49 protein-coding genes and 1 pseudogene are annotated in these 48,501 nt (G+C 68.1%); 27 read left to right on the forward strand and 23 right to left on the reverse strand.

Annotation, left to right across the window (positions count from 1 at the left end):
- Nucleotides 1-86 precede the first annotated feature (86 nt).
- The gene (locus tag A9X00_RS29095) at nt 87-305 is read right to left on the reverse strand and encodes a hypothetical protein (RefSeq protein WP_067161860.1); all 219 of its coding nucleotides are present in this window, start codon (nt 303-305) and stop codon (nt 87-89) included.
- 110 nt (nt 306-415) lie between these two features.
- Between A9X00_RS29095 and A9X00_RS29100 the strand changes: the two genes are divergently transcribed.
- Nucleotides 416-2,176 carry a DUF3556 domain-containing protein gene (locus A9X00_RS29100; RefSeq protein WP_067161864.1) on the forward strand — a complete coding sequence of 587 codons (1,761 nt, stop codon included), beginning with the start codon at nt 416-418 and terminating at the stop codon, nt 2,174-2,176.
- On the opposite strand, the gene metE is transcribed toward A9X00_RS29100, so the two are convergent.
- The 4 genes from metE to A9X00_RS29120 all read right to left on the reverse strand — a co-directional run bounded on the left by metE (nt 2,173) and on the right by A9X00_RS29120 (nt 7,379).
- On the reverse strand, nt 2,173-4,449 hold the full coding sequence (metE, locus tag A9X00_RS29105) for a 5-methyltetrahydropteroyltriglutamate--homocysteine S-methyltransferase (RefSeq protein ID WP_156772355.1): 2,277 nt from the start codon (nt 4,447-4,449) through the stop codon (nt 2,173-2,175). The two genes, A9X00_RS29100 and metE, sit on opposite strands and share 4 nt — an antisense overlap.
- Nucleotides 4,450-4,919: 470 nt before the next feature.
- Complete coding sequence (locus tag A9X00_RS29110) at nt 4,920-5,852, reverse strand: cytochrome P450 (protein WP_067161871.1); 933 nt, start codon at nt 5,850-5,852, stop codon at nt 4,920-4,922.
- A 12-nt stretch (nt 5,853-5,864) separates the two neighbouring features.
- The gene (locus A9X00_RS29115) at nt 5,865-6,518 is read right to left on the reverse strand and encodes an SDR family oxidoreductase (protein ID WP_067161875.1); all 654 of its coding nucleotides are present in this window, start codon (nt 6,516-6,518) and stop codon (nt 5,865-5,867) included.
- A gap of 18 nt (nt 6,519-6,536) precedes the next feature.
- A complete protein-coding gene (locus A9X00_RS29120) occupies nt 6,537-7,379 on the reverse strand; it encodes an SDR family oxidoreductase (protein ID WP_067161878.1) in 843 nt (280 codons plus the stop codon).
- A gap of 158 nt (nt 7,380-7,537) precedes the next feature.
- Here A9X00_RS29120 and A9X00_RS29125 point away from each other — a divergent pair, with 158 nt between their 5' ends.
- Nucleotides 7,538-8,515 carry an NADP-dependent oxidoreductase gene (locus A9X00_RS29125; RefSeq protein WP_067161882.1) on the forward strand — a complete coding sequence of 326 codons (978 nt, stop codon included), beginning with the start codon at nt 7,538-7,540 and terminating at the stop codon, nt 8,513-8,515.
- Between the two features lie 12 nt (nt 8,516-8,527).
- On the opposite strand, the gene A9X00_RS29130 is transcribed toward A9X00_RS29125, so the two are convergent.
- The 5 genes from A9X00_RS29130 to A9X00_RS29150 form a co-directional block, all read right to left on the reverse strand.
- Nucleotides 8,528-9,814 carry a TetR/AcrR family transcriptional regulator gene (locus tag A9X00_RS29130; protein ID WP_067161885.1) on the reverse strand — a complete coding sequence of 429 codons (1,287 nt, stop codon included), beginning with the start codon at nt 9,812-9,814 and terminating at the stop codon, nt 8,528-8,530.
- Between the two features lie 90 nt (nt 9,815-9,904).
- Entirely contained in the window at nt 9,905-10,552 is a 648-nt protein-coding gene (locus A9X00_RS29135) for a nitroreductase family protein (RefSeq protein WP_067161888.1), read from the reverse strand.
- The gene (locus A9X00_RS29140; RefSeq protein ID WP_067161892.1) at nt 10,552-11,658 is read right to left on the reverse strand and encodes an acyl-CoA dehydrogenase family protein; all 1,107 of its coding nucleotides are present in this window, start codon (nt 11,656-11,658) and stop codon (nt 10,552-10,554) included. The genes A9X00_RS29135 and A9X00_RS29140 overlap by 1 nt, the downstream gene beginning before the upstream one ends.
- Nucleotides 11,655-12,800, reverse strand: a complete 1,146-nt coding sequence (locus tag A9X00_RS29145) for an acyl-CoA dehydrogenase family protein (protein ID WP_067161895.1) — start codon at nt 12,798-12,800, stop codon at nt 11,655-11,657. The genes A9X00_RS29140 and A9X00_RS29145 overlap by 4 nt, the downstream gene beginning before the upstream one ends.
- Before the next feature lie 37 nt (nt 12,801-12,837).
- Complete coding sequence (locus A9X00_RS29150; protein WP_067161898.1) at nt 12,838-13,812, reverse strand: SDR family NAD(P)-dependent oxidoreductase; 975 nt, start codon at nt 13,810-13,812, stop codon at nt 12,838-12,840.
- Nucleotides 13,813-13,925: 113 nt separating this feature from the next.
- Between A9X00_RS29150 and A9X00_RS29155 the strand changes: the two genes are divergently transcribed.
- The 9 genes from A9X00_RS29155 (at nt 13,926) to A9X00_RS29195 (ending at nt 24,922) form a co-directional block, all read left to right on the forward strand.
- A complete protein-coding gene (locus A9X00_RS29155; protein WP_067161902.1) occupies nt 13,926-15,608 on the forward strand; it encodes a nitric oxide reductase activation protein NorD in 1,683 nt (560 codons plus the stop codon).
- 50 nt (nt 15,609-15,658) lie between these two features.
- Nucleotides 15,659-16,516, forward strand: coding sequence for a CbbQ/NirQ/NorQ/GpvN family protein (locus tag A9X00_RS29160; RefSeq protein WP_067161905.1), 858 nt, complete (start codon nt 15,659-15,661; stop codon nt 16,514-16,516).
- An 85-nt stretch (nt 16,517-16,601) separates the two neighbouring features.
- A complete protein-coding gene (locus A9X00_RS29165) occupies nt 16,602-17,720 on the forward strand; it encodes an ABC transporter substrate-binding protein (protein WP_067161908.1) in 1,119 nt (372 codons plus the stop codon).
- Nucleotides 17,720-18,856, forward strand: coding sequence for a spirocyclase AveC family protein (locus A9X00_RS29170; protein WP_067161911.1), 1,137 nt, complete (start codon nt 17,720-17,722; stop codon nt 18,854-18,856). Before A9X00_RS29165 ends, A9X00_RS29170 begins: the two co-directional genes overlap by 1 nt.
- Nucleotides 18,849-19,829, forward strand: coding sequence for an SDR family NAD(P)-dependent oxidoreductase (locus A9X00_RS29175; RefSeq protein WP_067161913.1), 981 nt, complete (start codon nt 18,849-18,851; stop codon nt 19,827-19,829). The genes A9X00_RS29170 and A9X00_RS29175 overlap by 8 nt, the downstream gene beginning before the upstream one ends.
- Nucleotides 19,829-21,046 (forward strand): cytochrome P450, encoded by a 1,218-nt coding sequence (locus A9X00_RS29180; protein ID WP_067161916.1) that lies wholly within the window; start codon nt 19,829-19,831, stop codon nt 21,044-21,046. The genes A9X00_RS29175 and A9X00_RS29180 overlap by 1 nt, the downstream gene beginning before the upstream one ends.
- A gap of 91 nt (nt 21,047-21,137) precedes the next feature.
- Complete coding sequence (locus A9X00_RS29185) at nt 21,138-22,622, forward strand: aldehyde dehydrogenase family protein (RefSeq protein WP_067161919.1); 1,485 nt, start codon at nt 21,138-21,140, stop codon at nt 22,620-22,622.
- 243 nt (nt 22,623-22,865) lie between these two features.
- Complete coding sequence (locus A9X00_RS29190; protein ID WP_067161921.1) at nt 22,866-24,134, forward strand: cytochrome P450; 1,269 nt, start codon at nt 22,866-22,868, stop codon at nt 24,132-24,134.
- Nucleotides 24,116-24,922, forward strand: coding sequence for a lysophospholipid acyltransferase family protein (locus A9X00_RS29195; protein ID WP_067161991.1), 807 nt, complete (start codon nt 24,116-24,118; stop codon nt 24,920-24,922). The genes A9X00_RS29190 and A9X00_RS29195 overlap by 19 nt, the downstream gene beginning before the upstream one ends.
- Here the strand turns inward: A9X00_RS29195 and A9X00_RS29200 are convergent.
- Nucleotides 24,919-26,325, reverse strand: a complete 1,407-nt coding sequence (locus A9X00_RS29200) for a wax ester/triacylglycerol synthase family O-acyltransferase (RefSeq protein WP_067161924.1) — start codon at nt 26,323-26,325, stop codon at nt 24,919-24,921. The two genes, A9X00_RS29195 and A9X00_RS29200, sit on opposite strands and share 4 nt — an antisense overlap.
- A 62-nt stretch (nt 26,326-26,387) precedes the next feature.
- Between A9X00_RS29200 and A9X00_RS29205 the strand changes: the two genes are divergently transcribed.
- The 3 genes from A9X00_RS29205 to A9X00_RS29215 all read left to right on the forward strand — a co-directional run bounded on the left by A9X00_RS29205 (nt 26,388) and on the right by A9X00_RS29215 (nt 29,074).
- Complete coding sequence (locus tag A9X00_RS29205; RefSeq protein WP_067161927.1) at nt 26,388-27,047, forward strand: maleylpyruvate isomerase family mycothiol-dependent enzyme; 660 nt, start codon at nt 26,388-26,390, stop codon at nt 27,045-27,047.
- Between the two features lie 81 nt (nt 27,048-27,128).
- Nucleotides 27,129-28,274: a thiolase family protein gene (locus A9X00_RS29210; RefSeq protein ID WP_067161930.1), complete on the forward strand. Its 1,146-nt coding sequence runs from the start codon at nt 27,129-27,131 to the stop codon at nt 28,272-28,274.
- Nucleotides 28,275-28,327: 53 nt separating this feature from the next.
- Nucleotides 28,328-29,074, forward strand: a complete 747-nt coding sequence (locus A9X00_RS29215) for an enoyl-CoA hydratase-related protein (protein WP_369830805.1) — start codon at nt 28,328-28,330, stop codon at nt 29,072-29,074.
- Nucleotides 29,075-29,213: 139 nt separating this feature from the next.
- Here the strand turns inward: A9X00_RS29215 and A9X00_RS29220 are convergent, their stop codons facing one another.
- From A9X00_RS29220 to A9X00_RS29230, 3 genes are read right to left on the reverse strand one after another with little or no spacing between them, the layout of a single operon-like run.
- Entirely contained in the window at nt 29,214-30,230 is a 1,017-nt protein-coding gene (locus A9X00_RS29220; protein WP_067161935.1) for an NAD(P)/FAD-dependent oxidoreductase, read from the reverse strand.
- Nucleotides 30,227-30,727 (reverse strand): isoprenylcysteine carboxyl methyltransferase family protein, encoded by a 501-nt coding sequence (locus A9X00_RS29225; RefSeq protein ID WP_067161938.1) that lies wholly within the window; start codon nt 30,725-30,727, stop codon nt 30,227-30,229. Before A9X00_RS29225 ends, A9X00_RS29220 begins: the two co-directional genes overlap by 4 nt.
- A gap of 14 nt (nt 30,728-30,741) precedes the next feature.
- Nucleotides 30,742-31,836 carry a type III polyketide synthase gene (locus A9X00_RS29230; protein WP_067161941.1) on the reverse strand — a complete coding sequence of 365 codons (1,095 nt, stop codon included), beginning with the start codon at nt 31,834-31,836 and terminating at the stop codon, nt 30,742-30,744.
- A 399-nt stretch (nt 31,837-32,235) separates the two neighbouring features.
- Here A9X00_RS29230 and A9X00_RS29235 point away from each other — a divergent pair, with 399 nt between their 5' ends.
- Complete coding sequence (locus tag A9X00_RS29235; protein WP_067161944.1) at nt 32,236-33,384, forward strand: NAD(P)H-binding protein; 1,149 nt, start codon at nt 32,236-32,238, stop codon at nt 33,382-33,384.
- Nucleotides 33,381-34,103 carry a CPBP family intramembrane glutamic endopeptidase gene (locus tag A9X00_RS29240; RefSeq protein ID WP_067161947.1) on the forward strand — a complete coding sequence of 241 codons (723 nt, stop codon included), beginning with the start codon at nt 33,381-33,383 and terminating at the stop codon, nt 34,101-34,103. Before A9X00_RS29235 ends, A9X00_RS29240 begins: the two co-directional genes overlap by 4 nt.
- A gap of 12 nt (nt 34,104-34,115) precedes the next feature.
- Here the strand turns inward: A9X00_RS29240 and A9X00_RS29245 are convergent, their stop codons facing one another.
- Nucleotides 34,116-34,928 carry an enoyl-CoA hydratase gene (locus A9X00_RS29245; protein ID WP_067161994.1) on the reverse strand — a complete coding sequence of 271 codons (813 nt, stop codon included), beginning with the start codon at nt 34,926-34,928 and terminating at the stop codon, nt 34,116-34,118.
- Between the two features lie 94 nt (nt 34,929-35,022).
- Between A9X00_RS29245 and A9X00_RS29250 the strand changes: the two genes are divergently transcribed.
- Together A9X00_RS29250 and A9X00_RS29255 are read left to right on the forward strand one after the other, a co-directional pair.
- Nucleotides 35,023-36,105, forward strand: coding sequence for a CaiB/BaiF CoA-transferase family protein (locus tag A9X00_RS29250; protein ID WP_067161949.1), 1,083 nt, complete (start codon nt 35,023-35,025; stop codon nt 36,103-36,105).
- Nucleotides 36,106-36,147: 42 nt separating this feature from the next.
- Nucleotides 36,148-36,900 carry a 3-hydroxyacyl-CoA dehydrogenase gene (locus A9X00_RS29255; RefSeq protein ID WP_067161952.1) on the forward strand — a complete coding sequence of 251 codons (753 nt, stop codon included), beginning with the start codon at nt 36,148-36,150 and terminating at the stop codon, nt 36,898-36,900.
- Between the two features lie 131 nt (nt 36,901-37,031).
- On the opposite strand, the gene A9X00_RS32435 is transcribed toward A9X00_RS29255, so the two are convergent.
- Nucleotides 37,032-37,163 (reverse strand): hypothetical protein, encoded by a 132-nt coding sequence (locus A9X00_RS32435; protein WP_142282293.1) that lies wholly within the window; start codon nt 37,161-37,163, stop codon nt 37,032-37,034.
- Between the two features lie 254 nt (nt 37,164-37,417).
- Between A9X00_RS32435 and A9X00_RS29260 the strand changes: the two genes are divergently transcribed.
- Genes A9X00_RS29260 through A9X00_RS29270 form a run of 3 tightly spaced genes read left to right on the forward strand, consistent with a single transcriptional unit; the run spans nt 37,418 to nt 41,080 of the window.
- Nucleotides 37,418-39,742, forward strand: a complete 2,325-nt coding sequence (locus A9X00_RS29260) for an MMPL family transporter (protein ID WP_067161955.1) — start codon at nt 37,418-37,420, stop codon at nt 39,740-39,742.
- A gap of 1 nt (nt 39,743) precedes the next feature.
- Entirely contained in the window at nt 39,744-40,442 is a 699-nt protein-coding gene (locus tag A9X00_RS29265; protein WP_067161957.1) for a TetR/AcrR family transcriptional regulator, read from the forward strand.
- Nucleotides 40,439-41,080 (forward strand): class I SAM-dependent methyltransferase, encoded by a 642-nt coding sequence (locus A9X00_RS29270; RefSeq protein ID WP_067161961.1) that lies wholly within the window; start codon nt 40,439-40,441, stop codon nt 41,078-41,080. The genes A9X00_RS29265 and A9X00_RS29270 overlap by 4 nt, the downstream gene beginning before the upstream one ends.
- Nucleotides 41,081-41,109: 29 nt before the next feature.
- Here A9X00_RS29270 and A9X00_RS29275 read toward each other — a convergent pair whose 3' ends face one another.
- Complete coding sequence (locus A9X00_RS29275; protein ID WP_082975602.1) at nt 41,110-41,991, reverse strand: hypothetical protein; 882 nt, start codon at nt 41,989-41,991, stop codon at nt 41,110-41,112.
- 115 nt (nt 41,992-42,106) lie between these two features.
- Nucleotides 42,107-42,826 carry an NAD-dependent deacylase gene (locus A9X00_RS29280; protein WP_067161967.1) on the reverse strand — a complete coding sequence of 240 codons (720 nt, stop codon included), beginning with the start codon at nt 42,824-42,826 and terminating at the stop codon, nt 42,107-42,109.
- A gap of 37 nt (nt 42,827-42,863) precedes the next feature.
- Between A9X00_RS29280 and A9X00_RS29285 the strand changes: the two genes are divergently transcribed.
- Entirely contained in the window at nt 42,864-43,229 is a 366-nt protein-coding gene (locus A9X00_RS29285) for a GntR family transcriptional regulator (protein ID WP_067161969.1), read from the forward strand.
- An 18-nt stretch (nt 43,230-43,247) separates the two neighbouring features.
- Here A9X00_RS29285 and A9X00_RS29290 read toward each other — a convergent pair whose 3' ends face one another.
- Nucleotides 43,248-43,763, reverse strand: coding sequence for a DUF1697 domain-containing protein (locus A9X00_RS29290; protein WP_067161972.1), 516 nt, complete (start codon nt 43,761-43,763; stop codon nt 43,248-43,250).
- Between the two features lie 33 nt (nt 43,764-43,796).
- Here A9X00_RS29290 and A9X00_RS29295 point away from each other — a divergent pair, with 33 nt between their 5' ends.
- Nucleotides 43,797-44,240: a PPOX class F420-dependent oxidoreductase gene (locus A9X00_RS29295; protein WP_067161975.1), complete on the forward strand. Its 444-nt coding sequence runs from the start codon at nt 43,797-43,799 to the stop codon at nt 44,238-44,240.
- 42 nt (nt 44,241-44,282) lie between these two features.
- Nucleotides 44,283-44,459: a DUF5302 domain-containing protein gene (locus tag A9X00_RS31575; protein WP_197515312.1), complete on the forward strand. Its 177-nt coding sequence runs from the start codon at nt 44,283-44,285 to the stop codon at nt 44,457-44,459.
- Here the strand turns inward: A9X00_RS31575 and A9X00_RS29300 are convergent.
- Both A9X00_RS29300 and A9X00_RS29305 read right to left on the reverse strand, forming a co-directional pair.
- Nucleotides 44,456-45,535, reverse strand: a complete 1,080-nt coding sequence (locus tag A9X00_RS29300) for a hypothetical protein (protein ID WP_067161977.1) — start codon at nt 45,533-45,535, stop codon at nt 44,456-44,458. The two genes, A9X00_RS31575 and A9X00_RS29300, sit on opposite strands and share 4 nt — an antisense overlap.
- 20 nt (nt 45,536-45,555) lie before the next feature.
- Nucleotides 45,556-46,083, reverse strand: a complete 528-nt coding sequence (locus A9X00_RS29305) for a nuclear transport factor 2 family protein (RefSeq protein WP_067161980.1) — start codon at nt 46,081-46,083, stop codon at nt 45,556-45,558.
- Nucleotides 46,084-46,122: 39 nt separating this feature from the next.
- On the opposite strand from A9X00_RS29305, the gene A9X00_RS29310 reads away from it, so the two are divergent.
- Nucleotides 46,123-46,704, forward strand: a complete 582-nt coding sequence (locus A9X00_RS29310) for an HhH-GPD-type base excision DNA repair protein (protein ID WP_067161983.1) — start codon at nt 46,123-46,125, stop codon at nt 46,702-46,704.
- Entirely contained in the window at nt 46,701-46,847 is a 147-nt protein-coding gene (locus tag A9X00_RS29315) for a DUF1059 domain-containing protein (RefSeq protein ID WP_065037196.1), read from the forward strand. Before A9X00_RS29310 ends, A9X00_RS29315 begins: the two co-directional genes overlap by 4 nt.
- On the opposite strand, the gene A9X00_RS29320 is transcribed toward A9X00_RS29315, so the two are convergent.
- Nucleotides 46,848-47,279, reverse strand: a complete 432-nt coding sequence (locus A9X00_RS29320) for a MarR family winged helix-turn-helix transcriptional regulator (protein WP_067161986.1) — start codon at nt 47,277-47,279, stop codon at nt 46,848-46,850. It abuts the gene before it with no gap.
- Between the two features lie 50 nt (nt 47,280-47,329).
- Between A9X00_RS29320 and A9X00_RS29325 the strand changes: the two genes are divergently transcribed.
- The gene (locus A9X00_RS29325) at nt 47,330-47,944 is read left to right on the forward strand and encodes a TIGR03086 family metal-binding protein (protein WP_082975600.1); all 615 of its coding nucleotides are present in this window, start codon (nt 47,330-47,332) and stop codon (nt 47,942-47,944) included.
- 6 nt (nt 47,945-47,950) lie between these two features.
- Here A9X00_RS29325 and A9X00_RS29330 read toward each other — a convergent pair.
- A pseudogene (locus A9X00_RS29330) lies at nt 47,951-48,501 on the reverse strand (hypothetical protein); the annotation flags it as partial.

The following is a 48,501-nucleotide window of genomic DNA, read 5'->3' on the forward strand; positions in this document are numbered from 1 at the left end:
GAGTGTGTGCCGGGGGCGGTAAATCCGCCAAATCCCCGCACAGGACTAACACTCAAAGCCGTGGGTTCACACTGAAGCGAGGCGGATCAGGGCGTGGACGGCCCGCCGTACTGCCACACCAGAGAATGGGCGCTGGTCATGGTGGGGTTGCACCACATCGTGCGGCCGTTGGCGTCGGTGGTGGTGGCGTGCAACGTCGTGCAGGAATCGCCCGGCGCGGGAGCGTCGGCCCGGGCCACACCGCCGCCGGCGATCGGTGCGGCGGCAGCCACCAGCGCCGCGACGATGTATCGAAGTCTGCTCATGGTGGAGTTCTCCTAGCGACTTCACGGTATCCGCCGGTTAACTTCCAGGCAAAAGATTCTTTGCCCCTACCCAAGCCACGCGCCTAGAACGAGTTCTAATCTGTCAAACCATGGGATTTCTCAAGCCCGAGCTGCCCCAGCTCGACATGGAGGAATGGAACAAGGGCACCCGCAGCGAGAAGATCCGTCCGATGGCCCGGCACTGGGCCGAGGTGGGATTCGGCACGCCGGTCGCGCTGCACCTGTTCTACGTGCTCAAGATCCTGCTCTACATCCTCGGCGGATGGCTGTTCGCCTCGGCCACCAAGGGACTCGGCGGGTTCACCAACGTCGCGCACTGGTGGTCCGAGCCGATCGTCTTCGAGAAGGTCGTGCTGTACACGATGCTCTTCGAGGTGATCGGGCTGGGCTGCGGCTTCGGGCCGCTGAACAACCGGTTCTTCCCGCCGATGGGCTCGATCCTGTACTGGATGCGGTTCGGCACCATCCGGTTGCCACCCTGGCCGGATCGCGTCCCGCTGACCCGCGGCACCACCCGCAAACCGGTGGACGTCTTCCTCTATGCGGCGCTGCTGGTGATGACGCTGTGGGCACTGTTGGTCGACGGGACCGGCCCGGTGCCGGAACTGGGCACCACCGTCGGGCTGCTGCCGACCTGGCGCATCGTGGTGATCCTGCTGATCCTCGCGGCGGCGGGGCTGCGCGACAAGGTGATCTTCCTGGCCGCGCGCGGCGAGGTGTACGCGGCGATGGCCGTCACCTTCCTCTTCGGCGGGGCCGACATGATCGTCGGCTCCAAGGTGGTGTTCCTGGTCATCTGGATGGGCGCGGCGACGTCGAAGCTCAACAAGCACTTCCCGTTCGTGATCTCCACGATGATGTCCAACAACCCGTTGGTGCGGCCCCGGTGGCTGAAGCGGCAGTTCTTCGAGAAGTTCCCCGAGGACCTGCGGCCCGGGCGGCTGTCCCGGTTCCTGGCGCACGTGAGCACGGCGATCGAGATGCTGGTGCCGCTGCCGCTGTTCTTCTGCCACGGCGGCTGGCCGACGACCGTGGCGGCGTTCGTCATGGTCTGCTTCCACCTCGGGATCCTGCTGTCCATTCCGATGGGGGTGCCGCTGGAGTGGAACGTCTTCATGATCTTCGGTGTGCTGTCGCTGTTCGTGGCGCACGCCCGGCTGGGGCTGGCCGACCTGAGGCATCCCGTGGTGGTGGCGATCCTGTTCGTCGTCATCGCGGGAATCGTGGTGCTGGGCAACCTGTTTCCGCGCAAGATCTCGTTTCTGCCGGGCATGCGCTACTACGCCGGCAACTGGGACACCACACTGTGGTGCATCAAGCCGTCGGCCAACGACAAGATCGGCCGGGGCATCGTGGCGATCGCCAGCATGCCGCAGGCCCAGCTGGAGCGGTTCTACGGCAGCCCGGAAGCGGCCCAGATCCCCATCTACATGGGGTACGCGTTCCGCGGGTTCAACACCCACGGCCGGGCGCTGTTTACGCTGGCGCACCGGGCCATGGCGGGCCACAACGAGGACGACTACATCATCACCGACGGCGAGCGGATCTGCAGCACCGCCATCGGCTGGAACTTCGGCGACGGCCACATGCACAACGAGCAGCTCATCACCGCCATGCAGCAGCGCTGCCACTTCGCACCCGGTGAGGTGCGGGTGGTGCTGCTCGACGCGCAGCCGATCCACAAGCAGACCCAGGCCTACCGGCTGGTGGACGCGGCGACCGGCGAGTTCGAGCGCGGCTTCGTGCGGGTCGCCGACATGGTGACCCGCCAGCCCTGGGCCGACGACGTGCCGGTCCAGGTGCTGTCGGAGCCCGCCGAGGAGCCCGCCGACAAGCCCGAATCGGCCTAGGCGCCCGTCCGGACCTCCCGCGCCGCGGCGACCATGTTCCGCAGCGACGCCGTCACCTCGTCGGGGTTGCGGGTCTTCAGCCCGCAGTCCGGGTTGACCCAAAGCCGTTGCGGCGGTACCGCTCTCAGCGCCGCCCGCAGCGACTCGGCCATCTCGCCCGCGCTCGGCACCCGCGGTGAGTGGATGTCGTAGACGCCCGGGCCGACGCTGTTGGCGAAGCCGACCGAATTCAGGTCGTCCAGCACCTCCATGTGCGAGCGGGCCGCCTCGAGCGACGTGACGTCGGCGTCCAGGTCGGCGATGGCGCCGATCACCTCACCGAACTCCGAGTAGCACAGGTGGGTGTGGATCTGCGTCGAGTCGGCCACGCCGGAGGTGGCCAGGCGGAAAGCCGCCACGGCCCAACGTAAGTAGTCCTCCTGCTGGGCGCGGCGCAGCGGCAGCAGCTCGCGCAGCGCGGGCTCGTCGACCTGGATCACAGCGATGCCCGCGTCCTGCAGGTCCACCGTCTCGTCCCGAATGGCCAGCGCCACCTGGTTGGCGGTGTCGGCCAGCGGCTGGTCGTCGCGGACGAACGACCAGGCCAAAATGGTGACCGGCCCGGTGAGCATGCCCTTCACCGGCTTGTCGGTCAGGGACTGGGCGTAGCTGATCCACTCGACGGTCATCGGGTGGGTCCGCGCGACGTCGCCGTAGAGGATCGGCGGCCGCACGCAGCGGCTGCCGTAGGACTGCACCCAGCCGTTCTGCGTGGCGAAGAAGCCCTCCAGCTGCTCGGCGAAGTACTGGACCATGTCGTTGCGCTCGGGCTCGCCGTGCACCAGCACGTCCAGGCCCAGCTGCTCCTGCAGCGCGATGACGTCGGCGATCTCCTTGCGCATCTTGGCGACGTACTCGGCCTCGTCGATCTCGCCGGCCCGAAAAGCCGCGCGCGCCTTGCGGATCGCTGACGTCTGCGGGTAGGAGCCGATCGTCGTGGTCGGCAGCGGCGGCAGGTGCAGCCGCTCCTCCTGGCTGGCGCGGCGTTGCGCCGCGTCGCCGCGGTGCGTGCCCGACGCGAGGATCTCCTCGATCCGGGCGCGGACGCCGTCGTTGTGCAGCCGCGGATCGCTGCGACGGGAGGCGACGGCCGCGTTGGACGCCGCGATCTCGCGCGCGACGGCGTCGCGCCCGTCAGACAGGGCGCGCGCGAGAGTGACGACCTCGCTTACCTTTTCGGCGCCGAACGCCAGCCAGCTGCGCAGGTTGTCGTCCAGCCCCGTTTCCGGCTCCAGCGAATACGGCACGTGCATGGTGGAGCACGACGTCGAAACCGCCACGCTGCCAGCCGAACCCAGCAGGGTCGTCAGCTTCGCCAGCGCCGACTCCAGGTCGGTGCGCCAGACGTTGCGGCCGTCGACGACGCCGGCCACCAGCATCTTGTCGGACAGTTCCGGAATCCCCGCCACCGCGGTGTCGGCGCCCGCCACCAGGTCGACGCCGACGGCTTCGACGGGCGTGCGGGCCAGCCCCGCCAGCGCCGCGCCCGGGTCGCCGAAGTAGGTGGCGACGTGGATCGCGGGGCGGTTGCTCACCGAGCCGAGCGCGGTGTAGACGGCCTCGGCGAGCGCGGGTGCATCGGGGGAGATGTCGGTCACCAGGGCCGGCTCGTCGAACTGGACCCACTGGGCGCCGTGCTCGGCGAGCAGCGAGAGCAGCTCGGAGTAGATCGGCAGCAGCTCGCGCAGCCGCTCGATCGGCGCGCCGCCGCCGTTGATGCCCTTGCTCAGCAGCAGGAAGGTGATCGGGCCAATGACAACGGGCCGAGCGGGGATGCCCTGTGCCAAAGCCTCTTTCAGCTCCGAGAGCACCTTGTCGGGGTTCAGGGCAAACCGCGTCGCGGGCTCGATCTCGGGGACCAGGTAGTGGTAGTTGGTGTCGAACCACTTCGTCATCTCCAGCGGCGCGATGTCGTCGTTACCACGGGCGAGGGCGAAGTAGCGGTCCAGCTCGTCGGGGACTTCGCCGGCCCGCACCGGCAGCGCGCCGAGCATGACGGCCGTGTCCAGCATCTGGTCGTAGTAGGAGAAGGTGTTCACCGGGACCGAGTCCAGGCCGGCGGACGCCAGGTGGGACCACATGTCGCGGCGCAGCGTCGCGGCGACGGACTCCACTTCGGCCCGGCCGGTGCGCCCGGCCCAGTAACCCTCGGTGGCGCGCTTGAGTTCGCGTTTCGGGCCGATGCGGGGGGAGCCGGTAACCGTTGCCGTGAATGGTTGAGAGGTGGTCACGATTTCGTCCTAACACTCGACGGGTGGATCACCGCCGGCGGACGCAACAGCCGAGTCCGTCGCGGCACACAAGCCGCAACGGCAACGACCAAACGCCCATTCCACGAGGCGATGAGCCGCCGGACGCGGCGCGCCCGGCCACCGGGTTCCCTCTCGCGAAGCGCGTCTAACATGTCGCGCTCACCCAGCGGTCGCTCGCACAGCGCGGGACGGTCCGCCCTGCTATAAACCCAGCATGAAGACGAGACTTTTGACGGCCACGTTCGGCACCGCGGCGGCGACTTTGGCGGGTGCCGTTATCTGGACGGCGCCATCGGCCTCAGCGGGCACGGACTATTGCAATGCGCTCCCGCCCAAGGACGCTCGCGACTGCAACTGCGGCTTCGACTTCGCCCCCGGAAGTCCGGAGCTTCAGCAGTGCCTGTCGGGAAAGCCGCCCGCGCCGGCTCCCGCGCAACCGTAGTAACGAGCCACTAAGCCCTGGTCACCAGCGGCAGCGTCGGCAGCCACAACGAGTCCTCGGTGTTCGGGAACCCGGGCACCGGCCAGAAACCGGGAGCCGGCCCGAGGTGCCCGGCCCGATCGACCCACTCCTCGACCAGTACCCGCAACACCTGCCGGACGATGTGCCCGCCGCGGCAACGCATCGACCCCGCACCCAGGCTCCAATGCCGGTGCGCCCTAACGCCGATCACCAGATCATCGGTGGACATGGCGTCGCTGCCGTCGCGCTGCACAGCGGCGATGCACAACATCACGACCATGCCGGCGGGTAGCTCCACCCCGCCGATGGTCGTCGGCTGGGTGGTGAAACGTTGGCAACCCTGCACCATGGGCTCCAACCTGAGGACCTCTTCGACGAACTCGCGGATCAGCTCGGGCTGACGTCGAAGCGTGTCGCACAATTCGCGGTCGCCCGCCAACACGAGTAAATGCCAGCCGGCGTGTTTGAACAGGTTGCGACACGCCTCGGCAAAGACGTGGCCGGACCGCCCCGCGAGGTGCTCGGCGGGCAGCAGCCGCAGGCGCGACACGACGTCGAAAAGGGCGCCGGCCATCGGCGCGGTCACATCGGCCACCGCGTCACCGCCGCCGGCGGCGGCGAAACGACCAATCAGCTCGGAGGCGATCGGGCGGAACGCCGCCGCAATGTCATGCGCCCCTTTCGGCGCGAATAGCCGTTGGTGAACGTCGAGATCGCTTTCCGGAAGGGCGCGGGCGCGATCCAGCCTCGCATCGTCGAGATGCGCCAACACCTCATCCCGCCCGACGACGAACACCCAGTTGCCCCCCGGGTCTCGCAAAACCGGGCCGGCCTGTCGCGCCAGGCGCCAACCCAAGCCGCGGTCCGTCCTCAGGGCGGCTCCCGCCTCGGCGGGAAAGACCGGGCAGTCGGCAAGCTCCACGTGCCTCTCCCGTCAGCTTTTCAGCGCTTCGGCGATGGGCACGCCGTTCCCGTCGGCGCCGTTGTTAAATTCGATGGTGCGGCCGATGGTCGAGTCGTCGTGCAGCGACGCGGCCACCGCGAGCGCGACGTCGGCCCGGGAGACTTCGCCTTTCCCCTTGCCGATGACGATGCGCCCGGTCGCCGGTTCGAGGGTGAGGTGGCCCGGCCCCAACACGGTCCAGTCCAGATCGCTAGCGCGCAGGTGCGCGTCCGCGGCCGCCTTCGCCTCGGCATAGTGGAAGAACGAATTCTCGCTCGGCACACCATGATCCGGCCCCGCGCCGAAGTAGGACACCATCACGAACCGCCGGACGCCCGCCCGCGCGGCGGCATCGATCACCCGGATCGCGGCGTCGCGATCGACGGCGTATGTCCGCGCCGGGTTGCCGCCGCCCGCTCCGGCGGAGAACACGACGGCGTCGTGACCCGCTAGCAGGCGGGCCAGTGCGTCGGTGTCGAGTTGCTCGATATCGGCCACCACCGGGTTGGCGCCGGTCCCTGCGACGTCGTCGGAGTGGTCCGGGTTGCGGAAGACCGAGGTCACCTCGTCCCCGCGCTCGGTCAGGATGGGGGCCAGCCGCAGCGCGACCTTGCCGTGGCCGCCGAAGACGATGACTCGTGCCATGCCCCCGACGGTAGTGCGTTAGAGCTTCACCCTGCCCATGATCAGGTCGATGATCGGCTTGCCGGGCGGGTAGGCGCCGGTCAACGACGCCATGGTGTGCCCGTAGTCCACCAGCAACGTGATCCCGTTGACGCCGAACGCGGCGGCGCTGTTCAGGAACGCCATCACGTCGCCCATCTGTTCGGGGGTGTGCACCTTCGAGCCGGTCTCGTCGCGGTAGTCCTGCGCGAACGTCAGCCACAGGTCGGCGTTGGCCTGGGCCAGCGGGGTGTCGGTGGGGCCCGGGCAAATCGCGTTGATACGGATGCCCTTCTTCAAAAGGCGAATGCCCTGCGTTGCGACGTAGGCGTTGACGATCTTCTTGCTGGTGCCGTAGTGGATGATGCCTTCGGACTCGTGCGCCTTCACCCACTCGACGGCCGCGTCGAAGTCAGGCGTCTCGAGGAATTCCAGCAGCAGGTCCAGGTCGTTTTCCCAGCCCATGCCGGCGACCGAGGAGATGAAGCAGATTGCCGAGCCGGACGGCAGCTGGTTCTTTTCCAGCAGGCGGTCGATGATGTAGCGGTGGCCGATGAAGTTGATCTTCATCAGGTCTACCGTTCCGTCGGCGATGCCGGCGGCCGAGAACAGCGCGTGGATCGGACCGTCCACCTGGGCGAGTGCGGCGTCGATCGACGCCGGGTCACGCAGGTCGACCTGCACCGACTGGGCGACGTCGTAGTTCACCGGCGCGTAGTCCAACACGATGACCTCGGCGCCGAGTTCGGCTGCCGACTTGGCCGCCGCGGCGCCCATGCCGGTCGCGCCGCCAACAACGAGTGCGCGCTTGCCGTCGTAGCGCAACCGATCGACGATAGTCATGGAAATCCTCTTCTCGTTCACTGCCAACCCGGTTCTACCCCGCCCAACTGTATGGGTAACAGTTATTTGGTTCAATACCGGGTTCCCGTGGCCCTGCCGTTCGCGCCTATTCCGAAGGGAAGTCAGGAATATTGACGCGGCGTCGGCGTGTTCGGCTGATGAAGGCTGTAGGTTTCACAGAATTCGGCGGGCCAGAAGTCTTGCAGATGCTGGACGTGGACGATCCACATCCGGGCCCAGGGCAGGTGCGGGTGAAGGTCGAAGCGTTCGACGTCACCCCTGCCAACACTTACCTTCGTTCGGGTGTGTGGGATGACTGGGAAGCGGCGACAAAGGACTGGGAGGGGGCGGCAAGGTTTGCTCCGGACCTGCCGTACTACATCCCAGGTTGGGATTTCAGCGGCACCGTCGACGAAGTCGGCGCCGGCACCGCCGAAATCCCGGTCAAAATTGGAGATCGGGTTGTCGGCCTGCCGCTCGATCCGTACATCAATGGGCCATACGCCCAATACATCGTGACTTCGGTTCAGTCTGTGGTGCGGGCACCGACCAACACGGATAACGTGGCCGCCGCCACATTTTTGATGAACGCGCTGACGGCGTACATCGCTTTGGAGGCGCTATCGCTGCCTCCCGGATCAATCGTCGCGGTGACTGGCGCCGCGGGCGCCCTTGGGCAATATGTGATCGAACTGGGCAAGCATTACGGATTCGAGGTGATCGCCGATGCGAAACCCTCCGATGAAGCTTTGGTTCGTGACCGCGGCGCCGATCACGTTGTCGCCCGCGGTGACGATGTCGCGCAACGCATTCGAGAGGTTGTGCCGAACGGTGTGGACGGGCTCGTCGACTGCGCAGCCCTGCACGAGCTCGTAGTTCACGCTGTCCGCGACGGAGGATCCATCGCCACGCCCCGCTGGTACACGGGCGGCAATGATCGCGGCATCACGTGGCATCCCGTTGTTGTTTCCGGCCACACTGCCCGCCGCGACGTTCTGGAAGAACTGCGCGACCTCGTCGAGGCCGGGGTGCTCAGCACGCCTGTCGCCGAAGTCCTTCCCGCGCACCAGGCCGCGCTCGCACATCAAAAGCTTGAGGCGGGCGGCGTGCGTGGACGCATCGTGCTCACCTGGTGAGCGCCGGGTGCGTCACTTGCCGCGGACCGCGACGCCCCGCAGAACCGTGTCGCGGGCATGCACAAGCGCGGCGCGTTTGCCGACGGCGCGAAGGATGTTCTCCGGTATCCACTGCAGGCCGATGACGCATCGTGCCAGCATCGCGGTGGAGGGGGCGTCGATGCTGATTTCCCCCGCCCGGATGCCCTCGGAGAGCAGCGATTTCATCTGCCGAAGCCGCGTGGCGTACAACCAGCCGGGGTTGGGTGTGTTCGGCGGCGATTGGCGCATCCACGCGAGCTGGATCCGGAACTCGTCGGAAAACCGATCGAGCGCGTTGACGTTGACCCAGCTGAGCGCGTCCAGCTTCTCGATGACCGTGGCATCCGAGCGCAGGACGCTCACCCAACCGGCCTCCACCTTGCGGCCGAAGGACTCCATGATGGATGCGAGGAGTTCGTCCTTGGACCCGATCACCCGATAGACGGTCCCGGTGCCCAGCCCGGCCGCCGACGCGATGTCCCGGATGGTGGTGACCTCATACCCCTTGCGGCCGAACTCCGTCCGTGCCACCGCGAGGACGTGGGCCGTCTTGTCGTCGGGATCCGCGTCGCCGTCGTCCCAGGTGTCGATGACGGCGTTTGCGGCCGCGAAGGCTTTCGACCGATTCAACGCCGCGTCGGTGGGCGGCCGGGCCGCCAATCCCTGCAAGATGATTCGGCACAGCAGCCCCGCGACCTGGTCGGCCGGGGAATTGTGGCGCATGACGGCGAGCCCGACCTGCAGCATGGTCTGGCAGATGCGGTCGGCCAGCGTGGGCAGGTCGATGTCGGGTTTGATGTAGCCGCTCCACCTGCCGGCGCGCAGCGTTTGCAGCATCGCCTGTTGGACCGCGGTGGGTGCCTGCTGCGTCAGTTTCATCAGCTCGGGGTCGTCGCCCGGGCCCTCGTAGAACGACATCTGCAGCGCGGCCCCGTGCCGCACGGCGCAGTTGGCGATCGCCGATCCCAGCTCGACGATCTGCTCCGAGGCCGGTCGCGAGTCGGGCTCGTCCAGCCGCGCCAGGGCGGCCTGCCCGATCCGGGTCAGGTCCTCCTGATAGCGGCGGGTCAGCTCGACCAGGATCGCCTCTTTGGACTCGAAATGGTGATAGAGGCTGCCGGGGAGGATGCCGGCCGCGTCGGCGATCTCCTGCAGCGACGTCCGCAGTCCGGAGGACGCGATCAACGACGCCGCGGTCTGCAGGATTTCGGTTCGACGGGTGCCGGAGTCGTCGGCGTTGTTTGCCCGGGCGGTCGGCGGACTCGCGACCTTACGCATTCGTCCTCCCGGCCGAACCAAATCTTTGTTAAAGGCTATCAGACGGTGCCGAAAACAAATGCGCTGCACAAAAACGCCGACGGCACCATTCTAGAGCGCCGGGCCGTCCCAGGTGTCGCGCGCAACCACCTCGTCGACGGGGCGCCGACGCGCCGGCCGGAAGGTGTGCCCGGCGCGCAGGCGGCCCACCGGGAGCAGGCATCCCTGCGCGTAGGTCGGGGGTATGCCCAGCAGCCGGCCGATCTCCTCCTCGCGGTGCAGGTGCAGCGTCGTGATGCACGTTCCGTAGCCGCGGGTGTGCAGGGCGAGCTGAAAGTTCCACACCGCGGGGAAGATCGAGCCGTACAGCGTGGCCCGGTGGAACGATTCGTCGCCGTCGATGCGGGGTAGGTAGGGCTCGTAGCACGGGATCACCAGCACCGGCACCCGGGCCATGTTCTCGACCAGCCACTCGGTCGACGACATGATCCGGCTCTCCGGTGTGCCGGCGGGAAGCAAATCGGCCAGCAGTTGCCCGCCGACGCGAAGCAGATACGACTCGCGGTACAGCCCGGCGATCTCCTCCCGGAGCCCGGGGTCGGTCACCACCAGCCACCGCCAGGATTGCTGATTCGAGCCGTTGGCGGCCTGCAACCCGATCCGCAGGCATTCCCGGATGTCCGCGACGTCGACCGGCGCCTCGAGGTCGAGAGACTTGCGGGCCGAACGGGTCGCGGTGAGGAGATACTCGATGTCCATCATGGGCCCCTGTTGGCAAGGCGCGCACCGACTTCGGTGAGGTAGCGGTCCGGCCCACCGAGAAGTTCGCTCCAGCTCAGCAGGCGCTTGAGGTAGAGATGGGCGTCGTGTTCCCAGGTGTAGCCGATGCCGCCGAACACCTGGATGGCGGTGTCGCCCACGGTCGCCAGTCGCCCGGCGAACGCCTTCGCCCGCAGCGCAGCGAGATGGCGTTCGTCGCTAGCGGCGTTGTCCGCCGCCCACAGCGCGTGGATCACGCCGCTGCGGGCCAGCTCGACGGTCTCGTACATGTCGACGCACAGGTGTTGGACCGCCTGAAACGAGCCGATGACCTGGCCGAATTGCTTTCTGACCTTTGCGTATTCGACGGCCAGGTGCATGACCGCCCGCGCGGCGCCCAGCGCGTCGGCGGCGGTGGCGATGAGGACGTCGTCGGTCACGGCCGCAACGTCGTCCGGCGACGCGGTGGCCAGCCGGTGCGCGGACGCCCCGTCGAGCTCGACGCGAAAACGCTTGCGGGTCTGGTCGATACCGCGCTCGGGCGTCACGGAAACCCCGGACGAGCCGGTTTTCAGCGCGTACAGACCGAGGCCGGCCGGGTCCTGTGCGAGCACCAGCAAGGTGTCGGCCGCCGCGGCGTCGGGCACGCCGGCTATCCCGCCCCGCACGGTGCTGTCCCCGCCACTCCCGGCCGCCTCGACGGCGGCCTCCGCGTCCAGGAAGCCGACGGTGGCGATGGTGCTGCCGTCGGCGATCCCGGCTAAAATCGTTGCGCCGCTGGCATTATCGCCGATCCGGGTCAGTGCGCGCGCCGCGGCCACCGCGCTCGACAGCCACGGCCCCGGGTGCAGGGCCGCGCCAAGCTCCTCGGCCACCACCCCCGCCTCGACCATCGTCATCCCGGCCCCGCCGTGCTCCTCGGGCACCAGCAGACCGGTCACACCGAGGTCGGCCAGCCCGCGCCAGACCGCCTCGGCTTTACCGTCCATGCCCGTCGGATCGTCGAGCAGCGCCCGCACATGCCCCGAAATCGGCGCCTTCTCAGCGAGGAAGCGCCGCGTGGTGTCGCGCAGCGCGACCTGCTCGTCCGTGAGTTCGAGGTTCATTTTCGGGGCAATCCCAGCACGCGCTGCGCGGTGATGTTTTTGTTGATCTGGGTCGTGCCGCCCGCGATCGTGAGCGAGCGCGACGTCAGGCGGTAGCTCGCCCACGCGGCGTTGCTGCCGTGACTGCCGAGCACGTCGAACGCCAGGGCGGCCATGTCCTGCCCGATCTCACCCCACACCGTCTTGGCCAGGCTGGCCGACGCGAACGGGTCGCCGCCGTGCAGCGTCGCGGAGATCGACCGCTGGCACAGCACCTCGAGATACTTGATGCGAACGGCGATTTCGCCGAGGCGCCGCAGTACTACCGGGTCGTCCAGGGCGTCGCTTTGAGCGGCGAAGTCGTCGACCAACTCTTCCAGCCTCACCTGCATCTCGGCGTACAGCCGCGCCGCCCCGGCGCGCTCATGGCTCAGGGTGGTGGTGGCCACCTGCCAGCCGGCGTTCAGCGGCCCCAGCAACGCGTCGGCCGGCACGCGGACGTCGTGAAAGAACACCTCGGCGAAATCGGCATCGCCGTTGAGCGTCACGAGCGGGCGGACCTCGATGCCGGGCAGCGACATGTCGACGATGAGGCAGGAGATCCCCTGGTGCTTCGGGGCGTCGGGATCGGTGCGCACGTAGAGCTGACACCAGTCCGCCCGGTGGCCGAGCGAGGTCCAGATCTTCTGGCCGTTGACGACGAAGTCGTCACCGTCACGCACCGCCCGGGTGCGCAGCGCGGCGAGGTCCGATCCGGCCTCGGGCTCCGACATTCCCTGGCACCAGATGTCGTCGGCGCGCATCATGCGGGGGAGCAGCGTCGTCTTCTGCTCTTCGGTGCCGTACTGCATGATCGCAGGCGCGATGTTGTTCAGCCCAATGACGTTGAGCGGCATAGGCGCCCGTGCCCGGGTGGTTTCCTCCGTGTAGACAAGTTGCTCGAGAACGGTCGCCCCGCGGCCGCCGTATTCGCGGGGCCAGGACACCGCGGCCCATCCCGCGTCGGCCATGGTCTGGTTCCAGGCGCGCAGCATTTCGAATGCCGCGCCGTCGCGGCCGGAGGGTCGTCGGGCGGCGATCAGCTCGTCGGTCAGGTTCGCGGACAGCCAGTCACGCAGCTCGGCGCGGAACTGTTCCACTTCCGCGGGGTAGGAGAAGTCCATTTTTCCGGACACTACGTTGGAGCAGATATTAGGTCAACTACTCCCCTCGGGGCTCGGGGAACGCGACATCCGCGTTGTCGGGCATCGCGCTGATGCCCCGCCGCGCACACACTTCCAGCACCTCGTCGACGATCGAGGTGGGCACCATGAATTTCTCCGTCGACGACATCTGCTCGAGATGAGCCTCGATGTCCTCGGCGGTCGGCCGGCTGTCGGCGTCCGCCAGCCAGCCCTCGCTGAGGCCGACGAACACTCGCGCGTAGCGTCCGGCGGAGGCCGAATAGTTGCGGTGGGTGAACGTGCAGGCGGTGCTGGCGAGGAACGTCACCAGCGGCACGACGAGTTCGGGCCGAATGGCGCGCATGAAGCCGGATTCGGCGAGGAACTTCTCGTCGCCGACGGTCTCGGTGACCATGCGCGAAAACCCGGTCGGCATAACGGAATTGGCGAGTATTCCGTGCGCCTCGCCCTCGATCGCGATCACGTTGGTCAGCCCGACCAGGCCTGCCTTGGCCGCGGCGTAGTGAGCCTCCATCGGCTGACCGAAGATCCCGGCGGACGACGAGATGAACACGAATCTCCCGCCGTCGCCCTTTTTCATCACGCGGTAGGCGGGCTGAGACAAATAGAAGCCGCCGTCGAGATGCACGCGCAGCATCCGCGTCCACTCTTCGGGCGACAGGTCTTCGAACGGCACGCTGCCGAAGATTCCCGCGTTGCTCACGACCGCGTCGAGCCGCCCGAACGCGCCCACGGCCGCGTCGACGATCGCGTGCCCGCCTTCGGGACTGTCGACCGAGTCATAGGAGGCGATCGCCGTTCCGCCCGCCTTGATGATCTCGTCGACCACCTCGTCGGCGACACGAGCGTCGGCGCCGTCCCCGCGCATGGTGCCGCCGAGGTCGTTGACCACCACCGCGGCGCCCCGGCGGGCCAGGTCCAGCGCGTACAGCCGGCCGAGTCCGCGGCCCGCGCCGGTGACCACCGCCACCCGGTCGGTGAAGTCAATCATGGTGCGCTCCTTGGCAAGTGCGACCGACCCCTGGCGCGATTGACCGCAGGTGGAACCGGACCCTACGCTGGAACAGATATTTGGTCAATAACGCTCGGTTGATGCGGGGGTCGATGGCAAACGACACGCGATTGCAGGCCCTCGGCATGTTCGCGTCCGCGCTCGCGGGCCGGGCCGTGGCGGTCGCCGAACTGCGACCGGGTGAACCCGCGTGGACGGACGGCCAGACGATCCACGTCGATGCCGCGCGGGCTGTCAACGCGATCGCCGTGCAGGCCTCGATGATCGCGGCCGGCAGCCTGGAGCCCGACGTCGTGCGTTCCCTGGTGCGTCGCCCCCGGCTGGCCAGGCGCTACCTGACGGTCGAGGGCCACCGCGCGCTCGTCGCCAACGCCGCCGTGTTGCCGGGCAGCCTGGCGTTGGGAGACCGTGACATCGCGAGCCGCACCGACTCGCCTGCAGCGTCGCTGCGGATCGCCGAGGGGCGGGCGGCGGTCGACGACCCGGCGCCGGAGTTCGGCGTGATCCGCGCGGCCAAGGTGTTGGCGGTGTCCTCGCGGGCGGCCAAACAAGAAGAGGCCAACCCGCAGCACGTCCCGCGCGGCCAGGCGCGGCAACTCGCCGAACTGGACGACGCGCAGGTCGACGACTCCGACGACCCGGACCTGTTCAGCAGCCCCGTCGGCGGGGGCGGCTTCATCGGCAAGTGGTTGAAGAAAATGCTGTCGTCCGCGCGTAAGACCGGCAGCGGGGGCGGACCGCCCGGCGCGGATACCCGTACGCACCGGACGAATTCCGCGAACCGCGGCCTACACGCCGTCGCGTCGCTGGCGTCTACATCGGCCGAGGACGTCGACGACGACGGAGCTAAACCCACCGACGGTGTGAGCTATCCAGAATGGGACTTCGCGCGCAAGAGCTATCGGCCCGCATGGTGCACGGTCCGCGAGGTCGAGCCGACGATTAAGGCCTCGGCGACTCAGGCCATCGAAGCCGCCATCGGCGTGCGGCGCCCGTTGTCGCGGCTCGGGATGGGTCTGCACCGGCGCCACCGCCAGTCGCAGGGCGACGACATCGACATCGACGCGGCGGTGGAGGCCCGCGTCGAGGTGCTGGCCGGCTCGGTGCCCGACGAGGCGGTCTACCTCGACAGCCTGCGCCGCCGGCGCGACCTGTCGGTGTTGCTGCTGCTCGACGTGTCGGGGTCGGCGGCGGAACCCGGCACGGTGGGGCGGACGGTGCACGAGCAACAGCGTGCCGCGGCCGCCAACCTCGCCGTCGCGCTCCATGACCTCGGCGACCGCGTCGCGCTGTACGCCTATTACTCGCAGGGCCGGCGCGCGGTGAGCATGATGCCCGTCAAGCGATTCGACGACCACCTCGACTCCCTGGTCATGAGGCGGCTCAACAGCCTGGAACCCGGCGCGTTCTCCCGCCTCGGCGCGGCCATCCGCCACGGTGCGGCGGTCCTCGAGGCGCGCGGCGGTACGTCACGGCGGCTGCTGGTGGTGCTGTCCGACGGGCTCGCGTACGACCACGGGTACGAGCGACCCTACGGCGCCGCGGACGCCCGCCGCGCCTTGGCCGAAGCCCGCCGGCGCGGCACCGGCTGCGTGTGCCTGACCATCGGCGCCGGGACCGACGTGGCGTCGCTGCGCAGGGTGTTCGGCAGCACCGCGCACGCGACGATCGCGCGCCCGGATCAACTCGCCGGTGTCATCGGACCGCTGTTCCGGTCCGCGCTGCGCTCGGCCGAGGTGCGCCGCCGGACGACCGCGAGCGCGCCCGCTCGTTGAAACAAACATCTGTTCCGGATAGGCTCCAACCAACTGGCGGAAGGGAAGCCATGACCAACGAGGCCGGTCTCACGCACCGGAACGGCGCACCGTCCGAAACGGACGGAGAGATAGAAGCCCGGCCCTACTACCAGGCGATCGGCGGCGAAGAGGCCGTCTTCAAGGCGGCGTACCGCCAGGGACTGTCGCTCCTCCTGAAGGGGCCGACGGGTTGCGGCAAGACGCGATTCGTCGAGGCGATGGCCTACGACCTCGGCCGGCCGCTGATCACCGTCGCCTGCCATGACGACCTGACCACCGCGGACCTCGTCGGCCGGTACCTGTTGCAGGGCGACGAGACGGTGTGGGTGGACGGACCGCTGACCCGTGCGGTGCGCGAGGGGGCGATCTGCTATCTCGACGAGGTGGTGGAGGCGCGGCAGGACACCACCGTGGTGCTGCACCCGCTCGCCGACCACCGGCGCCAGCTGCCCATCGAACGCCTCGGGGTCACGTTGGACGCGGCGCCCGGATTCGGCCTGGTGGTGTCCTACAATCCCGGCTATCAAAGCGTGCTCAAGGACCTCAAGGACTCGACGCGCCAGCGTATGGTCGCCATCGAATTCGGCTTTCCCGCAGCCGATGTCGAGGAGTCGATCATCGCGCACGAGGCCGGCGTGGACGCCGCCACGGCGGCCGAGCTGGTGCGGTTCGGGCAGGCCATCCGCCGACTGGAAACCGGCGGGCTGCGCGAGGTGGCATCGACGCGCGTGCTGATCGCGGCGGCCAGGCTGGTGGCGGAGGGCCTGACGATGAGGGAGGCGGCCCGCGCCGCGATCGCGGGCCCGCTCACCGACGACGTCGCGGTGGGGCAGGGCCTCGCCGAGATGATCGACATCTATCTGGGCGCGCCCGAACGGGCGCCATGATTGACGCTGCATACGGCCGGGGCTAGGGTCAGAACAAATATTAGGTTTACGATCGCGCACGTGACTCGGTCGTCCTGGAGGTCAGATGTCCTACGAAAGCAGCGCAGAACCGATCAAGGTTGGTTACCTGATGGACTTCACGCTGCCACCGGGATTCCCCGAGGAATTGCTGGCGAGTTTCACGCGGTGCTTCGACCTCGTCTTCGAGGAGGCCCGGGAACAGGGCGTGATCGATCGTCCGGTGCAGATGATCTACCGCGAGGTGGAGGGGTTGCCCAAGGGGTCGGTCAAGGCGGTGATCGACGCCTTCGGGGCGCTCGTCGACGAGGGCTGCCTGGTGGTGTTCGGGCCGCACATCACCGACAACTGCGTGCCCACCCGCGAGGCGATCGAGGAGCGGTTCAAGGTGCCCGCGATCAGCGTCACCGGCACCGATGACTGGCTGGGCGAATGGACGTTCTCGTTCCCGCAGGGTTCGATGACCGACGAGCCGATCTTCATCGCGGACCTCGTCGCCAAGCGCGGGCTCTCCGAGATCGGGGTACTGGTCGAGCAGAACCTGATCGGCGAGAGCTATCTCAAGAACTTGCGAAGCGCGTGTCGCCGCAAGGGGATTCGCATCGTCGCCGAGGCGGCGATCGCGCAGACCGCTCAGGACATCAACGAGGCGGTGCGCACGCTGCACGACGCGAAGGCCGAGGCGATCGTGCATCTGGGCTTCGGCTTCGGGATCGTGTTCATCAACCCGGCGCTCGAGGCGGTCGATTGGGACCCGCCGCGCTTCACGACCACGGCCTTCCAGAACGCGTGGGTGAACCCGATCATGTGGAACGCGTTCATGGGTTGGATTGGGGTCGACCAGTACGACGAGGCGAATCGCGTCGGCCAGGACTTCCTCGACCGCTACGCCGCCAAGTACGAGGGCAGCCGTCCCGAGTATTGCGTCTCGGTGGTCAACCGCGACGTCGCCGCCACACTCGTGCGCGCATTTGCCGATGCTCACCCGCTCAGCCCGCGCGGCGTCAAGGAGGCGCTGGAGCGGGTGAAGATGATGCCCGCCGCCTCGGGCGCGCCCGGCACCCGGGTGTCGTTCGGCAAGTGGACGCGGCGCGCCTGGATGGGCGCCGGCTATCTGGTGGCGCGGACCCTCGACGCCGACGGCACCAATTCGCACCTGGTCGACCGCTTCGGAGAGGACGGCTGATGTCGACGGAACAGTCCATACCGCTTGCCGCGGACGAGAAGCCGGCGGCGCGCCCTGAGAAGCGCGGCTGGGGAGGGTGGATCGCCGGCGCCGCGCTGGCGGCGTTCGTGCTGTTCTTCATCGCGAACTGTCGGGTCGCCCTCGACCCGCGCGTCGCCAACCCAAACGTGCAGGGCCGGCCGCGTCCGGTGAAATTCACGTTCGGGCTCGACTACATCGGATTCCTGGACTGGGCCACCGTGGTGGCGCTGATCGTGCTGCTGTTGGTGTTCATCAGGGGCTGGCGGCGCAATCCGGGCAGCCCGGTGATGTTGATGTTCCTGTGCACCACGCTGATCGTGTGGCAGGACCCGATCATGAACTGGTCGCCGTTCGCGGTCTACAACCCCGACCTCGTTCACTGGCCGGAGTCTTGGCCGCTCGTCTCGTTGTCGCCAACGGTCGAACCGTTCGTGGTGTTCGGCTACGTCATGTTCTACTTCGGCCCTTACTTCCCGGCGGTCTGGATTCTGCGGAAGCTACAGGCCAAATACGGGCCCGAGGCTTTCGTGTCGCGACACCCCTTGGTTTGCCTGGGCCTGGTCACCATGGTGATCGGCTTCGTCATGGATGCGTTTTTGGAGAACACCCTCATCCACTGGGGCATGTACATCTATTCGCAGGTTATTCCGTGGGGCTCGGTGTTCACCGGCACCACCTTCCAGTTCCCGCTGATCTGGGAGTCGTTCTCAGTGACGTTCGTGATGGTGCCCGCGGCGATACTCTGCTATCGCGACGACACCGGGAAATCCGTGGCGGAGAAGCTGGCTGCGAAGGCCAGGATCTTCCCGAGCCGTCCGGTGCTGGGCACGTTCCTGGTGATGTTCGCCATCATCAACGTGTCCTACTTCGCCTACGGCGCCTGGTTCTGGGCCATCAAGGCCAGCCACGCCGCGACCTCGGTGGCCTGCCCGTGGCCGTATCCGGAGGCGAAAGTGTATGACCCGCAAGGGTATTACGAAAAGGCGGGCGCTCAGGGCCCCTACTCGGTCGGCATCTGGTCCACCTGGGCGAGTGGGGAGCCGAACGGGCGCCCGCACGTCGAACCGCCGCCGCCCGGGCAGGGCGCCTGTGCGACCCCGGGCAAGAATGGCTGAGCCTCGCAGCGTCGTCATCACGGGCGCGTCCCGCGGGCTGGGGTTCGCCTCGGCGGTGCGGCTGTACCGCGAGGGGTGGCGCGTGGTCGCGGCCATGCGCACGCCCGACCGCGCAATGGCGTCCCTGCGCGAGGCGACCGGGGCCCGGGACGACGACGACCGCCTGATCGGTGTGCAGCTCGACCTGTTGGATTCCGCGTCGATCTCGGCAGCCGCCAAGGCGATCGAGGAAGCCGTCGGCGCCCCCTACGCGCTCGTGCACAACGCCGGGATCTCCGCCGCAGGGGTGGTGGAGGAAACCGATATGGCGTTGTGGCAGAGGATGTTCGGGACCACCGTCATGGGTCCCGTCGCGCTCACCCAGGCGCTGCTGCCGTCGATGCGGGCGGCGGGGGAGGGGCGCATCGTCCTGGTATCCAGCGCGGCCGGCGTCCGCGGTCAACCGGGGACCGCGCCGTACGCCGCGGCCAAGGGAGCGTTGGAGCGGTGGGGCGAGTCGATGGCGGGCGAGGTCGCTCCGTTCGGTCTCGGAGTCACCGTCTTGGTGGCCGGCATGTACGACACCGAGATCATCACAGACGCGGGCACCACCGACAACCGCGACTTCGGCGGCCCGTACGCCCGGCTGCACAACACGATGAACACTCGCGGGCGGTTCGCGATCAGTTTCGCCCGGCCACCCGAGCGCTTCACCGACGGACTGCTCAAGGCGCTGGCCGACCGGGGTGCGTTCCGGCGCCGCGGTGTGGGCGCTGACTCCTCGATGCTGTTGGCGGCCAACAGGATCCTTCCGGCTTCCGGCATGCACCACCTTTCGCGGATCGTGCTGGGCCTTCCCAGACAGGGCGCGATGCGGGGCGGGGCATGGCCGTTGACTTGGCCCCAGCGAGCGATGGTGTTGGCGGCGCGTGTTCTTCCGCAGCCGGTGCTGCAGCGCCTTGCCGCGAGACGACAAAGAACAGGGGAGCAGTAATGGAACAGCTTTTCGACGACCTGGAGGACTTCGGCGCCTTCGACGACGCCATCTCCGGTGACGTGCGAGACCCGTACACCGAATTGGCGCGGCTGCGCCGTGAAGAACCGGTGCAGCGGCTCGAGACGTCGGGAGCGCTTCCCCACGAGGAAGGCCTGCCGATGTTCATCGTGTATCGCCACGAGGACATCCAGCAGATGCTGCGCGACAACGAGACGTTTTCCTCGGCAGCCGTCATCGCTGCGTTCGGCCCCGTGCTTGGGGAAGGTGTGATGCTCGGCATGGACGAGCCGATCCACGGCCGGCTGCGTTCATTGGTGTCAAAGGCGTTCTCGCAGAAGTCATTGGCGCGCTGGCAGGACGAGTTGGTCGGCCGCGTGGCGAACGGATTGATCGACAACTTTGCACCCAACGGCAAGGCAGACCTGGTCAAGGAGTTCACCTTCGACTACCCGAGCCAGATCATCGCGGGCCTGCTGGGCTTGCCGGAAAAGGATTATCCGCAATTCCAGCGGTGGTCGATTTCGTTGTTGAGTTGGCTGATGAACCCGGAACGCGGGCTTGCAGCCTCGGCTGCGCTGTGCGATTACTTTGCGCCGATACTCGAGGCCCGCCGGGCCGAGCCGAGGGACGACCTGATCAGCGCGCTGGGTGCGGCCGAGATCGACGGGGAGAAGCTGTCGGACGAGGAGATCTATTCGTTCCTGCGCCTCCTGCTCCCAGCCGGGGTTGAGACGACCTATCGGGCGCTGGGCAGCCTGCTGCTGGCCTTGCTGTCCGACCCGGCGCAATTGGATGCCATCCGCGCGGATCGATCGCTGCTGCCACAGGCGATCGAGGAGGGTGTGCGGTGGGAATCACCGTTGTTGACGATCACCCGGGTGGCGACTCGCGACACCGAACTCGGCGGCGTGGCGATCCCGGCCGGGGCGACGGTCATGCCGATGCTCGGTTCGGCGAACCGGCAAGAGGATCGCTATCCCGATCCGAACAGGTTCGACATCCACCGGGAGGCCCGGGCGCATCTGGGCTGGGGGCATGGCGTGCACGTCTGCCTCGGCATGCATCTGGCGCGGCTGGAGATGCGCACCGCCATTAACCTTCTGCTGGACCGGCTGCCGAATCTACGGCTGGATCCCGACGGGGACGACCCGCACATCCGCGGGCAGGTTTTCCGGTCGCCGACGTCGGTACCGGTGCTATTCGACGCCCAATAGCGAGCCCCCTCAGAGGTTGCCGCTTGCCAATCGGCTAGTTTCCAGTAAGGCTCTCCGTAGCCCTTCAACGACTCAGAAGAGAGTGACAAACATGACTGAGGCTGTAAAGGTCCGTTTCGAGCCGAAGATGATGATCGACGGCAAGCTCGTCGAGGGCCAGGCGGGCACCTTCACCAACATCAACCCCGCGACCGAGGAGCCGCTCGGCGAGGTCGCGGACGCGTCGAAGGAGGACATGCACCGGGCGATCGACGCCGCGCGGCGCGCCTTCGACGAGACGGACTGGTCGACCAACAAAGAGCTGCGCAAGCGCTGCCTGTTGCAGCTGCACGAGGCGATCGAATCGGAGAAGGAGGAGCTGCGCGAGGAGCTCATCCTCGAGGTCGGCTCGCCGCGGGCGATCACCTTCGGCCCCCAGTTGGACGCCCCACTCGAAGACGGATTGAAGTACCCCGCCAGGTTGATCGACGAGTACGCCTGGGAGACCGACCTCGGTGACAAGGTGATCAGCCTGACCGGCACGCTGACCACCCGCAAGGTCTGGCGCGAACCCGTGGGCGTGGTCGGCGCGATCGTGCCGTGGAACTTCCCGTTCGAGGTCACCCTCAACAAGCTCGGCCAGGCGCTGGGCACCGGCAACACCGTGGTGCTCAAGCCGGCGCCCAACACGCCGTTCAACGCGACCCGGCTCGGCAGGCTGATTGCCGAGAAGACCGACATTCCCGCCGGCGTCGTCAACGTCGTGACGGCGTCGGATCACTTTGTCGGCGAGGAACTCACGCTGTCGCCGAAGGTCGACCTGATCTCGTTTACCGGTTCCACCGTGGTCGGCCAGCGGATCATGGAAAAGGGTGCCGCGACGATGAAGCGGCTGTTCCTGGAGCTCGGCGGCAAGTCGGCGACGATCGTCTTGGAGGACGCCGACTTCGGCGCCGCGTGCGCGATCGGCATCGCGCCCTGCATGCACGCCGGGCAGGGCTGCGCCAACCCCACCCGGATGCTGTTGCCGCGGTCCCGTTACGACGAGGGCGTCGCGATCCTCAAGAGCATCTACGAGAACGTCACGTGCGGCGATCCGCAGGATCCCGGAACCCTGTGCGGGCCGGTGATTTCGGAGGTGCAGCGCAACCGCGTGATGGGCTACATCCGCAAGGGCATCGAGGAGGGCGCCACCGCGTTGGTCGGCGGCCCGGACGCGCCCACCGGCTTCGACAAGGGATTCTATGTCAGGCCAACGCTTTTCACCGATGTCGACAATTCCATGACGATCGCGCAGGAGGAAATCTTCGGTCCCGTGCTCGCGGTCATCCCGTACGACGACGAGGAGGACGCGATCCGGATCGCCAACGACAGCAAGTACGGGCTGGCGGGCAACGTGATGTCGGGCTCGCTGGAGCGTTCGCTGGCGGTGGCCCGCCGGATCCGGGCGGGGTTCATGGGCGTCAACGGCGGTGCCCCGTACGGCGCCGACACGCCGTTTGGCGGTTACAAGTACAGCGGGGTGGGCCGCCAGAACGGCGTCGCCGGCTTCGACCAGTACACCGAGATCAAGTCGGTCGCGTACCCCGCCGGCTGAGGCAACGCGGGCCAGGGGCCCGAATGAGCGCTCATGGCGCCGAGATTGCCGTCAGGGCTGTGATCAGGCGGATCACGACCACGGCGGCAATTTCGGCGCGATCTTGCGGCGCGGTCCGTAACTGGCTGCGGCCCAACGCCGGCCCGCGTCTTGACCTAAAGTTTGTTCCGCTCTAGATTGGGTACTGCGGCGCGTGGGGAGCGTGGGTGGGGGTAATGAGGGACGACGGACGGCGATATTCCTGTGAGTGATTACGAATCGGTCGACTTCTTCACCGACGCGTCGCTGATCCCCGACCCATACCCGTATTTCGAGTATCTGCGCTCCCGCTGCCCGGTTATGTCGCGGCCCGAGCTGGGCGTGGTGGCCATCACGGGCCACGAGGAGGCCCTCGCCGTGTACAAGGACCCGGCGTTTTCCTCGTGTGTTTCGGTCGCAGGCCCGTTTTCCGGGTTGCCGTTCGAGCCCGCTGGTGACGACATCGGTGCGCTGATCGAGCAATTCCGTTCCCAGATCCCGATGAGCGAACACATCGTCACGCAGGATCCTCCCGAGCACACGCGGACCCGGGGACTGCTGAGTCGACTGCTGACGCCCAAGCGGCTCAAGGAAAATGAAGACTTCATGTGGCGGCTCGCCGATGAGCAGCTCGACGAGTTCGTGTCCCGCGGCAAGTGCGAGTTCCTCGATGATTACGCGCGACCCTTCTCCGGGTTGGTGATCGCCGACCTGCTGGGGGTGCCGCCCGAAGATCACGAGGAGTTCGGCGCCGTGTTCTCCGGCCAGGTGGTCGGCGGGATCGAGGACGATTCGCTCACACGCGCGCACAATCCGCTGGAGTACCTCGAGGGGAAGTTCACCACCCACATCACCGAGCGCCGGCGCGAGCCACGGGCCGACGTGCTGACCGAGCTGGCCAAGGCGAAGTATCCCGACGGCTCGACGCCCGAGGTCATCGACGTCGTGCGGCTCGCCACGTTCCTGTTCGCGGCGGGCCAGGAAACCACCACGAAATTGCTCAGCTTCGGCGTGCGGATGATCGCCGAACACCCCGAAATTCAAGCGTCCCTTCGCGAGGACCGCGGCAAAATACCCGCTTTCGTCGAGGAGACGCTGCGCACCGAAAGCCCGGTCAAGTGTCACTTCCGCATGGCGCGCACATCGACGTCGATCGGCGATACAAAGATTCCGGCCGGCACCACCGTGATGCTTCTGCCCGGCGCGAGCAATCGCGACGAACGAAAGTTCGTCGATCCCAACGCGTTCCGCGTCGACCGCGCGAACGTTCGCGAACACATTGCGTTCGGGCGCGGCAACCACTCCTGCCCCGGCGCTCCGCTGGCGCGCGCCGAGGGGCGAATTTCCCTCAACCGCATCCTCCACCGCATGTCGGATATCACCGTTCTCGAGGAGCGGCACGGCCCGCCGGATGCCCGCCGCTACAGCTACGAACCGACCTGGCAGATGCGTGGCCTCACCGAGCTGCACCTGGGATTCAGCCCGATAACGTGAGCCTCAGCCAGATCACCGAGTGGGACCCCCGCCTCACCGAGCGCTTGATCGGGGCGGCGGAACCGATTGCGCGGCGGTGGTTTCGCTTCGAGGTGCGCGGGCTGGACTCGCTGCCGACCGACGGCGGGGCGCTGATGGTGTCCAACCACTCGGGCGGCATGCTGACCCCCGATGTGCTGATCTTCGCCGCGGCGTTCTACCGCAGGTTCGGCTACCGTCGCCCGCTCTACACGCTCGGTCACGACGGGATGTTCGCCGGACCGCTGGCGGGCTGGCTGGCCCGACTGGGCGTCATCCGCGCCACCCCGGAGAACACCGCCGAGGCGCTCCGGTCGGGCGGCGTAGTGCTGGTGTTTCCCGGCGGGATCTACGACGCGTACCGACCGACGCTGGCCGAGAACGTGGTCGACTTCAATGGGCGCACCGGCTATGTCAGGTCCGCGATCGACGCCGGTGTGCCCATCGTGCCGGCGGTGTCCATCGGCGCGCAGGAAAGCCAGCTGTTTTTGACCCGCGGGACCTGGCTGGCCAAACGGTTGGGCCTGACGCGGTGGCGATCGGACATCCTCCCCATAACTGTGGGCGTTCCGTTCGGGCTGAGCGTGATCATGCCGCCCAACTTGCCGTTGCCGACCAAGATCGTCGCCGACGTTCTGGAACCGATCGACATCTTCGCCCAATTCGGCGACCGGCCCGACGTCGCCGACGTCGACGCGCGCGTCCGTTCGGTGATGCAGGCGGCGCTCGACCGGCTGGCCCGCGAGCGGCGCTTCCCCGTCCTGGGTTAGGGCATCGCGCCCTCAACCGCTGTAAGCTCGCCGGAAAGCCCGGCAGCGGTGCGGATTTCGGAGAACGCGCGAACCATGGCGTCGGTCACCTCGTGAGTGTCGGCGACGGTGCGGTCGTCGGCGATGACCGAGACATTGAGCTGGTCGACGTAGCTCCACACGGTGATGTTGATGCCACACGCGGGGATCAGCGGACCGGCCGAATAAATTTCGCTGACCGTGGCACCGGCGAGGTGACCCCGCACGCGGGGCCCTGCGACATTGGAGACCGGGAGGTTGAACAGTTTGTTGCGGGCGTCCCGGCGGGCCAACCATCTGAACGCTGGGGGAGCCGCGAACGGCGGCAGATAGGTGATCAACTTTTCGTACAACTCGGGGCCGAAGAGTTCGTTGTTTTCCTTGGCGATCGCCGTGGCCAGCGAGGTCAGCCGCACCCGCTCGAGCGGGTCGCCGATGTGCGTCGGCAGCGATACCGCCATGCCGCCGAGCTCGTTCCCGCTGATGCGGTCCGGAGACCTGTCCGTGCTCGCCGGCACGGAGGCCACGATCGGTCGGTCCGCGCTGCCGTCGTAGCGCAGCAGCAATTCGCGGAGCGCGCCGGCGGTCATTGCCATCACCAGGTCATTGACGGTGATCCCTAGGTGCTTGCTGGTCGCCTTCACCTGTGCCAGCGACACCGTCGCCGTCGCGAACGTCCGCGCCGGTGAGACAACGTGATTCATGAACGTCGCGGGCGCCTGCAGCAGCTTGGCGAGGTCCGGCTGCTCGCCTCGGTCGCGGGCGCGCCGCCGCACCCGGCGCGCCCCTGAAAGCGCGTCGGCGATCACCCCGGGCAGGGCGGCGAGCTGCTGCGCGTGGTCCCGCCCAGCGGCGCGGAGAAGCTCCGCCGCCGACGGCGGCACGCAGGTCGTGTCGTTGTCGCGTTCGTCCTGGGGCCCCCCGTCCAGGTCCATGACCCGGGCCAGCAGATTCGCCGACGCCACCCCGTCGGCCAGCGCATGGTGGAGCTTGCCGATGAGGGCGACCTTGTGATCGGCCATGCCCTCGGCGAAGTGGAACTCCCACAGCGGGCGGCTGCGATCCAGCGGGGTGCTGGCGATGTCGCCGATCAGCCGGTCGAGCTCGCGGCGCCCACCGGGTGCGGGCACCCGCACTTGCCGCAGATGGTAGTCGAGGTCGACTTCGCAGTTCTCCAGCCACATCGGATGGTGCAGTCGCCAGGGAATGTCAACGAGCTTGTACCGCAAGGGATCCAGTCGGTGTAGCCGTCGAAGCAGCGTGTGGCGGAACACGTCGAAGGTGAAGGCGCGGTCGGCGATGATCGCCACCTTCAGGGTGTGCGTGTGCAGGTTCGGCGTCTCGCTGTACAGCAGCATCGCGTCCATGCCGTTGAGCCGCTTCACGTCCCCGCCTCGCACTTCGATGACCGCACATGGCTTGAACCAAATATATGTTCCGACCTAGTATGCTCCTGGTGCGAGTCGACCGCGAGCATGTCTTCGCCGCCGTCGCGAACGAACGACGGCAGATCGCGACCCTGATCGACGGACTGGACGATGAGCAGCTGGCAGCGCCGAGTCTGTGCGCCGGCTGGGACATCAAGACCGTGGCCGCACACCTGGTCAGCGTCTTCGTCGACAGTTTCTGGGTGTTCATGGGAACCGCCGCGCGCCGTGGCGGTATGGCCCGGGCGATCGACGAGCTGGCGCGCCGCCGCGCGCGGCTGCCGGCGGCCGACCTCGCCGCGACCCTTCGCGAGCGTGCCGATCATCCATTGAGCCCACCGCTGTTCGGGCCGCTCGACCCGCTCGCCGATATCTTGGTGCATAGCGGCGATATCAGGATTCCGCTCGACCTGCCGTTCGAGCCCGACCCGGCGCTGGCGGCGCTGGCACTGGATTTCTTGACCGGACCATGGCCCCTTGGCTTCGTGCCGCTGGGCCGGCTCTGGGGCATCTCGTTGTATGCCAACGACATTGATCGGGCGTGGGGAAGGGGAACCGAAGTCCACGGCCCGGCCGCCGCCTTGATGATGGCCGTCAGCGGGCGCCCCGCACTCCTGCACCTTCTCGGCGGCCCGGGGCTACCGCTACTAGCCCGCCGGCTGCTGTCGGGCCGGCGATAGGCCAGAAATGACCCCGCCCCTCGACCGTCCAACCCCTTGGTTGACAATCGACGCAGACCCCAAGTCAAAGGAGACACCACCATGGCTGAAGCCGTCATCGTCGAGGCCGTCCGATCCCCGCTCGGGAAGCGCAACGGCGGGCTGTCCGGTGTGCACTCGGCCGACCTGTCCGCGCAGGTCCTCAACGGGCTGGTCGACAAGGCCGGCATCGACCCCGGGCTCGTCGACGACGTCATCTGGGGCTGCGTCAGCCAGGCCGGCGAACAGGCCATCGACATCGCCCGCACCGCGGTGCTGGCGGCCGGCTGGCCCGAGACCGTCCCGGGCGTGACCGTCGACCGCCAATGCGGATCGAGCCAACAGTCCATCCATTTCGCCGCGGCCGGCGTGGTGGCCGGGCACTACGACGTCGTCGTCGCCGGCGGTGTCGAGTCGATGTCGCGGACTCCGATGGGATCGTCGCTGGCCAACGGCGGCAACCCGTACCCCCAGGCCTTCAAGGACCGCTACCACCGCACGCCGAACCAGGGCATCGGCGCCGAGATGATCGCCGAGCAGTGGGGCTTCGACCGGCTCGCGCTCGACGAGTTCTCCCTCGGATCGCACGAAAAGGCCGCCGCCGCACAGGATTCCGGCGCGTTCGATGACCAGATCGTTGGCATCAAGGACCAGGACGGCAACGTCGTGCTCAAGGACGAGGGCATCCGCCGCGGCACCCCGATGGAAAAGATGGCGTCGCTGAAGCCCGCGTTCAAGGAGGACGGCGTGATCCACGCCGGCAACTCCTCGCAGATCACCGACGGTTCGGCCGCCATCCTGTTCATGTCCGCCGAGAAGGCCAAGGAACTGGGCCTGACCCCAATTGCCAAGGTGCACACCGCGGTACTGGCCGGCGCCGACCCGGTGATCATGCTGACCGCGCCCATCCCGGCGACGCAGAAGGCGCTGAAGAAATCGGGCCTCTCGATCGGCGACATCGGGGCCTACGAGGTCAACGAGGCGTTCGCCCCCGTCCCGCTGGCGTGGCTGAAGGACATCGGCGCCGACGAGAAGAAGCTCAACCCCAACGGCGGTGCCATCGCGCTGGGCCACCCGCTCGGCGGCTCGGGGGCGCGGCTGATGACCACGCTGCTGTACCACATGCGCGACAAGGGAATTCGCTACGGCCTGCAGACGATGTGCGAGGGCGGCGGCCAGGCCAACGCCACCATCGTGGAACTGCTGTGACCGACAGCGGTAACGGCCAGCCGGGTGCGCTGGTCGAACACCGCGGCAACGTGATGGTGATAACCATCAACCGGCCGGAGGCCCGCAACGCGGTCAACGCGGCCGTCAGCATCGGCGTCGGGGATGCGCTGGAGCAGGCGCAGCACGACGCGGGAGTGCGGGCGGTGGTGATCACTGGCGCCGGGGACAAGTCGTTCTGCGCCGGCGCGGACCTCAAGGCGATCTCGCGCCGGGAGAACCTGTACCACCCCGAGCACGGCGAGTGGGGCTTCGCGGGCTACGTGCACCACTTCATCGACAAGCCGACGATCGCCGCGGTCAACGGCACCGCGCTGGGCGGTGGCACCGAACTCGCGTTGGCCAGCGACCTGGTGGTCGCCGACGAGCGCGCCACGTTCGGGTTGCCGGAGGTCAAACGCGGGCTGATCGCGGCCGCGGGCGGCGTTTTCCGGATCATGGACCAGCTGCCCCGCAAGGTGGCGATGGAACTGCTGTTGACCGGCGAGCCGATCACCGCGTCCGACGCCTTGCAATGGGGCCTGATCAACCAGGTGGTCAGCGAGGGCTCCGTCTTGGATGCCGCGCTGGCACTGGCGCGGCGGGTGACCGCCAACGCGCCGCTGTCGGTGCAGGCCAGCAAGCGCATCGCCTACGGGGTCGACGACGGCGTCATCGTCGGCGACGAACCCGGTTGGGAGCGCACCGTGCGCGAGATGCGGACCCTGATCCGATCCGAGGACGCCAAGGAAGGACCCCTGGCGTTCGCCGAGAAGCGGGAGCCGGTCTGGAAGGCCCGTTAAAGGGTCCGCGAACGCAACAGCGCCCAACCGTCGCGTCGCCGAGCGTGAAGTCATGGCGAGATTTCCGCCAATTTTTGGCCGTGGCTTCACGCTCGGCGTTGTGCGACTACACAATCCGCTCGCGCGTCAAAGGCCCGCGCTAGCGCGCGAGGGTGTTCACCGCGCGGTCGAACACGCCCGGTAGCAGGGTGCAGGCCGGGACGATGGCGCGGCGGGCCACGCGCGGCGCGCTGCCCAGCACCAGTGCCCGGGTGAGCAGCCGGTAGTTGCGGGTGACCCGGTGCCACGCGGCCTCGTACGACGACGGGGCGTCGTTGGCGATGGCGTCGACCGCCGCGGCCGCCTGCTTGACCGCGAGGCTGATGCCCTCGCCGGTCAGGGCGTCCTCGTAGCCGGCCGCGTCACCCACCAGCAGCACTCGGCCCGCGACGCGGCGGGAGACCACCTGGCGCAGCGGGCCGCAGCCGCGGGGGTGCCCGCGCTCGGCGCCGTCCAGGTGGCGGGCCAGCCAGGGGAACCACGCCAGGTCGGGTCGCCCGCCGGACAGGATCGCGACGCCGACCAGGTCCGGCTCCACCGGGGTCACGTAGGCCTCACCCCAGCGGGACCAGTGCACCTCCACGAACTCCGACCACGCCGGCACCTTGAAGTGCCACCGCACGCCGTGGCGCCGGGGCGTCCCGGCCCGGGTCTCGATGCCGACGGCGCGCCGCACCGGCGAATGCAGTCCGTCGGCCGCCACCAACCATTTGGCACGCACGCCCGCGGCCGTGACGCCGTGCGCGTCCTGCGCGACGTCGGTCACCCGGGTCCGAATCCATTCGGTGTCTTCCTCTTTGGCCCGCGCCGCGAGCGCCGCGTGCAGCGTCGTGCGCCGAACGCCGCGGCCCGGCCCGCTGCGGAACCACGCCTCCGCCCGGCGTTGTTCGTTCACGTAGGCGATCCCGCGGAAGGGCATCCCGGCCGGATCCACGCCGAGCGACGTCAGCTCGGCCAAACCGCCGGGCATCAGCCCCTCGCCGCACGCCTTGTCGATCGGGCCCTCGCGGGGCTCGGCCACGATCACCGAAAGCCCTTGGCGGCGAGCGTGTAACGCCGTGGCCAGGCCGCCGGGGGCGCCGTCGACGATCAGCAGGTCGGAGTCGTAGCCGCTCATGCGTATCCCAGGGCGGAGTTCTCCACCCGCAGCCGCACCCGCAGCAGCAGCGCGTTGGCCAGGGTGAAGACGATCGCCGTCAGCCACGCCGTGTGCACCAGCGGCAGCGCGAATCCCTCGGCCACCACGGCCACATAGTTCGGGTGGTGCAGCCAGCGGTAGGGGCCCCGGACCACCAGCGGCGCGTAGGGCAACACGATCACCCGGGTGTTCCACCGCCGGCCCAGCGTCCTGATGCACCACCAGCGCAGCCCCTGGCTGGCCGCCAGCACGGCCACCATCGGCCAGCCCAGCCACGGGATGAACGGCCGGTGCAGCGCCCAGGGTTCGATGAGGCAACCGAGCAGCAGCCCCGTGTGCAGCACGACCATCACCGGATAGTGACTCTGGCCAAACTCCTTGCCGCCCTGGGCAAAAGACCATTTCGCATTCCGTTGGGCCACCACCAGCTCGGCGAGCCGTTCGACGCCCACCGCGAGAATCAGCAAGTAATACATAGCGGTATCGCGCCCTACCAGCTCAGCAGGACGAGTTCGGCGGAAAAGCCCGGCCCCATCGCGATCATCAGCCCGATGGAGCCCGGCGGCGGTGGGTCGGCCATGGTCGCGTGGAGTATATCAAGTACCGAAACCGACGAAAGGTTTCCGTTGTCGCGCAAGGAATCTCTGGTGCGATCGAACGCGTCCGCCGGAAGGTCCAATACGTCTTCGACCGCGTCGATCACCTTCGGACCGGCGGCGTGCAGCAACCACGTCGACACGTCCGTAGTGCTCAGCCCGTGGTCGGCGAGGAAATCGCGGATGTCGTCGCCCAGGTACTTCTCGACGATGGTCGCGATCTCGACGGACAGGACGATCCGAAACCCGTTGCTGCCGATGTTCCAGCCCAACACGTCTTCGGTTTCCGGGTAGGTCCGGCTGCGGGTGGCCAGCAGCTTCGGTCCGCCCCGCACCCGGTCGGCGCCCGTCGCGACGACCACGCCGGCGGCATCACCAAAAAGGCTGGAAGCCACCAGGTTTGGGATCGAATTGTCCTCGCGCTGGACCGTCAGCGAGCACAGTTCGACCGCCAGCAGCACGGCCACCTGATCGGGGTATGCCCGCAGGTAGTCGTACACCCGCGCGAGGCCGGCCGCGCCGGCCACACAGCCAAGGCCGAACAGCGGAACGCGCTTGACGTCCTGGCGCAATCCCACCCGGGAGGCCAGCCGGGCCTCGAGTGACGGCACCGCAAGGCCGGTGACCGTCGTCGAAAACACGACGTCGACGTCCGACGGCTTGACTCTCGCCCGGTCAAGCGCCTCGAGTAGCGCCTGTTCGGCCAGGTCAAGGGCGATTTCGATGTATGTGTCGTTGGCCTCGGTGAAGCCGCTCAACTCGCCGTAGCGCGACACCGGCAGCGCGATGTTTCGGAACTCGACCCCGCTGGTCTGCGCGAACCGCCGGAACTCCGGGCCGGCGAACTCGGTCAGCGCCCCGATGGTTTCATCCTGCGAATACCGATTTGGTGGGAACTTGACTGAAACTGCTGCGACGGACGGAACCGCGTCGGCTGTGAGCGTCCTCGATCTTTGCCGTGCGGAATTACCCCCGATTATCTCCTCCATGTGGGGGTCACGTTGCTGTCGTCCGACGGGTTCAATATGTGCCGCACGCCACAGCGTTCGGCCAAGGTCAGGCATCGACGCGTTCTGTGGATGCGAGCGCCGCTAGCCTCCAAAAACGCAGGCGCACAACGGTTCTGCAATGCCACGTAGCGGATACGACGTCGAAGCCACCGGAATGATCGTTGCGCGAGTCGCGCCGTGTTGTGGCCTTTTATACCCGAGTTGAATAAACATGTTATACCCGAGTTGAATAAGCGCGGCGACGAGGCGGGCATTGTCGATGCCGGTATTGGAAATACGAAGCCATTCGTTTCACGGCGGACCATTCAAACCCCGCCATGATTGACCGTGGCGTGCGGTGGCCCCGGGCCGGCCGGCATCGTCGGTAGGGTCGGAAGCATGCGGATTCTGGTCACCGGCGCCACCGGTTATGTCGGCTCGCGCCTGGTCACAGCGCTGTTGCGGGATGGCCATCAGGTCGTGGCCGCCACCCGAAACCCGGAGCGGCTCAAGCGTTTAGGTTGGTTCGACGAGGTGGTGCCCGTCACCCTCGATGCGTCCAATCCAACATCTGTACAACAAGCGATGGACGCGGCCGGCCCGATCGACGTGCTGTATTACCTGGTGCACGCCATCGGTCAGCCCGGCTTCCGCGACGCCGACCAGGCGGCGGCCGGCCACGTCGCGGTGGCGGCCGGAGACGCCGGTGTGCGCCGCATCGTCTACCTCGGCGGCTTCGTGCCCGCCGACGAGGCGCTGTCGGAGCACCTGACCAGCCGGGCCGAGGTCGCCGAGGCCCTGACGGTCGAGGGCGGCCCGGAGCTGGTGTGGCTGGGCGCGGCGATGATCATCGGGGCCGGCTCGACGTCGTTTGAGATGATGCGCTACGTGGGCGACCGGTTCCCGCTCATCCCGATACCGAACTGGATGGACAACCCGATCGACCCGATCTCCATCCGCGATGTCCTGCACTATCTCGTCGCCGCGGCGGACCTCGATCGGGTGCCCGCGGGCGCCTACGACATCTCGGGGCCCACCACGACGTCCTACCGCGAGCTGCTCAGGAAATACGCGCGAATCTCCGGCAGGTGGCACGCCGCCGTGCCGGTCGGCAGGGTCGACACCGGGTTGGCATCGCTGGTTACCGGGGTCGCGCTGCCGGTGCCCCCGGGGCTGGCCGCGGACCTGGTCGAGTCGCTGGACCACCCGATGGTCGCGTCCGTCAGCGGCCTGCGCGACCGGGTGCCCGACCCGCCGGGCGGACTGCTCGGCGTCGAGGACGCCATCGCCCTGGCGCTGGCGGACCGGTCCGACCGCCGGCCCCGGCCCGTCAACGCCCTGACCGATCCCCACCAGCTGGCCGACAGCGACCCCGCGTGGGCCGGCGGCGACGCCCTGCGCATCCGCCGGCTCGCCCGCGCCGTCACCCCGCGCGTCGCACGGCCCACGCTGCGGCTGGTCAACCTTGTCCCCGGACCGTTGGCCGGCGCGCTGCGCACCGGCCTCGACATCATGCTCGCCCTCAACGCGAAGGTGCGCCCGGCATGACCCAGTCGACCACCCCGTATCGCGCCAGCGTCGCCGCCGAACTGCGCCGCGCCATCACCAATGTCGCTGTGCCCCATAACGAACCGCCCGGTGTGGTGCGACGCCGGCGCATCGTCGTCGCCATCACGCTGGTGATCGGCGCGGCGGTGCTCGGGTTGTCGTTGCGCCGCCACCCGGGCGACTCGAGCTTCTACTGGCTGACCCTGGCGCTGGCGGCGGTGTGGATCGTCGGCGGATTGCTTTCGGGCCCAGTGCATCTGGGCGGGATCTGCTGGCGCGGCCGCAACCAACGACCCGTCATCACGGGGACCACCGTCGGCTTGCTGCTAGGCGGCGCCTTCGTCGTCGGCGGACTGGTCGCGCGGGAGATACCGGCGGTCGCGGTCCCGATCACCCGGGTGCTGCTGTTCGCTCATCACGGGTATCTGCCGTTCATCGTGGCGATCACCGTGATCAACGGCGTGGCCGAGGAGATCTTCTTCCGCGGCGCGCTCTACACCGCGCTGGGCCGCTTCTACCCGGTTCTCGTCTCGACCCTGGTCTATACCTGCGCCACCATGGCCAGCGGGAACCCGATGCTGGGGTTCGCCGCGGTCATCCTGGGCACGGTGTGCGCGCTCGAGCGCCGGGCCAGCGGCGGGGTGCTGGCGCCGGTGCTGACTCATTTCGTGTGGGGCCTGATCATGGTGCTCGCACTGCCGCCGCTGTTCGGAGTGTGAGCGGCCGGCCCGTCAGCGGTCGGTGAAGTCGGGAGCGCGGCGCTCCTGGAAAGCCGTTGTGCCCTCTTTGAAGTCGTGCGACACCAGCAGGCGCGACTGCCCTTCGTATTCGCGCTGCAGGGCCGGGTCCAACTCGGTGAGCGTGGCCGCGTTGATCGCCTGCTTGGTCTTGGCGAACGCCACCACCGGGCCCGCCAAGAGCCTCGCGATCACCTTGCCCGCCTCGGCCTCCAACTCGTCCGCCGGATAGACGGCGGTGACCAGTCCCCAGGACAGGGCCTCGGTGGCCGGCAATCGTTCGGGCAGCAACGCCATCTGCATCGCCCGGATCCGGCCGATCGCGGCGGCGATCAACGCCGACGCGCCACCGTCGGGCATCAACCCGATCTTGGTGAAGGCAAGCATGAAAAACGCTTTGTCGGAAGCCAATACGACGTCACAGGCCAGCGCGAGGGACACGCCCACGCCGGCCGCCGGTCCCTGCACGACGGCGACCACCGGGTGCGGCACCGCGGCGATGGCCCGCACCAGCCGGTTGATCTCCAGGACGATCTCGTCGGGCGGGACGCCGCCGCTGCCCGACATGTCGTCGGCGCTGATGCCTGCCCCGGAGCAGAAGCCGCGGCCCGCCCCGCCGAGGCGCACCACCCTGACGTCGGGGTCGGTGGCCGCCCGTTCCATCGCGTCGGCGAGACCGGTGATGACCGGAATCGTCAGGGAATTCAGGCTGTCGGGGCGGTTGATGGTCACCGACAACACGCCGTCGGTCAGCGTGACGTCGAGTCCCGCGACGGGGGCGAGCGTGGCGATCCCAGAATCCGGCATGGGGCTCACCATATGTGACCGGGGTGCGCGGCCGCCGGGCGCGGCTGCGAAGATGCGACAAGACGTCAGAGCGGACGAAAGGTCGGGTGCACCAATGGCGGGACCGCTGCAGGGATTGCGTGTTGTCGAGTTGTCCGGCATCGGGCCCGGCCCGCATGCCGCGATGATCCTCGGGGACCTCGGCGCGGACGTGGTCCGCGTCGACCGGCCCTCGGGGGCGCCGGGCGGGGTCGTCAAGGACTCCATGAGCCGCAACCGGCGCGTGGTGACCGCCGACCTGAAGTCCGACGAGGGACGCGACCTGGTGCTCAGGCTGGTCGCCAAGGCCGACGTGCTGATCGAGGGCTACCGGCCCGGGGTCACCGAGCGGCTGGGGCTGGGCCCCGAGGACTGCGCGAAGGTCAACCAGCGCCTGGTCTACGCCCGCATGACCGGCTGGGGCCAGACCGGCCCGCGCAGCCAGCAGGCGGGCCACGACATCAACTACATCTCGCTGAACGGGATCCTGCACGCCATCGGGCGGGCCAACGAGCGGCCGGTGCCGCCGCTGAACTTGGTTGGCGACTTCGGCGGCGGCTCGATGTTCCTGCTGGTCGGCATCCTGTCCGCGCTGTGGGAGCGACAGAGCTCCGGCAAGGGCCAGGTCGTCGACGCCGCCATGGTCGACGGGTCCAGCGTGCTGATCCAGATGATGTGGCAGATGCGCTCGTCGGGCATGTGGACCGACGTGCGCGGGACCAACATGCTCGACGGCGGCGCGCCGTACTACGACACCTACGAGTGCGCCGATGGGCGCTACGTCGCCGTCGGCGCCATCGAGCCGCAGTTCTACGCGGCGATGCTGGCCGGGCTGGGCCTGGACGCCGCCAACCTGCCGCCGCAGAACGACGCCGCCCGCTGGCCCGAGCTGCGGGCGGTGCTGACCGAGACGTTCGCCAGCCGCGACCGCGACCACTGGGCCAAGGTGTTCGCCGACTCGGACGCCTGCGTGACGCCGGTGCTGGCCTTCGGGGAGGTGCAGACCGAGCCGCACATCACCGAGCGCAACACCTTCTACGAGGTGAACGGGGGCCTGCAGCCGTTGCCGGCGCCGCGGTTCTCCCGCACCGCACCGGACGTTCCGCGCCCGGCGGAGCCGACGGCCGACATCGAAGCGGTGCTCAGGGACTGGGTATAGTCGCCAACCAACTGGTTGGCTGGACAAGAGGGAAGGGACCGCATGGAGATCAAGGACGCCGTAGCCGTCGTCACCGGGGGAGCGTCGGGGCTGGGGCTGGCCACCACCAAGCGGCTGCTCGACGCCGGGGCGCAGGTGGTGGTGCTGGACCTGCGCGGCGAGGAGGCGGTCCGCGAACTGGGCGAGCGCGCCCGCTTCGTCGAGACCGATGTCACCGACGAGGCCGCCGTCACCAAGGCGCTCGACGTGGCCGAATCGCTTGGCCCGCTGCGCATCGACGTCAACTGCGCCGGCATCGGCAACGCCATCAAGACGCTGTCCAAGGACGGCCCCTTCCCGCTGGACGGCTTCAAGAAGGTGATCGAGGTCAACCTGATCGGCACGTTCAACGTGCTTCGCCTGGCGGCCGAGCGCATCGCCAAGACCGAACCGCTCGGTGAGGAGCGCGGCGTCATCATCAACACCGCCTCCGTCGCGGCGTTCGAGGGCCAGGTCGGCCAGGCCGCCTACTCGGCATCCAAGGGCGGGGTGGTCGGCATGACGCTGCCGATCGCCCGGGACCTGTCGCGCGAGCTCATCCGGGTGGTGACGATCGCGCCGGGGTTGTTCAAGACCCCGCTGCTGGGTTCGTTGCCCGAGGAGGCGCAGAAGTCGCTGGGCAAGCAGGTGCCGCACCCGGCCCGGCTCGGTGACCCCGACGAGTACGGGGCGCTCGCGGTGCACATCGTCGAGAACCCGATGCTCAACGGGGAAGTCATCCGCCTGGACGGCGCGATCCGCATGGCTCCGCGCTAAGGCGGTGAAACGAAAACCCCCCGCGGTGCGCGGGGGGTTTTCGTCTTAAGCAAGTATCAGTCGCTATCGACGGAACCATCGGGTGATGGCGGGTTCGGCCATCAGCAGCCGTGCTAGCACGCTCATGGCGGTCAGCTTGCCGTAGGCAGCGTGTGCTGGTCTTCGAACTGCTCGGAGGTCTCGCCTTCCACCAGCACGTCGCCGTGGTAGAGAGCCTCGAAGTCAGCCTTGATGACGTCGGCACTCGAGTCGTCGATCCACATGACTATGAGCGTATGGGCCACCTCTAAGGAATCCGTGAGTCACGATTCGGAAAATGGTGGCAATTTACCGGCGGGTAGGTTTCCGGCGGGTAGGTGCCGGTTGGAACTGATTCCCGGCGGTTTGAACCATCCGCCCGCGGGGAGCCGTGTTTATGGATAGTGTTGTTTGACACCTGTCAGTTATCGCTGATAAGTTACCGCCCAGTCAGTGGCGGCCCAGCGTGACCGGCACGGCTGCGGGAGGACCGGGGAAAATGCTGCAAGCGATCGCTCGACTGGCCATAGCGGCACCACGACGAATAATTGCGATCGCGATCCTGGTCTTCATCGGCGCAGCCGTCTTCGGCATCCCCGTCGCCAAGAGCCTGTCACCCGGCGGCTTCCAGGATCCCAACTCGGAATCCGCCCACGCTATCCAGATCCTGACCGACAAGTTCGGGCAGAGCGGTCAGCAGATGCTGGTCATGGTGACCGCGCCGGGAGGCGCCCAGAGCGACCAGGCGCGCAAGGTGGGCACCGATCTCGTCCACGACCTGCACGGGTCGTCGCTGGTTTACAACGTGACCTCGGCCTGGACCGCACCGCCGCAGGCGGCGGCCGACCTGATCAGCAAGGACGGCAAGTCCGGGCTGATCGTCGTCAACCTCAAGGGCGGCGAGAACTTCGCGCAGAGCAACGCCCAAACGCTGGCGGACCAGTTCGTCCACGACCGCGACGGTGTCGCCGTCCGCGCCGGCGGCCCGGCGATGCAGTACGCGCAGATCAACAAGCAGAACCAGGAAGACCTCGTGGTCATGGAGATGATCGCGCTCCCGCTGAGCTTCCTGGTCCTGATCTGGGTGTTCGGTGGGCTGCTGGCGGCGGCGCTGCCGATGGCCCTCGGCGCGCTGGCCGTCGTCGGCTCGATGACGGTACTGCGGCTGATCACGTTCACCACCGAGGTGTCGATCTTCGCGCTCAACCTCAGCACCGCCCTGGGCCTGGCGCTGGCGATCGACTACACCTTGCTGATCGTCAGCCGGTACCGCGACGAGCTCGCCGAGGGCAGCGACCGAAACGAGGCGCTGATCCGGACCATGGCCACGTCGGGCCGCACGGTCCTGTTCTCCGCGGTCACCGTGGCGTTGTCGATGTCGGCGACGGTGGCGTTCCCCATGTACTTCCTGAAGTCCTTCGCCTACGCCGGCGTGGCCACCGTGGCGTTCGTCGCCACCGCGTCCATCGTGGTGACCCCGGCCGCGATCGTCCTGCTGGGCGACCGGCTGGACTCGCTGGACGTGCGGCGGCTGATCCGCCACGCCCTGCGCCGGCCCGATCCCCTGCACAGGCCGGTCGAGCAGTGGTTCTGGTACCGGTCGAGCAAGTTCGTGATGCGGCGCTGGGCGCCGATCGGCCTGGCCGTCATGGCGCTGCTGCTGTTGCTGGGGCTGCCGTTCTTCTCGGTCAAGTGGGGCTTCCCCGACGACCGGGTGCTGCCGCGGTCGGCGTCGTCGCATCAGGTCGGCGACGAGTTGCGCACCGGGTTTGCGCACGACTCCGCCACGGCGGTGCCCGTCGTCGTCCGCGACGTCCGCGGACTGAACCCGGGGGATCTGGACAAGTACGCCGCCGAGCTGTCGCGGGTTCCCGACGTGTCGGGCGTCTCGGCGCCGGGCGGGACCTTCGTGAACGGAAACCCGGTGGGACCACCGGCCGCGGCAACCGGATTGGTCGACGGCAGCGCGTTTTTGACCGTCAACAGCACGGCGCCGCTGTTCACTTCTGCCAATGACACTCAGCTCAAGCGGTTGCACCAGGTGCCGGGGCCCGGCGGTCGCGCCGTCGAAATGGGCGGTGTCGCGCAGGTCAACCGCGACAGCGTCGACGCGGTGACCGACCGCCTTCCGCTGGTGCTGGGCCTGATGGCCGCCGTCACGTTCGTGTTGCTGTTCTTGCTCACCGGCAGCGTGGTGCTGCCGCTGAAGGCGTTGGTGTGCAACGTGCTGTCGCTGAGCGCGGCGTTCGGCGCGCTGGTGTGGATCTTCCAGGACGGCCACCTCGGCGCGCTGGGCACCACGCCCAGCGGGACGTTGGTGGCGAACATGCCAGTGTTGTTGTTCTGCATCGCCTTTGGGCTGTCGATGGACTACGAGGTGTTCCTGATCTCCCGCATCCGGGAGTACTGGCTGGAGTACCGACCGGCGAACCCGACCGGAAAAGAGGCGCACGCCGCCAACGACGAAGCGGTGGCGCACGGCGTCGCCCGCACCGGACGGGTGATCACCGCGGCCGCGTTGGTGATGTCGATGTCGTTCGCCGCGCTGATCGCCGCGCACGTGTCGTTCATGCGGATGTTCGGCCTCGGCCTGGTGCTCGCGGTGTTCGCGGACGCCACCCTGGTGCGGATGGTCCTGGTCCCGGCGTTCATGCACGTGATGGGCCGCTGGAACTGGTGGGCGCCAAGGCCTTTGGTGTGGCTGCACGAGCGGTTCGGCATCAGCGAGGCGCCCTCCGAGATCGCGCTGCACCCCGAGCCGGCCGACGAGCCGGTGCAGCACAACGGGCACCCCGTCCGAGAATCGGTGACCCACATTGGTTGACGTGTCGGCCGAAGGTCTGCGTCGCGCCAGGGCTCCCCGCGGCTCCGGCGAGCGCCTGCACGACGAGATCCTGGACGCGGCCACCGAGTTGCTGTTGGAGACCGGGCACGCGCGATCGGTGTCGATTCGTTCGGTGGCACAGCGCGTCGGCGTCACACCGCCGTCGATCTATCTGCATTTCGCCGACAAGGACGCCCTGCTGGACGCGGTGTGCGCGCGCTACTTCGAAAAGCTGGATCCCGAAATGCGGCGCCTGGCCGCCGAGCACACCTCCCCGGTGGAGGTCCTGCGCGCGCAGGGGCTGGCCTACGTACGGCTCGCGGTCCAGACCCCGGGGCTGTACCGGATCGCCACGATGGGCGAGTGGCGCTCCGGGAGCAGCGTCGACGCCACGCTGAGCAACTCCGCGTTCAAGCACATCCGCGCCACCGTGCAGCGCCTGATGGACGACGGCACCTACCGCCCAGGGGATCCGACCACCGTCGCGCTGGAATTGTGGAGCGCGCTGCACGGGGTCGCGGCCATGTTGATCGCCAAGCCGCACCTGCCGTTCGGCGACGCCGAGGCGTTCGCCGACCGGGTGCTGTCCTCCGTGTTCTGCGGGCAATTGGTAATGGGATACTGCGGCCGGCACGCCACACCCCAGATGTTGGCGGCCTGGGTGGCGGCGCATCGACCGCCGGAGGAGTCGCGGAAATGACGCAGGCAGCCGAGCGCACGATCGACAACCCGTTCTTCGCGCGCGTTTGGCCCGTCGTCGCCGCCCACGAGGCCGAGGCGGTTCGGGCGCTGCGCCGGGAGAACGTGGCCGGGCTGTCGGGCCGGGTGCTGGAAATCGGCGCGGGCGTCGGGACGAACTTCGCCAACTACCCGCCGACGGTCGAGCAGGTGATCGCGGTCGAGCCCGAGCCGAGGCTGAGGGCCCACGCCCGCGCCGCGGCCGAGGCGGCGCCCGTGCCGGTCGTGGTGATCGGGGAGACCGCCGAGGCCTTCAGCGACGGCGAGCTCTTCGATGCCGTGGTGTGCTCGCTGGTGTTGTGCTCGGTGCGCGACGTCCCGGGCGTGCTGGGCCGGATGTACTCGCTGCTGCGGCCGGGCGGGGAGCTGAGGTTCCTCGAGCATGTGGCCAGCGCCGGCGGTCGGGGCCGGCTGCAACGGATTGCCGACGCGACGCTGTGGCCCAGGCTGTTCGGCAACTGCCACACCCATCGCGACACCGAGCGCGCGATCGTCGACGCCGGTTTCGAGGTGGACACGTCGCGGCGGGAGTGGACGCTGCCGATATGGGCGCCGTTGCCGGTATCGGAGCTGGCGCTGGGCCGGGCGCGGCGGCCCTAGTTCTTTCGGCGCCTGCGCCGAGACTGCGCTCAGCGCGTGGTTTGAGGCCTAAATCGCGATCTGTACGCAGGCTGGGTGCCTTCGCGAAACGACAGCCCATCCCGAACGCGCGCGATGATGGCGCCGGGACGATCGGATGCGATCGCCCGGATGACGATCCAGCCGAGCCGGGCCAGCGCCTCACTGCGACGAATGTCCCATGCGTATTGCCAGGGGTCGAGGCGATGTTGCTCGCCGTCATACTCGGCGGCGACCATGAGGTCCTCCCATCCCATGTCGAGGTAATACGTTTGCCCCTCGACCAGCACCGGGATCTGGGTCGTCGGCCGCGGCAAGCCCGCGCGGATCAAGAGCAGGCGTAGCCACGTCTCTTTCGGCGACTGTGAGCCGGGGTCAACAAGGTCCAGTGCCGTTTCCAGTTGCCTGAGTCCCCGCGCGCCGCGATGCTGCTCCGCAATTTGGAGGACCTCGTTTGACTTGGTGCCGGTCGCCCGCATGAGGGCGTCCAAATGTGCAACCGCCGCAGCCATGTTCTTGCGCCGACCGATGTCGAATGCCGTGCGCTCCGGCGCCGTCACTGGAATGCCCGCGACCACCTGGATTTCGTCGGGAAGGAGGTCGAAGTCGTAGGTTCGCAGGCCTCGTGGCGGCCGGGCGTTCGACCACACCAACTCGATGGGCAGGTCGTCGTCCACCCACTTCGCGCCGTGCCAGGCGGCAGCGGTCAACCCTGCGAGCACACCTTGTCGGTGCGACCACAGCCACGCGGACATCGCACGGTCGCGCACCGTCAGTCGTTGATCGCGCGGCACATAAACGTCGGGAAACACCGTGCGGAATTTGGAGCGCAGCTCATGCTTCCGCAGCGTGCCGGCTTTCACTGCCTCGCTGCCGATAAAGGGTTCGTCGATTGCCATGACCGCACGCTCACCGGCCAGACTGACGAAAGCCGCGTCGAGACTGCGCTCAGCGCGCGATTGTGTGGACGAACCGCGATCTGTGCGCAGTCTCGAGGGCTAAGGAGAATTAAGGAGAATTCAAGAGCGCGGGGAGCCGCTGCAGCAGCTCGGGCAGCGCCTGGCTTGCGCTCTCGCGGATGCTGATCGTGGCGCTCGGGGTGAGCGGCGTCGGCTCGGGGTTGACCTCCACGACGACGGTGCCGCGCGACAGCGCCAGGTCCGGCAGCCCGGCCGCCGGGTAGACGATCGCCGAGGTCCCCACCACGACCATCACGTCGGCGGCCTGGGTCGCATCGACCGCGCGCTGCCACGGCTCGTCGGGCAGCGGCTCGCCGAACCACACGATGTCCGGCCGGATCAGGCCGCCGCAGTGGCACACCGGAGGCTCGACCTCCACCGCCGGCTCGGCCATCTTGGGCAGCGGCCCGGAGTAGTCCATATCGCAACGGTCGCAACGGAATTCGAACAGGCTTCCGTGCAAGTGGTGCACGGGGTTACTGCCGGCGCGCTCGTGCAGGTCGTCGACGTTCTGGGTGACGACGGTGACCTCGGCGTGGTCCTGCCACGCGGCGATGGCGAGGTGCCCGGCGTTGGGTTCGACGTCGGCCACCAGGTAGTGGCGCCACAGATACCAGCCCCAGACCCGTTCGGGGTTTTTGCGCCACCCTTGCGTGCTGGACAGCTCGTAGGGATCGAAGCGGGCCCACAATCCGTTCTTGTCGTCCCGGAATGTCGGCACCCCGCTCTCCGCGGAGATCCCCGCGCCGCTGAGCACAGTTACTCGCATCCCACAAAGATAGTCGTGCTTGGGACATACTGAAGAAGTGGAGCTGCGGGATTGGCTGAAGGTCGACGTGAAGGCGGGCAAACCGCTGTTCGACCAGCTCAGAACCCAGGTCATCGACGGCGTCCGGGCCGGTGCGTTGCCGCCCGGTTCGCGGCTCCCGACGGTGCGTGAGCTGGCGGGCCAGCTGGGGGTCGCGGCAAACACCGTGGCGCGGGCCTACCGCGAGCTGGAGTCGGCGGCGATCGTCGAAACGCGTGGGCGCTTCGGCACTTTCATCTCCCGCTTCGATCCGACCGACGCCGCGATGGCCGCGGCCGCCAAGGAGTACGTCGAGGTGGCCAGGGCGCTGGGGCTGACCAAGTCCGACGCGATGCGCTACCTCACCAACGTGCCCGACGAGTGACGTTGGCCCGCAAGGCAATCAGCGCAAAACCTTGTCCAGCGTGCGCAGGTTGCGGGTCGTCGTCGAGGACTTGTAGCGCGGCTTGCCCATCGTCTTGCCGATGGTGCTGTCCAGCGTGGCGCCCTTGGGAACCTGCCAGTAGACGACGCCGTCCCCGCGGCCGATCTTCTCGTCGGCGCCCCCGCCCAACTTCGCGAGTTCGTCGAGCACCGCCTTGTCGGCGACGAACGTGACGTAGGACTGGTATCCCTCGACCTCGCGCTCGAACGGGTAGGCCTCGACGACGGCGCGCACCGTATCGATGTCGTACACCAGCACCCACGCGTCGTAGCCGAACCTCTTGCGCAGGGTGGCCTCGGCCTTCTTGCGCACCGCGGCCGCCCCGGCGGACGACTCCAGCAGCACGTTGCCGCTGGCCAAGATGGTGCGGACGTTGGCGAAGCCCGCCTCGGTCAACGCGCTGGCGACCTCGGCCATTTTGAGGTTGACGCCGCCGACGTTGACGCCGCGCAGGAACGCCGCATATCTGGTCATGTTTCGATTTCACCACGACGTAGGCTTTCTCCCATGGGACGCCAAGTCTTCGACGACAAGCTGCTGGCCGTGATCAGCGGAAATTCCCTCGGGGTGCTGGCCACCATCAAGCGCGACGGGCGACCCCAACTGTCGAACGTGAGCTACCACTTCGACCCGCGCGAGCTGGTGGTGCGGGTGTCGATCACCGAGCCGCGGGCCAAGACCCGCAACCTGCGCCGCGACCCGCGGGCCTCGATCCTGGTGGACGCCGACGACGGCTGGTCGTACGCCGTCGCCGAGGGGACGGCGGAACTGACAGCCCCGGCCGCCGCGCCCGACGACGACACCGTCGAGGCGCTGATTGCGTTGTATCGCAACATCGCCGGCGAGCATCCGGACTGGGACGAGTACCGGGAGGCGATGGTCACCGACCGGCGGGTGCTGATGACGCTGCGGATCTCGCACGTCTACGGCCTGCCGCCGGGGAAGCGGTAAAAACCACAAGCCAGGCGCGGCGGTCCAGGCTAGGCTGCGGGTATGGCCGAATCGAACCCGCAAGACGAGGACGACACGAAGCGCAAATTCCGTGAAGCCCTGGATCGCAAGAAGGCCAAGTCGTCGGGCGCGTCGGAGCACAAAGACGGCGGCGACAAGCACCCGCGCGCGCATGGACCGGTGGAGAGCCGGCGCGAATTCCGCCGCAAGAGCGGTTAATTCGTGTGCGCCCTGTCCACCAGCTGCGGGGCCAAGCCGAAGCGATCGACGAGCAACAGCCAATCGCCGGCCGCGACCGAATAGTCGGCCGGCCGGTTCACCCGATCCGGGACCGTGCCGCGCCACGCGAATCGCGCTGAGAAGTCCAGGACGCCGCGGTACTCCTGACACCCGATGGGCATGGGCTCCACGCCGGGAACGCACAGGACGAGAACGGGCGACGGCTTGGGTTGCTTGTAGGACGGGCCGTTTCGCCACCGCCGGCATTTGTAGGTTTCCGGCGTCGCGGTCACGTGCGCAACGGGAGCCGTCGCGATGACGGCCCCGTTGCTCGCGTCGACCACGCGGATCGAATCCGTGCCCAGCTCCAGGGCCACCAGCGGTTGCGAGGACGACGCGAAGAGTCGGTTCTTGTCCACGACGGACCACGCCGACATCTGTTGCGCCAACTCCATGTTCGGATACAGCAGACAGCGAGTCGGTTCCCCCGTCCCGGGTTGGTGGGCCCGCACGGTACTCCGGCGGCCGACCATGGCGAGCAACTCGTCGAAATCCGAGGCCCACAACCAGGCGTCGACGTAGCCCTGGGGCGGCTCGTCGAGCCGGGTTCCGGCGGCCACACGATGATCCCGTCCACCGAGGACAAAGTGATGGGTGCCGGACCGCAGGTGCAGCGCGCTCCCCATCACCTTGGTCGCGCTGCCGTACGCCCAGAGGCCGAGCGTTGCGTCACCGAACGAGAACACCACCGGGCGCCCCTTGTTGACGGTCAGCCCATCGGCCGCGACCGTAATCGGGATCTCCCCGGTGGCGCGCCGCCCGACGTATAGGAGCGCGATTACGACGAGGACGATGCCGACCACGGCGACACTGCGCGTCCGCTCCCATCCTGCGGGGGCGTGCTCCGCCAGGTAGAAGCCCCCGTATACCGCCGCCAGGGCCACCCCCATGACGATGAAGTAAATCCAGTTGGGGCGCGCCTCGTCGGTCATCATCTTCGACATCGCTTTGGACATCGGGAAGGGGAGCTTGGCCACGAACTGCCGTCCGGCGGTCGACTCGTCCCGCACGCTCATCCCGAAAGGATGCCACCGGTTCAGCCGGGTGTGAATAGGCCGATCGACGGGTCGGCCTGGCCCGGTTGGCCGCGCAGGCTGCCGCGGGTGCTGGGGTGTCCGAAGTCCACTTCCGACGGGTCCTTCTGGTATGCCCAGTCCGCCACGATCGTGCGCTGGCTGAACTTCCAGCGGCCGTCGTGTTTGCGGTACTGGTCCAGGTACCGGCCGCCAATGATGACGTCGATGTCGCGTTCGGGACCGGCGAAGGTGTGAAACACCAGGCAGTAGATTTCACCGCGGCCGGCGTCGCCCTCGATCACGAAATTCGTTGTGGTGACGTTGTGTTGGGAGACACGCACGTAGGGTTCCGCCGCCCGCAGCTGGGCAATGAACTGCTCGACACCACCCGTCGAGAACGATCCGTGCGAGTCGGTCGCGTCGGGGTGGTAGAGGCCGCGCAGCGCTTCATAATCGGCGCGGTCGACGGCCCGGCAGTAGGCGTTGACGAGCTGATGCAGTTCGTCACGGGCCAGCATCAGGTCCAATTTGGCCTCATCCACCACCACGCCACGATAGCCCGGTGGTCAGGGCGCTAGAGTCGGCGTATGTCGAAGCTCTGCCTGGCGCAGGAGCCCGAGGCCGACGCGCTGCTGGAAGATGACCCGTTCGCGTTGCTGATCGGCATGCTGCTGGACCAACAGGTGCCGTTCGAGACCGCGTTCGCGGGACCGAAGAAGATCGCGGACCGGATGGGCGGCCTGGACGCCGGCCAGATCGCCGCGTACGACCCGGACAAGTTCGCCGCGTTGTGCGCGGAAAGGCCTGCGGTGCACCGCTTCCCGGGTTCGATGGCCAAGCGCATCCAGGCCCTGGCGCAGATCATCGTGGATGACTACGACGGCGACGCCGCCGGGCTGTGGAAGGCCGGTCAGCCCGACGGGAAGGAGCTGCTGCGCCGGTTCAAGGGGCTGCCCGGTTTCGGCGAGCAGAAGGCGAAGATCTTCCTGGCGTTGCTCGGCAAGCAGTACGGGGTGACGCCGACGGGGTGGCGCGCGGCGGCCGGGGATTTCGGCAAGGCCGGCACGCACCTGTCGGTCGCCGACATCGTCGACGCCCATTCGCTTGGACAGGTGCGGTCGTATAAGAAGCAGATGAAGGCAGCAGCGAAGGGAAAGGCGGCAACGTGAAGACACACATCACGTGTCCGTGCGGCGAAGCCATCACGGGCAAGGACGAGGACGAGCTGGTCGAGCTCACCCAGGCGCACCTTGCCAGCGTCCACCCGGGCCTCGAGTACGACCGGGACGCCATCCTGTTCATGGCGTACTAGTTAGCCGCCGTCCGTCGCCGACAGCTGCTGCAGGACGCGCAGGAACAGGCGACGGTCTTCGGCCGACAGCCTCCCGAGCCAGCGCTCTTCGCCGCGCTGAATGTCTTGCTGCGCGGCATCTTTCGCGGCTCGGCCCTTTTCGCTGAGTTCCAGCAGGCGCACCCGGCGGTCGTCCGGGTCGGGCCGGCGCTCGATGTAGCCCCGGTCCTGCAGGTCGTCGAGCGTGGGGATGATGCGCGTCTTGTCGGCGCCGATCGCCTCGGCGAGCGCGGCCTGGCTGCGCACCGGCGAGCGGTCGAGCGCGCTCAGCACGATGTAGCCCCACATCGACAACCCGTGCGATTCCAGCACCGGAACCTCGGCCGCCATCATCTCGCGAACCAGCGGCGCCATCATCGCCGCGAGATCGGGACGCCTCGCCCTCGTCACCATGCGGAAAGCGTAGCGTTGACAGATAATATGCGAATGTATACGATCTGCGGATGCATACTATTTCCGACGTCCGACCGTTCCACCGCGCCGCCGTGCAGGCGTCCGTCGACGTCGTCGCGGCTGTCACGCGCGACGATCTGTCCCGGCCCACGCCCTGCGCCGGCTGGGACCTGCTCGACCTGCTCGCCCACATGACCGCGCAACATCACGGGTTCGCCGCGGCCGCCCGTGGCCGTGGCGACAGCGCGAGCGTTTGGGAGGCGGACCGCGTGGTCGACGCGGTCGCGGCCGATCCGGGCGGCAGTTACGCGGCGGCCGCCGCCGAGGTGCTCGACGCGTTCGCCGCCGACGGCGTGCTCGACGCGAGTTTTTCGTTGCCCGAGTTCGGGCCGGGGGCGGCGTTCCCCGGCGCGATCGCGATCGGCTTCCACTTCGTGGACTACGTGGTGCACGGCTGGGACGTCGCGCGGAGCATCGGCGCGGAATTCGCGCTCCCGGACGACGTGGTGGCCGCCGCGCTGCCGCTGGTGTTCGTCATCCCGGATGGTGACTACCGCACGACGGACGGCGCGCCGTTCGGCCCGGCCGTCGCCGCGCCCGACGGCGCGAGCGACCTCGACCGCATCCTGAGCCACCTCGGCCGCTCGCCCGGCTGGACCGCCTAGGGCGCGCTACGGCACCACCGTCGAGCCGATCGTGGGCATGAACTGGCACTGCTTTTCCTTGGTGGTGACCTGCCCGAAGATCGTCGACATGATGCTGCCCGAGCCGGTGTCGACGATCGCCGTCAGCGTCGTCGGCCCGTCCCCGTTGATGTCGGTGCGCGGCTTGAGCGCGACCGTCCCGGACTTGCCCGTGGTCAGGTTCACCCAGGTGACGTTCAACGGCAGCTTCTGCACCTCGGCGGGCCCGGGCGTGCCGACCGCGGTGAACACATAGGCGGTCTGGCCGGGCCCGGGTCCCGGCGTCGGGATCTTGGCCGGACCCGCCACCGACAGCGCGGTCGCGATCGAACTGCTGCCGTCCGCAAGGCAATTCGTGCCGATCGACGGATACATGAAGTCCTGCGTGGGCGGGGCGTCAGGCCCCAGGCCCGGCGCGGGAGCGGGCGCGGCGTCCGGCGCGGGACCCGGTGCGGGCGCCGGCGCGGCGGCGGGTGCTGGCGCCGGCGCGGTGGCCGCGACGGGTTCGGTCCCCGGCGTTGCGACGGGCGGGGTGGCCG

The organism is Mycobacterium sp. 1245805.9 (assembly GCF_001672915.1).
Taxonomy (GTDB): Bacteria; Actinomycetota; Actinomycetes; order Mycobacteriales; family Mycobacteriaceae; genus Mycobacterium.

Bases quoted from the DNA above. Each gene is read 5' to 3' on its own strand.
- A9X00_RS29210 (WP_067161930.1), top strand. From the start codon at position 27,129: ATGGCTGAAGCCGTCATCGTCGAGGCCGTCCGATCCCCGCTCGGGAAG.
- A9X00_RS29095 (WP_067161860.1), bottom strand. From the start codon at position 305: ATGAGCAGACTTCGATACATCGTCGCGGCGCTGGTGGCTGCCGCCGCA.
- A9X00_RS29310 (WP_067161983.1), top strand. From the start codon at position 46,123: ATGTCGAAGCTCTGCCTGGCGCAGGAGCCCGAGGCCGACGCGCTGCTG.
- A9X00_RS29115 (WP_067161875.1), bottom strand. From the start codon at position 6,518: ATGGCACGAGTCATCGTCTTCGGCGGCCACGGCAAGGTCGCGCTGCGG.
- A9X00_RS29290 (WP_067161972.1), bottom strand. From the start codon at position 43,763: ATGACCAGATATGCGGCGTTCCTGCGCGGCGTCAACGTCGGCGGCGTC.
- A9X00_RS29295 (WP_067161975.1), top strand. From the start codon at position 43,797: ATGGGACGCCAAGTCTTCGACGACAAGCTGCTGGCCGTGATCAGCGGA.
- A9X00_RS29260 (WP_067161955.1), top strand. From the start codon at position 37,418: ATGCTGCAAGCGATCGCTCGACTGGCCATAGCGGCACCACGACGAATA.
- A9X00_RS29300 (WP_067161977.1), bottom strand. From the start codon at position 45,535: ATGAGCGTGCGGGACGAGTCGACCGCCGGACGGCAGTTCGTGGCCAAG.
- A9X00_RS29145 (WP_067161895.1), bottom strand. From the start codon at position 12,800: ATGGACTTCTCCTACCCCGCGGAAGTGGAACAGTTCCGCGCCGAGCTG.
- A9X00_RS29225 (WP_067161938.1), bottom strand. From the start codon at position 30,727: ATGTATTACTTGCTGATTCTCGCGGTGGGCGTCGAACGGCTCGCCGAG.
- A9X00_RS29135 (WP_067161888.1), bottom strand. From the start codon at position 10,552: ATGGACATCGAGTATCTCCTCACCGCGACCCGTTCGGCCCGCAAGTCT.
- A9X00_RS29155 (WP_067161902.1), top strand. From the start codon at position 13,926: ATGGCAAACGACACGCGATTGCAGGCCCTCGGCATGTTCGCGTCCGCG.
- A9X00_RS29245 (WP_067161994.1), bottom strand. From the start codon at position 34,928: ATGCCGGATTCTGGGATCGCCACGCTCGCCCCCGTCGCGGGACTCGAC.
- A9X00_RS32435 (WP_142282293.1), bottom strand. From the start codon at position 37,163: ATGTGGATCGACGACTCGAGTGCCGACGTCATCAAGGCTGACTTCGAG.
- A9X00_RS29160 (WP_067161905.1), top strand. From the start codon at position 15,659: ATGACCAACGAGGCCGGTCTCACGCACCGGAACGGCGCACCGTCCGAA.
- A9X00_RS29140 (WP_067161892.1), bottom strand. From the start codon at position 11,658: ATGAACCTCGAACTCACGGACGAGCAGGTCGCGCTGCGCGACACCACG.
- A9X00_RS29130 (WP_067161885.1), bottom strand. From the start codon at position 9,814: ATGCGTAAGGTCGCGAGTCCGCCGACCGCCCGGGCAAACAACGCCGAC.
- A9X00_RS31575 (WP_197515312.1), top strand. From the start codon at position 44,283: ATGGCCGAATCGAACCCGCAAGACGAGGACGACACGAAGCGCAAATTC.
- A9X00_RS29255 (WP_067161952.1), top strand. From the start codon at position 36,148: ATGGAGATCAAGGACGCCGTAGCCGTCGTCACCGGGGGAGCGTCGGGG.
- A9X00_RS29120 (WP_067161878.1), bottom strand. From the start codon at position 7,379: ATGACTATCGTCGATCGGTTGCGCTACGACGGCAAGCGCGCACTCGTT.
- A9X00_RS29280 (WP_067161967.1), bottom strand. From the start codon at position 42,826: ATGCGAGTAACTGTGCTCAGCGGCGCGGGGATCTCCGCGGAGAGCGGG.
- A9X00_RS29230 (WP_067161941.1), bottom strand. From the start codon at position 31,836: ATGGAGGAGATAATCGGGGGTAATTCCGCACGGCAAAGATCGAGGACG.
- A9X00_RS29215 (WP_369830805.1), top strand. From the start codon at position 28,328: ATGGTGATAACCATCAACCGGCCGGAGGCCCGCAACGCGGTCAACGCG.
- A9X00_RS29220 (WP_067161935.1), bottom strand. From the start codon at position 30,230: ATGAGCGGCTACGACTCCGACCTGCTGATCGTCGACGGCGCCCCCGGC.
- A9X00_RS29205 (WP_067161927.1), top strand. From the start codon at position 26,388: ATGCTCCTGGTGCGAGTCGACCGCGAGCATGTCTTCGCCGCCGTCGCG.
- A9X00_RS29165 (WP_067161908.1), top strand. From the start codon at position 16,602: ATGTCCTACGAAAGCAGCGCAGAACCGATCAAGGTTGGTTACCTGATG.
- A9X00_RS29240 (WP_067161947.1), top strand. From the start codon at position 33,381: ATGACCCAGTCGACCACCCCGTATCGCGCCAGCGTCGCCGCCGAACTG.
- A9X00_RS29270 (WP_067161961.1), top strand. From the start codon at position 40,439: ATGACGCAGGCAGCCGAGCGCACGATCGACAACCCGTTCTTCGCGCGC.
- A9X00_RS29320 (WP_067161986.1), bottom strand. From the start codon at position 47,279: ATGGTGACGAGGGCGAGGCGTCCCGATCTCGCGGCGATGATGGCGCCG.
- A9X00_RS29250 (WP_067161949.1), top strand. From the start codon at position 35,023: ATGGCGGGACCGCTGCAGGGATTGCGTGTTGTCGAGTTGTCCGGCATC.
- A9X00_RS29170 (WP_067161911.1), top strand. From the start codon at position 17,720: ATGTCGACGGAACAGTCCATACCGCTTGCCGCGGACGAGAAGCCGGCG.
- A9X00_RS29100 (WP_067161864.1), top strand. From the start codon at position 416: ATGGGATTTCTCAAGCCCGAGCTGCCCCAGCTCGACATGGAGGAATGG.
- A9X00_RS29185 (WP_067161919.1), top strand. From the start codon at position 21,138: ATGACTGAGGCTGTAAAGGTCCGTTTCGAGCCGAAGATGATGATCGAC.
- A9X00_RS29235 (WP_067161944.1), top strand. From the start codon at position 32,236: ATGCGGATTCTGGTCACCGGCGCCACCGGTTATGTCGGCTCGCGCCTG.
- A9X00_RS29175 (WP_067161913.1), top strand. From the start codon at position 18,849: ATGGCTGAGCCTCGCAGCGTCGTCATCACGGGCGCGTCCCGCGGGCTG.
- A9X00_RS29150 (WP_067161898.1), bottom strand. From the start codon at position 13,812: ATGATTGACTTCACCGACCGGGTGGCGGTGGTCACCGGCGCGGGCCGC.
- A9X00_RS29125 (WP_067161882.1), top strand. From the start codon at position 7,538: ATGAAGGCTGTAGGTTTCACAGAATTCGGCGGGCCAGAAGTCTTGCAG.
- A9X00_RS29325 (WP_082975600.1), top strand. From the start codon at position 47,330: ATGCATACTATTTCCGACGTCCGACCGTTCCACCGCGCCGCCGTGCAG.
- A9X00_RS29180 (WP_067161916.1), top strand. From the start codon at position 19,829: ATGGAACAGCTTTTCGACGACCTGGAGGACTTCGGCGCCTTCGACGAC.